The organism is Lysinibacillus sp. NPDC093688 (genome assembly GCF_050280145.1).
In the GTDB taxonomy this organism is placed as follows: Bacteria; Bacillota; Bacilli; order Bacillales_A; family Planococcaceae; genus Lysinibacillus; species Lysinibacillus xylanilyticus_B.
This window is the reverse complement of record NZ_JBNNUX010000002.1, coordinates 115,344-173,014: the sequence shown is the minus strand read 5'-3', so window position 1 is coordinate 173,014 and position 57,671 is coordinate 115,344. Positions and strand designations below refer to the sequence as shown.

The following is a 57,671-nucleotide window of genomic DNA, read 5'->3' as shown; positions in this document are numbered from 1 at the left end:
ACCTCTACCACCACCACCAAGAGTGTAAAGGAAGGAGATTAAACCGACACGACCAACAAACATTAAAATCATAATGATAATTTTACCGACTGCTGATAGATCCGAGGTGATCCCTAAAGACATTCCACACGTTCCGAACGCTGATGTAATTTCAAAAATTATTTGAATCAGTGATGCGTGTGGCTCAGTAATGAGTAAAATAATTGTTGCAACTAATACCATAAAGAATGCCAATAAAATAACAACAAACGAGCGGAATACATCAATTAAATGTATTTCACGTCCGAATACTTGAATATCCTCTCTTCCTCGTGCAAAGGTAATTAGGAATAGAATGGCCATGGCAAACGTTGTTGTACGTATCCCTCCACCAACTGAACTTGGTGAAGAACCAATAAACATTAAAAAGCTCATGAAAATATCTGTCGCTTCACTAAAGGTTGTGACATCATACGTCGTCAGTCCAGCTGATCGTGTTGAAACGGAATGGAACATTGCAGAAAACAGAGCCTCATGCCAAGACATTCCCTTAAAGGAATGGAATGATTCAAGCAATAAAATAACGAGAGCCCCTACCACAAATAAAATTGCATATGTGGAGGTTGTTATTTTTGTAAATAAACTAAAGCGGAAATTTGCATGGCGATGAAGTAAAAACGATTTCACTTCAATTAATACTGGGAAGCCTATCGCGCCAAGCACGATTAATAACATCGTTATTACTTGAACAAAGTAATCGTCATGAAACGGTAATAAACTCATGCCTGTAATATCAAAACCACCATTTGTAGTAGCGGAAACGGAGGCAAAAACACCATGAATCCACGCTTCTTCAAAAGTATCGAAATAGTTTGTAAAGTGCAACGTTAAAATAAACGCACCCATCACTTCAATACCGATTAAGATTTTCAATATTTCCCGAATTAATTGGACAACCCCTGACAAATTGTATTGATTATGATCGATCATAATCAACTGACGCTCACGCATACCTATTTTTTTCCCAACCAGTAACCACACAAAGGTACCAAGTGACATAATGCCAATTGCACCAAGCTGTAAAATGACAAGTACCATCACAAGGCCAAATGTTGTATAGCTTTCAGATATATTGAATGTTGTTAAACCTGTTACACTAACCGCACTTACAGCCGTAAACAAGCTATCTAATAATGAAACGTTTACACCTTCTTGATGAACGCCTGGTAGTCGTAGTAACAGGAAGGAAATCGCTATAGCTATAAAATAATAAGAGACAAGCACCTGAAATGGTGTGACAAGTCTATTTTTTGATCTTTTCCAGGGCACTTTGACAACCCCTTCCTATATGATGCCAAACTCGATAGATATTAGTATAGGAAAAATACTTAAAAAAAGAAAGAGGAATAGTTACGACTATTCCTCATAATGATTATTAAGCTTTATTTTTAAAACGAACTCCCACTAAATAACCTACTAATGCGATGCCCACTAGTACGATCCAGAAAGTTAACTCCCACACAGTTGAATGTGGAAACTCTGCAGGTAAAATGCCTACCTTCTCATGTGACAAAGTCAACACAACAAGCTTCACACCTACCCAGCCTACAATTAAAAACGCAGCTGTTTCAAGTGAAGGATAGTCATTTAATACTTTCACAAACCATTGTGCCGCAAATCGCATCATGATCACTCCGATAAACCCTCCAAGTAACATGACAATAAATTGTCCACCGTTGATGCCACCAATATCAAAGTTTCCTACCTTCGGTAAAGTGACAGCAATGGCAACTGCAGCAAGCATAGAATCAATAGCAAATGCAATATCCGCGGCCTCTACCTTAAGCACTGTCATCCAAAAACCAGAGCCCCTTTTCCCCGCTTCTTCGCTAGATTCTTCTTCTGAATCCTTTTTATTACGCAAATCATATATATTTTTGGCGGACATGAATAATAAATAAGCTGCTCCCAACGCTTGAATTTGCCAATAATTCACTAATACTGTAATGACAAAGAGTGCCGAGAAACGGAAAATTAATGCGCCGAATAATCCATAAAATAGTGCTTTTTTTTGTAGCTCTCGTGGTAAATGCTTCACCATCACAGCCATTACAACCGCATTATCTGCTGCTAATAACCCTTCTAATACTACAAGTACAATAAGTACCCAACCGTATTGTAATACAATTGATTCCATTCATGTGCCTCCTCTAAAGCTCTGTATACTCCAAATAGTTTTTATTTTTGAGTACAAAAGAAAAGACCTCTGCCCTATAAAAAGGCAAAGGTCTCGCTAAGCAAATAAATACCTGACACTTATTTATCAGTTTCTCTCTATTCTAGTAGATCAATTATGCCTCGACATAATTGCGGCCGGAATCGGCCGGAGGCTAACTTCTTTCAGCAGGTGTTTTTTGTAGCGAAAGCGAAGCGTCAGCTACAAATGTCTAAACATTTGCTGAAAGAAGTTGAATACCGCTAGTATAGAGTTACTCACTTATCACACCCGATGGTAAAAACCACGTCATGACGGATGTAATCCAGATACATCGCTCGTATCCGTTAGCTACTCCCCTTTGACAAAACGTCGAAGGTTCTTCTTCTGTAAACTCATTATAGCACTATCATAATATGAGTCGCAAAATTATTCTACCCTACTATTCGCCTAAAATAACTTCAGTCTGATGTCTATCTCAAGACAACTTGTTTGCCTAGATGAGCCATTAACGGTCGTAAACGTCGATTGCTTCAACTCTCAATCAGAGAACTACTACTTGAAGTCACTTTATTTGAATTTGATAGCTTTTATCTTCTTTATGCGCTAAATAAAAATCAATCATTCTAGGCATAGTCTGTATAAAGTCGGGGCATGTAATATTACCTTTTGTCAAAATAGTCACTGCTTCCGACGTATCGAATTTAGCATCCCAAGTTAAATAATCTAAAGTTTCTTGCTCAACACCTAGATTTTTTCGAATAAGTGGCACTTGTAAAGAAAGTCTTGCTAGTGTTAACGGAAATCGCCCCTTAGGATAATGGTTCGTTAATAACTTTACCATCGTCCGATACACTTCCTGCACCGGATGCGGATATGGGTCCGTTAGATGTAAAGTTTTCCCTTCAGCACATTTTTCATCAGCTAGATAAGTCGAAGCGTTTAAAATGTAATCCACTGGTACGACATTTATTGTTGATTTCGATTGACCAATATACGGAATAACAGGTAGGCATTTTAATTTATCCACCATATTTAAAAAGAAATAAGGCCCATCAAATTTAATCGTTTCTCCTGTTTCGGAATGTCCACGTACGATACCAGGTCGAATAATTGTCAGTGGTATTTCTGATTTCAAATCCTCTACTCGATGCTCAGCTTCATATTTTGTTTCCTCATAATAGTTTTTAAATGCAGGCGGGCGAATTAATTCATTTTCTCGCAAAATACCTTCACGTATTCCTGCGACATACGCAGTACTAAAATACATATAGCGTCTTAAGTTCGGAAGTGTTCGAACAAAATCATTGACCAGAGTCGTACCATGCACATTTACCTTCCATGCGATATCTCGTGGTACGGCTAAATCATAAATTGCAGCTAGATGCCAGAGCACCTCTATTTGAGGTACAATTTCCTGTACAGTTTGGTCTTCTAGACCGAGATTCGGTAATGTAATATCTCCCTCTACAATACGAATAGAATAGTTAGGAAACTCCGCTAAAATATGATCTCTTTCTAAATTTGCTTTAACTAATTCACCCGCTAAAACAATAGCGATGACTTCCTGTGATTGATTTTTTCGAAATAACTCTCGTATTAATTGACTTGAAATAAAACCTGGAAAGCCTGTAAAAAAATGAACCCCCATCTCTCATCCCCCTGTCTTACCGTTCTTCCTTGTTGTTTTATCAATAAATTAGGCAAGCGCCCAGTCGGAACGGAAATAAACCACACGTTATGGTGCCGAATCTTATATTTCCTAATACTGTATATATTCTACATTTAGCTCCAATTTTCCTTGCAAAAAAACACGAATCGCAACATGTCGATTCGTGTTTTTTATTATAGTAGGCTATACAATTTAATGTTTTCGTTTTTATCAGCAAACCAACGCATAGCAAATTCATTTTCAAATAAGAAAACAAGATTATCAAAACGGTCTTTTACAAGCATTGAACGACCTGAAGACATTGATTCTTTAACATCCTCTTCGTTTTCTATCCATCTTGCAATTTTCGAACCGATTGGCTCCATCTTCACTTCAACATTATATTCGTTTTTCATACGATGCTCAAAAACCTCAAATTGTAATTGACCAACTGCTCCTAGAATAACTTCTTCTGTATGCAATGTTTTATAATATTGAATGGCGCCTTCTTGCACTAATTGTAAAATCCCTTTATGGAATTGCTTAGATTTCATAACATTTTTCGCAGTAACGCGAACAAATAGCTCTGGCGTAAACTGTGGCAGTTTTTCAAATTGGAATGTCTTTTTACCACCTACGACTGTGTCGCCAATCTGATAAGTTCCTGTGTCATATAAACCGATAATATCACCAGCAACTGCTTCATCTACTGTTTCACGATCATCAGCTAGGAATTGTGTAGATTGTGTCACTTTGAATGATTTACCTGTACGAGATAAAGTCATGTTCATGCCACGTTCAAATTTACCCGATACGATACGCACAAAGGCAATACGGTCACGGTGTGCAGGGTTCATATTCGCTTGAATTTTGAAAATGAAGCCTGAAAACTCCCCATGCTCAACTGGATCAATAAATAGTTCATTCTCAGTAATGCGAGGCTGTGGTGTCGGTGCAAATTGTAAATATGTTTCAAGGAATGTTTGTACACCGAAATTTGTTAAAGCAGAACCAAAGAAAACAGGTGTTAATGCACCACGGCGAATTTTTTCTTCAGAATACTCATTACCCGCTTCGTCAAGTAACATGATGTCGTCCATTGCTTGTGAATAATAAGAAGTCACCTTCATCGGATGCTCGACTGCAAGTTCCCCATTTTCATCAATTGGCAAGAAACGTTCTTCTTCTTCAGTACGGAATTGCTCGATTCGTTTATTATAACGATCATAAATACCTAGAAACTCTTTACCCATACCGATTGGCCAGTTCATTGGGTAAGCGTTAATGCCCAGTACCTCCTCAAGCTCTTCAATCAGCTCAAGTGGCTCCTTCCCTTGACGGTCAAGTTTATTAATAAACGTAAAAATTGGAATACCACGCATTTTACAAACTTTGAACAGCTTTAAAGTTTGTGCTTCAATACCTTTGGCAGCATCTACGACCATGACAGCACTGTCCACCGCCATTAATGTACGATACGTATCCTCCGAGAAATCTTGGTGACCTGGAGTATCCAAAATATTGACACGTGACCCATTATAATCGAATTGCATAACTGAAGAAGTTACAGAAATCCCACGTTGCTTTTCAATCTCCATCCAGTCAGATGTTGCAAACTTACCTGTTTTCTTCCCTTTTACCGTACCGGCATCACGAATCGCACCACCAAATAGTAAAAGTTTTTCTGTAATCGTCGTTTTCCCAGCATCAGGGTGACTGATAATGGCAAAAGTTCGACGTGATAATATATCTTTTTCTAAATTTGAATTCATCTCGTCATTCTCCTTTTTTCATACTTACTAATAATAAAAGAATACTTGCCTTTCTTACAACCTTTTTACATGAATTCCCCAAAAAAGAGGTTTCGATTGAATACTTGGCGAGGCCCAATGTAAATAGCTCCCTCAAACAATCCGATGATGATCATTTTCTTTCCATAGACTCACTCGTTTGTTAACCTCGTGAGTGTTAGACATTCACCTTCATGTTAACTCAAAAAGAAAACCCCTTAGTACTAAAAGGGGTCTCTAAGTATGGTGAACTTATCGCATGATTGCATACATTACGTTCACACTATCGTACGCTCTAACATCCTAAATGGAGAGCATATATTATACAAACTTTAAATGGCCAGCTTCTATGGCAATATCTGCATCACTATGTGGATATTTAGTATTCTCAATAATTTGATAATCTTCATGGCCTTTACCAGCAAAAATAATTATATCTCCTGGTTCAGCAATCTCAATCGCATGACGCACAGCCTCAGAACGATCTCCTATACATGCATAATTTTCATGTAACATCCCTTTGGCAAGATCACCTGTAATACTATCGTAGTCTTCATAGCGCGGGTCATCTGTCGTTAATATAACGTAATCAGCGGCTGATGCCTTTTCTGCCATTGTTGGACGTTTCGATTTATCACGATTGCCACCTGTGCCGACTAAGAAAATAAGCTTGCCTTTTTTATATGGTTGAGCTGAAGAAATCGCCTTTTCAATTGCATCAGGTGTATGAGCATAATCAATAAAAATCTGCACTGGTAAATCTGAGCAAACTTTCTCCATACGTCCCTTTACTGGTGGTAATTGCTCAATTTGCTCAATAATTGTTTCTATGGAATAGCCACGGCCATAAAAGGCAACCATAGCAGCAAGCACATTGTATATATTAAATTCCCCAAGTAAATGCATTTTCACACGGTATATTCCCTCTGGCGTTTCAACGTCAAAAGAAGTCATGAAATCATGATACTCACAGTTAATAGCTCGGAAATCAGCTGTTTCATTGTTCAAACCATATGTCCATACTGGAAATGGTGTCATCGCTGCATAGCGTTCTGACCATGCATCATCGGCATTTAACACGACAAATTTATTCTTTTCTAAGTCTTGTCCAAGTTGAGAAAATAATAAGCCCTTCGCATGACCATATTCCTCCATCGTTCCATGGAAATCAAGATGATCATGTGTAAGATTTGTAAAAATGGCTACATCATAATCTACGCCAGCTAGACGTCCAAGTGCTAAACCATGTGAAGATACCTCCATAGTCATTAATCGGCAGCCTTCCATTTTTGCACGGAAAATCATTTGTTGAGTCGATAATGCATCGCTTGTCGTATTGGCTGATTCATATAAAATACCATTTAAATTAAAGCCGATTGTCCCTGATAATGCAGATTTCTCGCCCATACCATGCATGATGTTTTGAATAATACCTGTTACTGATGTTTTTCCATTTGTTCCTGTTACGCCAATCATTGCCATATCTTTTGATGGATAGTCAAAAAACTTTGCAGCTAACAAGCCGACTGCTCGATCTGAATCTTTCACGATGACTTGCGCAATCGTTTCTCCTAATGGTAACTGTCGCTCTGTCACAACAATTGTTGCGCCACCTTCAACAGCTTTCTGTGCATAATCATGACCATCTACCGTATAACCTTTAATACAAACAAACATACTATTTGGTTGCACACTGCGTGAATCAATGACAATATCAGTCACTTGATCAGGTAACACTCCAATTATTTTTTTCAAAGGTAATGCATTCAACAATTCCTCTGCATACATTTCATAGTCCTCCAATCAATCTCTACATTCATTTCATCATTTGTTGTTTATTCGACAAGAAATGACAAGATGAGTCCCCCACAATCTATTGAATTTATTTTACTACTTATTCGCCCATAAAGAAAATGCTTGTTAGGACGTTTTTTCGATGAAACCGCTATCATTTTAATATATCTTTAATATTTCACCAAAATTTGGATCCTCACCATGACTCTGGGAGCTCAAAATAACTTGGCTTATCAAAAATCAACATTTATCGACAATCAGTATTGATTCATGTATGTTGGAAGATATATTTTGGAGAGCTTGTATCAATTAATTATGCCTTGGCATAATTGGTAAGGAATCGGCGTGGTTCTTAGGCCTGCGTGAGAGCCGACACGATGTCGGTCATTTCGGTATTGCCACTGTTCATGGCGTTTTTACCGATGTAGGTTAGTTAGCCTAAAAACTCCTTCCGATACCTAAAAAAGTGAGGTGTCAAGAACCTTTAATGATTCGACACCTCCTTTTACTATTTCATTATAGTTCGCACAAGCTTAACCTTTTGTTTATAAGGAGGAAAGAGAACATTCGTCTCTAGCTTAGAAGATTTTTTTAATATTGATTTGGGATGTGTAAAGTTCTCAAAACTTGCCTTCCCGTGATATGCTTTTACCCCTGATGACCCGACACCGCCAAATGGCAAATGTAAATTTCCAACATGTGTAATCGTATCATTTACACAGCCCCCACCAAATGGTAATTCCTCTAAAAAGTACTGGATAGCTTTCTCATGCTCGGAGAAAAAATACGCCGCTAAAGGTTTTGGCAACTGACGAATTTGGTGAATGGCAAGCGGTAAATCATCATACATCATCACAGGTAAAATTGGACCAAATAGTTCATCCTGCATCGAAGGACTTGACCATTTCACATATTCAATAATGGTAGGCTCCATATACAAATCATCACGATCTGTTCTACCACCAAATGTAATGGCATCACGTTCTTCTACAATAATTTGCTGTAAGCGATCAAATTGTCTTAGATTGACAATACGGCCGTAGTCAGGGCTTTTTTTCGCACTTTTACCATAGAAGGAACGAATAGTTGCTTTCAATATTTTCATAAATCGGTCATAGACGTCTTTATGGACAAGGACATAATCTGGTGCTACACAAGTTTGTCCAGTATTTGTGAATTTACCCCATGCAATTCTTTTAGCCGCTACTTCTAAATTGGCTGTTTGATCGACAATTGCAGGACTTTTCCCGCCAAGCTCGAGGGCAATTGGTGTTAATCGTTCCGCTGCTGCCTTTGCTACAACTTTTCCGACTGCCACGCTCCCTGTAAAAAATATATAGTCAAAGGACGCATGAGTAAGTGCCGTCACTTCTTCTTTCTCTCCTTCCACTACACGCACGTATGAAGGACTAAATGTTTCTTCAATTATTTTTTTAACGATTGCTGCTGTATGCACAGATGTTTCTGATGGTTTTACAATAGCCGTATTACCACCAACAATTGCACCGATTAATGGCTCCATGACAAGCTGGAATGGATAATTGAACGGACCAATGATTAATGTTACGCCATATGGCTCTCTTACAATAAAGCTTTTTCCCATCTGGTATTGAATCGGTGTTTTTACAGATTCAGGTTTCATCCACTCTTCAACATGCTTTACCATATAAGAAATACTATCTAAAACAATGCCAATTTCTGTTGCATATGCCTCAAACTCACTTTTTCGTAAATCTAAATATAGAGCATTCAAAATCTCTTTTTCATATTTTAAAATCGTTTTCTTCAGTTTTAGTAACTGCTCTTTTCGAAATTTAGTACTCTTCGTCGCTCGAGAAAAATAAAATTGACGTTGCTCTGTAATCATATTTTCTACATCTTGTGTCGTAAAATTCATAATAAAAGCACCCCTTTTTTTAAAATGGCATACATAGTTTTTTCATTTCGAAACAAACTATCTTTGTCTATACGATACAACATTGACAACCAAAATTCCTCTTTCTAAATTGGGGGATGTGTAAAGAATAAGTTAGAACTGTAGACGGTCTTGTGATTTTTGGAAATTTTCAACTACATATTGAAAATTGAAACGGGGGCGTAGATGAATGACAACAACAACAGGAACTTGGTGGGAGTCTATTTTTTCTGGACCATTAGCGCATGGTATTTGTGAAGATAAAATATTGCTATTGCAAGACGAGGCTTTCTTATATCTCTCTACAGCATCGATTGAGAAAAAAGAAGAACCTGAAGCTAATTAAAAATAGCGCGTTATAGGAGAGGTTATTTCCTATAATGCGCTATTTTGTACTTCACGTCTCATCATCAAAAGTTGTGGATGTCATATTGTGATGAATTCTTTGAAGATTTATCGGAACAAAATCTCATTTTATCGGAACAATTTTAACTTTTATCGGAATAATTTCTCGTTTTATCAGAATAACTTTAGCTTTTATCGAAATAATTTCAGTTTTTATCAACTAAGGGCGACTCCTCAGAATGTTTTTTCAGTTTACTAATACATTTTGCTGTAATTGTTTTAATTCTACATCAAGTCGGTTAATTGCTTCTTCCTCGATGGCAAAGCTTCCATCTTCAAGTCGAATAATTTGTTTATCAACAATATAGACAGAATGCGCAATATTCGTAGCCCCTAATACAGCTAAAATTGGTTTTAATGCATATTCTAATGCGAGTAAATGTCCAATAGAGCCACCTACAGCAATTGGTAAGATGATCTTTCCATGCAATGCTTTTTGCGGCAGCAAATCTAAATAAGTTTTTAGAATTCCTGAATACGAAGCTTTATAAATAGGCGTCAAAAGTACGATAATATCTGCTTCTTCAACTTGATTATTTTCTGAAATGATGGCCTCACTTGCAAAATTAGCCGTAATTAAGTCCTCAGCTGGCAGTTCATGTACATAATTTGTGTGTACCGCTATTCCTTGTACTTTTAAGTGGTTTTCCACCTTATCATGAATAGCCGTCACACGTGAATTTCTCGAATTACTGCCATTAATAATAACTGCTTTTATCAAATTTACCACGCCCCTATACATAGTTATTACAATACAATCCATACCCTACGCAAAATTCAATGTCTTTTCATATTGACGTAATGTAGCACCTAAATAATTCGCCACAGCTAACATGCCGTATATCCCTACTGCTTTTTCAGCTTCTGCATTATAGTTTGTGTTGGTATTCACGTCATATGTAAAAATAGTACCTTCTTTATCGATAATCGACTCAATCCCAGCGACACTTACTTTATTTTGCTCTAAAAATTCTTCATAACGCTTTATAAGCTCCTCTGAAAAACTGTCTATAATTTGAAATTTTGATTTCTTAGTTGCTGTTTCACCTACCGGGCAAAATTGATCCACTATTTGACAGCTATCAGCCGGACAGAGTTCAAAGCCCTCAGATGTATCAACACGAACTGCATACAAAAATTTACCACCTACAAATTCACATCGAGTTATATAAGAATCAGGAGATTTAATATATTGCTGAATAAGCGTAATACCATCTATAGGTAACTCAAAAGTATCACTATTTACATATGCTTCTAGCGCTTCAACTGAATGAAATAGTTGTACCCCAAGTCCTTTTCCTGCTCGATTATGCTTCGTAATAAATGGTGTTGTACCAATTGTTCTTGCCGCTTCTATTAGCTGCGATTTACCAACTGTCGCTATCGTTTTAGGTGTTTGAATGCCAACAGCTTCAAGTGCACAATATTGATTGACCTTACTTACTTCTAATCTTAGAGCACGGCTTCCATTAAAAACAGGACGGCCATGATACTCTAGCCAGGCGAGCACTGCCTCCGTTAGTTCAGGTGCAAATGCATGCCCCCTCGTATGTGATGAAGCACTCATACGACTATAAAAAATTCCTTGTGGTGGCTCTTTTGATAGGTCAATCAATCCTTTCGCCAAATGCCAAACCTCATAGGGTAGGTTTTGTTCCTCTAAACGATTTGTTAAATGAATTGTCCACTCATCATTTTCATGAATAATATAAATTTTTGCAGTCATGGTATCACTCCTTACTGTATGATGGCTGATTTTATTTTCACTAAAGGCATAACATCTCTTGCAAAACGTTCCATTTCCTCTAGGTGTGGGGAGAATTGTAGAAGCAAGAGATTTACTCCCACTTCTTCATAAGCTAAAATGCGCTCTGCCACTTGTTGAGGTGTACCTACTAAATTCGGTCTTAGCCCTCTGTTTGAAACTGAGTAATCCTGTAATGTAATTTGTTGCTCTAACTTTGATTTACTCGTGAAATCATTAAAGCCTGCATATCCTGCTGTATCCTCCACATTGGTAATTCGGGCTAGTTCAGCAAGTGCTTCTTCTTCTGAGTCACGCACAATGACATATGCAGCCATCCCGAAAGTTTCGAAAGGTCCTTTTCCAATTGCTTTTCGACGGGCAAGCATTTCCTGAATTTTAGCCCCAACTTCCTCTACTGTTCCACCATGCATCACATAGGCGTCGCATGACTTTGTAATTGCCTCTTTACCGCGCTCACTTTCCCCACCTGCGTATAGTCTTGGGTATGGTTTTCGGACTGGCTTAGGAGATAAATGCGCATTTTCTATTTTGTAATATTTACCATCATAACTGAACGTTTCTTCTGTCCATAAACCTTTTAAAACCTCAATAAATTCTTCTGAGCGGTCATAACGTTCTCCATGCTCTGTAAAATAACCACCATATTGCTTGGCTTCTTCTTCCCACCAAGCTGAAACTACATTTAAAGTAAAACGACCATTAGCGATTTGATCAATATTTGCGGCTACTTTTGCCATCACTGCTGGATTATGATAGCCAGGCCGAACTGCAGCCAATATTTCAATCTTTTCAGTAACTGCTGCTAAAGCTGCTGCGGTTGACCACGCCTCAAGCGCATCAGCATTCACGCCCTTAATATCATTTAAATATAGCTCGGCAATAAGCGTCGCATCAAAGCCCAGTTTTTCTCCTGTTTGAATAACCTGTTTTGCATAATCAAATGTCGCAGGCATATTCTCATTTTCTACATTACGTAACCATCCTCCGAAAATCGGTAACCAAAATCCTAATCTCATATTCCATCCTCCTCAAGTCCCTATGAAATTTCACTGCATAAAGATAAAAAAAGCTTCTATGTTTTAGGTCGCGGGATATCCGTTAGATAAAAAGAAGCCATTCAATTAAAACCAAGTATTCTTATAGAATTAACATACCATAACAAAACGCAAAGTCAATAGAATTTTTAGATAACTCTGTTAAAGGTAAATTTTGTTATTTGAAGCCTGTACGAATACTTATTATAGTCAGCATAAGAACAAACATTTGGGCAGACGACCCTTTATTGGAGCAATGACATGAGAGCAACTCGCTTCAAAGAAGGCTTTGAAGCCCTTATTGTGCAGCTGAACACGATATTTCATTAGGAGAGATGTTATTGTATGAATCAATTAATGCTGTTTGTATGCACATTAATTTTATTATTTTTTGCTGGGAACGCTTTTTATATTGCTTTTAAAAAGTACGAAGAAGATGTCGATTTTTCGGGAGGGGTTAAAACATACTTTTTAATTGATTTGGTATTAGCTGTTGTATTATTAATTTCCGAAAAAGTATCATATTGTTATTTTTAAAAATCTCTCCTTTTTATTTGGGTTAATTATATTAGGCTTAACAGTTTTGTTATGGATACTTTAATGAAAAGAAAAAACTACATTCCCCCAACGAGAAGGATAGCCTTCCGCTGATGAATGTAGTTTTCGAAATCTTTATTGATGAATGGCTTTATCAAAAATAGCTTTGGCAGCATCCCCTATATGCTCTGATACTGTAGGATGTGGGAAAATCATATTTGCGAGAGTTTGGGCAGTGCCACCAGCATTTTTAGTAGCTAAAATAGCATTTAACATTTCTGTTGCCCCATCAGCAACAACGCAAGCACCTAAAATACGTCCTTCCTCTTTCGTCGCAATAAGCTTTATAAAGCCCACTGTATTTCCTTCCATTAATGCCTTAGGGTTTGTATGTAAAGGCATTTGAGTAACCGTATAAGGTTCTTCCACCTGCTCTTCCAGTAAACCAAATGTCGCAATTTCAGGATGTGTATAAACACAGCGCGGAATCGAAGTTTGATCAATCAGTGCCGGCTTATTCCCTAAAATATGGTCCACAACATGAATTCCCTCTGCACTCGCTGAATGAGCTAGCTGGTAACCTCCAACTAAGTCACCTATCGCATAAATATGTGGCTGACTCGTTTCAAGATGCTCATTGACAGCAATCAATCGACCATCGAATGCTAGACCAAGCTGCTGAGCTATTTCTGTATTTGGGCGTCGACCTGTTGCAAACAAAAGATTTTCATATGTATAAATTCCTTTAGAGGTATGAATCTCATTGCCATTAAAATGCTTAAATTGGAAATCCATCACAAGCTCAATACCAAGCTTTTTCATCTGTTCACGAATAAATGGTCGCGCATCTGACTCTTCCGTCTGTAAAATATCTTCACTATGATTTAGCATCGTCACCTTTGTTCCAAGTGGTGCTAAGCTAAATGCCATCTCGACTGCAATAACACCACCACCGATAATTGTTAATTGCTTTGGCAGTTCTTCAAGATCAAAAAATGTATCCGTTGTATAATAGGAAGACGTTTCTAAACCTTCAAATGGTGGTACAAATGGTTTACTTCCGGTTGCTAAAATAACATCCGTTGCTGTGAACGCCTCATTATCAACTGTTACAGTCAAGTCATTAGATACTGCCGCTTCTCCTCGATAAAAGGTAATGTGATTGCTCAAAATATAACCCTCAATATTCGTTAAAAGCTCGTCAATAATAGCATCCTTACGTTTCATCAATCGTGGAAAATTCACATTGATTGTAGGGGTTTCAATACCCCAGTCATTACCACGGTTTATTTCTTGAATGAGCTTACTATGCTCCAACAAAATTTTCGAAGGAATACAGCCAACATTATAGCAGGCCCCCCCTACTTTATCGCGCTCTACTAAAGCGACCTTCTTGCCACTTTTTGCTGCATGAATAGCTGCTACATAGCCCCCAGGGCCTGCACCAATAATTGCAATATCAAATTTTTCCACGAAAAATCACCTCATTTACCACCATAGCATTTACAAAATTTGAATGCAATGCCATAAATGTTACAGTAAATTTAGTAACATTTCGTCTACTTCAGCTACGGTAAAATAAAAGGACATTTTATTGTAAAAGGGAGCGATGACTTTTACACAGAAGACCCGAATGAACATAAAACGGAGTATAACCATCCGCAACAATTGAATTTAACGTACAAAAAGCAAAAAAATCTCTCATTATTCTTAATAGAACAATGAGAGATTTTTAATTTATAAGTATTCTTATCACGGTATTCCATGTGCTTCCGCGGGTATTCACTCTGCCCGCGGGTATTCCCCCTGCTTCCGCGGGTATTCCCCCTGCTTCCGCGGGTATTCCCCCTGCTTCCGCGGGTATTCTCTCTGCTTCCGCGGGTATTCTCTCTGCTTCCGCGGGTATTCACTCCGCTTCCGCGGGTATTCTCCCTGCTTCCGCGGGTATTCACTCTGCCCGCGGGTATTCTCCCTGCTTCCGCGGGTATTTCCCCTGCTTCCGCGGGTATTCTCCCTGTTCCGCGGGTATTCACTCTGCTTCCGCGGGTATTCCCCCTGCTTCCGCGGGTATTCCCCCTGCTTCCGCGGGTATTCTCTCTGCTTCCGCGGGTATTCACTCCGCTTCCGCGGGTATTCGCCCTGCCCGCGGGTATTCCCCCTGCTTCCGCGGGTATTCCCCCTACTTCCGCGGGTATTCTCCCTGCTTCCGCGGGTATTCACTCTGCTTCCGCGGGTATTCGCTCTGCCCGCGGGTATTTCCCCTGCTTCCGCGGGTATTTCCCCTGCTTCCGCGGGTATTCTCCCTGCTTCCGCGGGTATTCGCCCTGCTTCCGCGGGTATTCGCTCTGCCCGCGGGTATTTCCCCTGCTTCCGCGGGTATTCGCTCTGCCCGCGGGTATTTCCCCTGCTTCCGCGGGTATTCCCCCTGCTTCCGCGGGTATTCTCCCTGCTTCCGCGTGTATTCTCCCTGCTTCCGCGGGTATTCGCCCTGCTTCCGCGGGTATTCCCCCTGCTTCCGCGGGTATTCACTCTGCCCGCGGGTATTCGCCCTGCTTCCGCGGGTATTCGCTCTGCCCGCGGGTATTTCCCCTGCTTCCGCGGGTATTTCCCCTGCTTCCGCGGGTATTCTCCCTGTTCCGCGGGTATTCACTCTGCTTCCGCGGGTATTCTCCCTGCTTCCGCGGGTATTTTCCCTGCTTCCGCGGGTATTCCCCTATGCCCGCGAGCAAAATAACGTTAGTTAATAAATATTCCGTTCCCAAAACCGTTGTTGAGCTATAGCGTTGACAAATTTTTTAGCGAAGTCTTTGTCGCCAGTGGCCAACACAATACCTGGCCCTACATTGGCATTGGACATATTAAAAAATGTCGTTCCAGATGTAGCAATACCAATTGGTTTGTAATGTCTATACGCTTCATTGATATAATTGACAATATGAGAATTGAACTTTGCCTGATTTTTTGCTCTTACGCCGACAACATATAACGAATCAAATAGTACCGCATCTGTAGTTATAAATGTGTCACTTGCTGTTAACTGAACACCATCACTACTAGTAACAACCCCTAATCTGTCGGAAATAATACTGTATCGCACACCCTGTCTTGTTAAATACTTCAGTATTTCTCCAACTTCATTTGCATCAAACCCATCACCTAGTAGCACGCCTACTTTAAGTGTTTGTGGCATTTTTATTGTATTAGCCTGACTAAGTGCAGGTGAAGATAGCGTGACATTTACCTGCTCTCCTTTTGGACGATTAACACCAATATTATCGGCCACAGTCGTTGCCATTGCTTTATCAACACGGACAAACATATCAACTACTTGTTGGCGAACGGACTTACTTTTCACCTTCCCTACCTCAAAACTAAAGGCATCAATGATATGTTGTTTTTCAGGAGGTGACATACTATTCCAAAACAGCCTTGCCTGTGAGAAATGATCATCAAACGATTTACTACGTGCTCGTGTGATACGTCCTTCAACCTTTTCTTCATAATGGACAAAGCCACCTTCTCTTGCCGTTGATGTTGACGGTGAATTATTGGCCAAGGAATTTTTATGATAACTCACTTTTCCTATATTAATAGTTTGTCGACTAAAGCCATTGCGCTGATTATTATGAATTGGACAAACGGGTCGGTTAATCGGTATTTCTGAAAAGTTTGGTCCCCCTAGACGTATTAGCTGTGTATCTAAATAAGAAAACAGCCGACCCTGCAAAAGTGGATCGTTTGTAAAATCTATGCCTGGCACAACATTTCCTGGATGGAAGGCGACTTGCTCTGTTTCTGCGAAAACATTATCTACATTACGATTCAAGGTCATTTTTCCAATCTTTTTAACTGGCACTATCTCTTCTGGCCAAAGCTTTGTTGCATCTAAAATATCAAAATCAAATTTAAATTCATCCTCTGGCTCAAGCATCTGTATACCAAGCTCATATTCAGGAAAATCACCAATTTCAATTGATTCCCACAAATCACGCCGCTGGAAATCAGAATCCTTTCCACCAATAATTTGCGCTTCATCCCAAACGAGTGAATGAACACCTAACACAGGCTTCCAATGAAATTTCACAAATCTCGACTTTCCTTTATCATTGACGAAACGGAAAGTATGAACACCGAATCCTTCCATCATTCGAAAACTTCTAGGTATTGCTCGATCCGACATATGCCACATAATCATGTGCGCAATTTCCTGATTGTTCGCCACAAAATCCCAAAACGTATCGTGTGCTGAGGCTGCTTGCGGCATTTCATTATGAGGCTCAGGCTTTACCGCATGAATTAAATCAGGAAACTTAATGGCATCCTGAATAAAAAAGACAGGTATATTATTTCCAACTAAATCATAATTGCCTTCATCCGTGTAAAACTTCGTCGCAAAACCACGAACATCACGTGCAGTATCCATCGATCCTAAGCTTCCAACTACGGTTGAGAATCTGACAAATACAGGTGTTTTCTTATTAGGGTCCTGTAAAAATCTTGCTTTAGTATATTCCCCCATCGATTCATACAGCTCAAATTCTCCATGTGCTGCAAAGCCCCTCGCATGGACAACACGCTCTGGAATACGTTCATGATCAAAATGCGTCATTTTTTCTCGAAAGTGAAAATCCTCCATAATGGTTGGCCCACGAACGCCAGCCTTCAACGAATTCTCATCATTCGAAACTTTTAACCCCTGATTCGTCGTCATCTTTTTTCCTTCATTATCGACACGAAACGGCTCTAGCTGCTGATCCTTCGCATTCTCGTCTAAATTTTTGCCCTGATTCGACTTAGATTTATCCACGCAATCCCCTTTCATTCCAAGACTCATAATTCTCAATATATACTATATGATTGTCTGGAATAAACATGCTTCAAGGTGTTGATTTGGAAGAACTTTATCAATTTTCGCTTAATTTACGACAAAATATGAAATTTTCAGCCCCTTATTTGTAGTAATCTTCTTTCTATCATTTTCAACATGGAAAGAGCTCTAACTGCTGATTCTAAAAGATTACCGTAATCGTTAAATTTCAAACTAAACAAAACCTTGATTGGCCAATGAAGTGGCCCACAGTTAGATTTTGTCTAACAACTTGGATCCGCTTCAAATCAGCCTATCAAGGTTTTTTTATCACTATTCAGCTATCTTTATTATTTAAACGCTTGAGCAGCTGCCACAGCTTTTTTCCACCCTGCATAGATTTCTTCACGATGAGAATCATCCATATTAGGTGTGAATTGACGATTTAAATTCCAATACTTACTAATTTCATCTGTTGAGTTCCAGAAGCCAACTGCTAAACCTGCTAAATACGCAGCACCTAAAGCTGTTGTTTCGTTAATGACCGGACGATCAACAGGAACATTTAATAAATCTGATTGGAATTGCATTAAGAAGTTGTTGGCAACAGCACCACCATCTACACGTAATTTCGTTAGTGGAATATTGGCATCCACTTCCATTGCACCGAGTACGTCTTTTGTTTGATAAGCTAATGATTCTAATGTTGCACGTACGAAATGTTCTTTAGAAGTACCGCGCGTTAAACCGAAGACTGCGCCTCGTACATCAGAATCCCAATAAGGTGTCCCTAGACCAACGAATGCAGGAACGACGTAAACACCATCACTCGACTCCACACGTGCAGCATATTGCTCAGATTCTGAAGCAGAGCGGAACATTCGTAAGCCATCACGTAACCACTGAATCGCAGAACCAGCTACGAAAATGCTTCCTTCTAAAGCGTAAGTTACTTTGCCATCTAAGCCCCATGCAAGCGTAGTTAATAAGCCATTCTCTGATTTTACTGCCTTTTCACCAGTATTCATCAACATAAAGCAGCCCGTACCGTAAGTGTTTTTAACCATACCTTCTTCGAAACAAGCCTGACCGAATAGTGCAGCTTGTTGATCACCTGCAGCGCCTGCAATTGGAACAGCAGAGCCGAAGAACAGAGCTTCCTCCGTATAGCCATACACTTCAGAAGAAGGACGAACCTCAGGAAGCATAGCAGCAGGAACGCCTAAAATGTCTAAAATTTCTTCATCCCACTTTAAATCATAAATGTTGTACATTAATGTACGAGAGGCATTTGAATAATCTGTAACATGGACTTTACCACCTGTTAATTTCCAAATTAACCAAGTATCAATTGTACCGAATAATAAATCGCCTGCTTCAGCTTTTTCACGAGCACCTTCAACATTGTCTAAAATCCATTTTACTTTTGTACCTGAGAAGTAGGCATCGATTAATAAACCTGTTTTATCACGGAATAAGTCATTGTAACCGTTTTCTTTCAGTTCCTCACAAATAGCGTTCGTTTGGCGTGATTGCCAGACAATCGCATTATAAATTGGTTTCCCTGAATGTTTATCCCAAACAACAGTTGTTTCGCGTTGGTTTGTAATACCGATCCCAGCAATTTGGTTTGATTCAATATTTTTTGCAGAAAGCACTGTGGCGATACAAGAAAGAATAGATGACCAAATTTCTTCTGCATGATGTTCAACCCATCCGGATTGTGGGAAATATTGCGGAAATTCTTGTTGTGCAACGTGGAGAATGCTCCCTTTTTCATCAAACAAAATAGCGCGTGAGCTTGTTGTACCTTGGTCTAAAGCTAAAATATATTTTTTTTCTGACATCGGACATACCTCCAAATATTCTTTTAATTTCTTTCAGCCGAAGTCTCCCACCTCAGGTAAGTAGTGAGATGAATGCGGCTTTTCAACGGTGTCCAAATAGGCACAATGCCGATTCCGGACTTAATTATGCCGAGGCATAATTGATTTACTCTTCACTTTTAATATTTTTCACTGTCATTTGAGCACTGATAAAAATAATAACTACGATAATAGCTAATACCCAAAAGGCTATGCTATTTTCTCCCTCAAAAACTTGTTGGAAAAATAGAGCACCAAATGTACCACCGATAATTGGACCTACAACTGGAACCCATGCGTATGACCACCCTGAGTCACGTTTACCTGGTATTGGTAAGAAAAAGTGCGCAATACGTGGACCTAAGTCACGCGCAGGGTTAATTGCATAACCAGTAGGACCTCCTAATGCCATCCCGATGACTACAATTAACATACCAACTAGAAATGGATTTAAGCCATCCGTAATTGTATTTGTTCCTAATGCTAGAATACCTAAAACAAGAATAAATGTACCAATCATTTCTGAAATTAAATTTGATAATGGATGTTTAATAGCTGGCATTGTAGAAAATACAGCTAGTTTCGCTTCCGGATCTTTCGTACCCTTCCAATGTGGTAGATACATAAAATAAACGAGTACCCCACCTAAAAATGCACCAATCAATTGTGCGGCAATGTAAGTAGGTACGTCTTCCCATGGGAAATTACCGATTGTAGCAAGCGCGATTGTTAAAGCAGGATTTAAATGAGCCCCACTAATACCACCAACAGCATATGCAGCCATAGCCACAGCTAGACCCCAAGCGAATGTAATCACTACCCATCCTCCGCCAAAACCTTTCGATTTGTGCAGTGATACGCCTGCAACAACGCCACCACCGAATAAAATAAGAATCATCGTGCCGACAAGTTCAGCTGTAAATGTTGACATACAAAAAGCCCCCCTTTGTAATAGTACACTTAGCAAAAAAATAAACCCACACTTAAACAAACTGCACGTTTCAATGCAGATGAATAAATGTGGGTTCCTTTTCCTAACCACGCGCTTTTTAACTTATGTACATTGTAGAGAAAATAATATACATAGTCAACAAGATTTTTGGAAATTTTCCCACAATTTCTTATTGGATGTCGTAATCGCTACTGCTCCAGCTGATAACGCTTCCTCTATACTTTCAGCAGTGCGGACTAGCCCACCTGTAATAACAGGGATTTTCGTACGCTGGTGCACTTCTGAAATCATAGAAGGAATGATACCTGGTAATAATTCAATATAATCTGGCTTTGCTGATTCAATCATTGAAAAGCTTTTTTCAAGCGCGATCGTATCAATTAAAAAGACACGCTGAATAGCAATAATCCCACGAGCTTTTGCTTTTATTAACATATTAGAACGCGTGGAAATTATTCCTGCCGGACGGATATCATTGCATAAAAAATCAGCTGCAAAGTTATCCGTTTTTAAGCCATGAATTAAATCTGCATGAATAATTAATTTCTTACCGTTCCGATCCGCCTCTCGTTTTATTGACATGAGCAAACTAATATGCACTTCTAATAGAACAATGTATTCGAATCGACTATTTAATATTTCATCAAATTGCTTTACTGTTCGTGCAGCGGGAATAATTTGTTGATTATTGAAATTCATTTGATTTCCCCTTTATTTAAAAGAATCAGGTCGCCATTAAGACGACCTTCATTTTTATTATAATGCAGTTGTAGCTCTTGTTATTTCTAAATTTAAATCTTTTTCATATTGTGTACGTTGTTCAGGAGACCACTGTAATTGTTTTGCCATTTCATCTAATATCGCATCTTTATACTGTATGACAAGGGCGATGTTAAAGAACATATATGCTGTACGACGAATCATAAAGTCATTTGGATGAACAGCCATTTCATGATGAATACCATACAGTAGCTGAGCATATAGCCCTTGCGGTAAAACAGGATGCTTTTCTTTAGCATATTCAAAAACAGTGTCCACATTAGAACCGTAATGATGGGCTAAATGTTTTGCTTCCTCTTCCGATAATCCGATTTCGACACCTATTTTTGTTCGTTTTGACACGAAGGCATCTAAGTTTTGGGAGCCCCCAACATCTCCACCAGATATTTGAATATTCTTTGTATGACATGGTTTTGATGTAATGCCAAAGCGTTGCTCTAAATCTTGTGCAATCTTATTTAAAACTGTTTCAGCCATTTTACGATACCCTGTTAATTTACCGCCAGCGATTGTCACAAGACCTGAAGCTGATTCCCATACTTCGTCCTTACGCGAAATTTCAGATGGATTTTTACCTTCCTCATGAATTAATGGACGAACACCTGCCCAGCTTGATTCGATATCTGCATCAATGACTTTAACTTTTGGGAACATGTAATGAATAGCCTTCATAATATAATCACGATCTTCTTGATGGATATTCATTTCACGCGCATCGCCTTCGTAAAATGTATCTGTCGTTCCAACATACGTTTTCCCATTTCGAGGAATCGCAAACACCATACGACCATCAGGTGTATCAAAATAGACAGCCTGACGTAGTGGGAATTTAGATTCATCAAAAACGATATGCACACCTTTTGATAAAATTAAGTGCTTACCATGTTGTTTTCCTTCGATAGTACGAACTTCATCTACCCATGGACCTGCAGCATTTACTACTTTTTTGGCACGAATATTAAATGCGTTATGGGCAATTAAATCTTGTGCTACGATACCATTAATTTTCTTTTGGTCACTGTATAAAAAGTTTTCTGCCTTTGTATAGTTAATGAGTGTAGCGCCTTTGTCGATGGCAGCTTTGGCAACTTCGACTGTCAGACGTGCATCATCTGTACGATATTCTACATATACACCACCGCCACGTAATTCCTCAGCTTTGACCAAAGGTTCTTTTTCCATTGTTTTTGCAGGATTTAACATATATCGACGCTCAGAACGTTTAACCCCTGCTAAAAAATCATAGACACGTAAGCCAACATTCGTTGAGAATTTACCGAATGTGCCTCCTTTATGGAATGGAAGTAACATCCAAACCGGCGTTGTTACATGTGGTCCATTTTCATAAACGATCGCACGCTCTTTCCCTAATTCTGCAACCTCTTTTATTTCAAATTGTTTTAAATAACGAAGTCCACCGTGCACTAACTTTGTCGAACGACTAGAAGTCCCAGCGGCGAAGTCTTGCATTTCAACTAACGCTACAGATAGTCCACGAGCAATTGCATCAAGTGCAATACCACAACCTGTAATACCGCCACCGATCACCAATAAATCGTATTCTTTACTTTGTAATTCTTCTATCGTTTGTTGACGTTGTATAGCTGAAGCTGTGCTCATAATAAAAATTCCTCCTTATTTAGAGCGAAAAAAAGAGACCATTAAAAGCACATGTACAAAATGTACATATGTTTTTAATGGTCTCTCAATCGCTCAAACCTGATATATTAACTTAATTTCATTGTAATGTGTCTAGAATGAAAAGGCAAGTTAGATAGTCTAAAAAATTACGAATACAACGTACACTTTTCAGTCATTTATAGGTTTAAGGACGTGTCATATGTACTGTTCAATTGTCATGGCTTCAGATATTATTCCCAAATACGAAAAATTTATTTATCTTCATTTTTGAGTGGAGGATAAATAAATCTTAGTTGTAATCGTCGCATTGAAAAGATTCACATCCATTTTCCATAAAAAACTATAAAATAGACTATTAGATTATTCATCAAAACGTGGGGTTGATTTCCGTTCCGACTGGGCGCTTTCCTGGGGGCGTCCAGTCTACACTCCAATCAACATAATATATGTCATACTTTTAATAATTGTTATTCTCACTTTTTGTGATGAGATATAAAAATAGCGGATTATCCATCAAATGACAGAAAATCCGCTGATCGGCATTAAAATATGTATTGTATCATTTCATGTATGTTGCAATAAGGATTATCACGGCTTTCTGTCTTGCGAAGTGCCATCATATCAGTGCAATTTTTTATAGCAACCTCATGTCGAAGTGCGATAGGTGCAATGACTGACTCATCCGCTTTATGACGAAAATAACGTGTTATTCCAAGATGCTGCTCCATCTTGTCATTTAATACTGCACGAGGATACTTTTCAGACATATCGACCTCTTCAAAATGCAACAGTAGCCATAATTCGAACGCTTCATTTGAATAGGCAATATGAATATTATTCTCCTCACAAAAGTCATTCACTTCCTCTAATTGCTTTTCGGTTAAATCATCCTTATCAAAAACAATCCAAACCTCATCAAAATATTGATAGCTTGAATCTCGATAGGCATGCTGGGCAAGCTTAATAGCCGAACGCTTAACGTTTTTTATTTTGACACTTACCATTTTGGAGCGCTTTAAAATACGCAGTTGCTCAAAATAAATGCGTTCGGTTTCACCTTCACAATAAATTAAAATAGTTTTACGCAGTGTTCGATTCCCTTGTTGACGTACTCTCACTGCTTGAATACCTCCACTTCTTTTAAGTATTGATCGGATAAATATTCATTAATAACCGGTGTAGCCCCAAATTCTCCCTTTAAGTAACGCTTGGCATAGGAAATATCTCCACGTTTCTTCTGCAAATCTGCAAAATCAAATAAGGAGTATAACTCGGATTCATTTTTAAAGCTTTTATTCACAAACCATATTTGATCGGAACGTAGTGGCTGATCTAATAAATCTATTTCATGACTTGTGACAACAAATTGATTCGTAACGTTACGCTTACTGTTCATAATGGCCATTAAAAATTCGCAGATGGATACATGAAATGCAGTATCAAATTCATCTATAAAAATAGTCTTCCCCTTATTGTATGCATCTACAATGACACATGCTAAATGCAGCATACGGACTGTTCCCTTTGAATCCATCGTCCAATTAATTGTCTTTGTCCCAATCGGCGCACCTGCTTCATCGAACGATAAATAGTGCAAATCGATATCCACTTCTTGAATAACCTCTGGCGTGTCAAAATCATAGCCAATCGTATTTTTCTCTCTACGCTCAACGCGTCTTGCCGTCACATCTTGAATAGAAAAATCTGCAATCTTTAGTAACTTCATCACTTCTTTTTTAAAGGACTCCTCTTCAAGTTTACGAATAAGTGGATGACTTGATAACCGATTTGCTTCATCTAAAAACAGTATTTTATGTAAAAACCAATCAAATATTTTCGTAGCATCTGGGTCATTAAAGACATTTAATACTGATAAGAACGCTGTATTATTACGCGTATATTTTGTCAGTTCTAACGCTGTGCTTTCAGCAGATTCATACAAATATTCTGTTCCATCCCATTGTCTATTAAAGAGCTGCTCTTTCAAGGATTTTGTCGTTTTAGTTAGGCATTCATATAGTACCTGTGAGGCATTATATTGTACCTCATAATCGTACAGTACCCCATCTAGGAATAATGAAATCATAAATTCTGTCGGTTTCTCTTGCTGACCTCCTAGCTTAAACGGCTGGTAGGGCAAGCGTAGTTGTTTAACATTATTAAGATTTTCAAAGTTAAACAATAAAGAACGTAAAATTTTAATAGCCGTGAATAAGTTCGATTTTCCGCTTCCATTTGGTCCGAAAATAAAGGCACTTTTTACAAGGCGAAACGAGTCAAATTTCATCGTATGTGTGTCCTTTAATTTACGAATACGGCTTCCCGCTACCATTGAAAATAGTGTTTCATCTTTATAACTCAGGCAATTTTTCACTCTAAAATCTACTAGCATATTTGTAAGCCCCCGTTCAATTCCACAACATTACTTTAAACAATTATTATACTATAGTCGCGAAAAAAGACATATTACTCAGAATAATACTAATTAAATGCAGCATCCATTTCGCCTTGGCGTAATCGTCCGGAGGCTTTAGGCCAACAAATGTTTTTTTGTGCGAAAGCGTAGTGAAACGTAGTAGCAAACGGTTTTGTCCGTGCGAAAGCGAAGCGTCAGCAACACGGTTTTATCTGTGCGAAAGCGAAGCGTCAGCAACAACAACAGCACGATGTTGATCACTCAGGCGTTTATGTGAAGTTCTTAGCAGTCCCTCTATTCGCTCTGTAATGGGTCTCACAGTTATTTTAATTTGATGGCGATGAAATACTAGAGTTGAAGAGTTTTATTTTTATTAATATCAATACAAAAGAAAGTAGTGAAAAAATAATGCCGCTCCAAATAAGTTGATGAATTCCTAATTGAGAAATAAACCAACCTCCAAAAGATGTTCCAAAAGTAATTCCAAGATTTGAAAATGAAACAAATAGACTATTACCAAATTCAGGGGCTTCTTTAGCTTCACTTATTAACCATGCCTGACTAACGATTAAACCGCCGGAATGTACCATTCCCCAAATGAATACTATAAAAATCATTGGAACGAAATAAGAACCTAAATAATAAACGAATAAGTAAACAAATAAATATAGTACCGGAAATGATATTACAGTTTTCAACATATTTCTTTGTAAAAGAACTCCAAATAAAGAATTACCTAAAATCATAATTACACCAAATATTAGCAACATAATACTAATCAAGGATCCATTCATGTGAGTGACTTTTGAAAGGTATTCAGCAAAATAACTGTATACCGAAAACATGGCTGCAAAAATAAATACAACAGTTCCTATATTTAACCATAATTCTATTTTTCGTAATATGCCGACTTGCTTGCCAAAAGACATTTTTTCTTTAACTGGCATAGAAGGTAGCAAAATTAAAATTCCTATAAAGGCTACAGCATTTACGATCGCTCCAAATAAGAAAGCAATTTCTAATGAAAACTGTTCTGCCAGATAAGAAGTTAATGGTACACCTAAAGCAAAGCCGACCGTAATTCCCATGAAAACTTTGGTAACTGCTTGACTGCTTTTTTCTGGAGGAACAAGATTAGCTGCAGTTACAAGAGCTATTGAAAAGAATAGAGGGTGAAGTGCCGCTGGTATGATACGAAAAATAAGCATAACTTCAAAATGTGTCGTATAAGCATAAAAAACATTAGAAATAGCAAATATAAATATTGTTGTTAATAAAAGTAGCTTACGATTAATCCCAGACACAAGTAATATTAAAAATGGCCCAGAGATGGCAACAACTAGAGCAAATATACTCACTAAAAAACCTGCTTGTGCGGTTGAAACCTCAAATTTTTGAGCTATTTGTGGTAATACTCCGACAATACTCATTTCAGTTGTAATAATTCCAAATACACCAATTGCTAGTATAAAAATAAGTAAAGGGTTTACTTTTCGCATTAATAAAAATCTCCAATCTTAAATAGATTTAATAAAAAATAGTTGAGCATTGTTACAAAAATTGATAGGTGAGAAATCACATTTCTTCAAATACATAATTCTATATATACGTATAATTAGATATGTTGAACCAAAAAAATAGATCCTCCTTTCTATTTATCCCGCATTAACTGGCAGAATTTATCTGTAACGAAAGCAAAGGAAGTTAGGTTGAAGATTAACTACCCGTAAGAGCCCAATTGATGAAGACTAATAATCAGTGAGGATAAAGAAAACCCCCAACTGATTAAAGCTTCACTTTATAATTCTTTTTGAACGTACTCTCGAAATTCTTGTATAGTTTTCTCATTCCTACGATAATAAGTCCACTTTCCAATACGCTCGGATTGTAATAATCCAGCCTGTTGCATAGTTAATAAATAATTAGAAATAACCGATTGAGCCAGACCTGCTTTTAATTGAATATCTCTTACACATACTCCAACTTGAAAACTAATCCCTTGTTGTAAATAAAGTTTTTCATCAAAAAATTCCTCTGGATTCTTTAACCATAATAATATTTGACGTCTTGTATCGTTTGATAATGCTTTATAGATTTGTGAAGGTTCCATAAAATTCATTATATCTATTTTTATAGATTTGTAAACGCAGCTTAATGTTATTAGTTTATTCGGAAAATTCATAGTCTTAACCTTTGAATTATTACTGTGTGTTAGTATTACTTAGCGCTCTCTATCCTGTAACTATTAGTCGAACAGGTAAAACAAGCGCTTCAAGAAATTTTAAATACAGTTTCCGTTATGTAAATAAAAACTCAACGCCAAGGTTCCTAGCTTCCTTGGCGTTGAATGAATAAAAATGACTCTTCTAATTAAATTTCTACTATCTTTTCATCTTGTAACGCTTGCAATGTACGCTCTATACCTTCCGCAAAAGAAATTTTTGGCCTCCATCCAATTGCCTTCGCTAACTTTTCATTATTTAAAAACGAATGCTCAATATCTCCCTCTCTCGCAGGAGCATATTGAATTTCTAAAGGATGATTTAAATGCTGCAATAATAAAATGACTTGATGAATCGACCATGCCTCATTCGTTGATACATTATAAGTGCCTTGTAGTCTAGCCTGTACACCGGCATAAATAGCATCCGCAATGTCCTCTACATATATGAAATCTCGAGTTTGCTCTCCATCTCCATAAATTGTAAATGCCTTTCCTTCTATACTGCTTCTTAGCATGCAAGGAATAACCGCTGCTTCGCCCTGCATTCGTTGTCTTGGACCGAATACATTAGCAAATCTATAAATTAATGTTGGTAAACGGTAATCTTTTTGCCATTTCTCGCAATATGTCTCACCAATACTTTTGTTTAATCCATACATCGAAATCGGTTCACTAACATCTGTTTCTTCTATTGGAGGATAGTGACTATCTCCATAAACAGCTGCCGACGAGGCAAAAACGAAATGCTTTACCTTATATTTTGACGATAAGAAGAGCATCTGACTAAGCCCTACAATATTCGATAAAACATCCTTCACTGGCTCTTGGATCGATTTTTGGACACTCGTTTGCGCTGCACAATGGATGACCACATCAAATGACGCTTCTTTAAAGAGATGCTCACAAACTTCATCTTCCACATTCAAAAGATAAGATTTATGCTCAAAGTCGACATTACGTAAATGGCCTGTACTTAAATTATCAATAATATAAACATTTGCACCTTCTTTAAAAAAACGCCTTGCCACTGCACTACCAATAAAACCATATCCACCTGTCACTAATACATTCATCCCATCGCCCCCAAAAACAATATGATGTTTTATATGCAGTAATTACTAAAATTATGCAAGCAACCTATTCATTGTGTTATTTTTTGGAAGAATTTTTCATGTAGATATAAAAAAATGTGCCCGATATGTATCGAGCACATTTTACAACATTAAGCTGGGTTTACTTCCAGTTCAACTGTAATTTTGATGTCTTTACCAACTAGAACACCGCCAGTTTCTAATGCCGCATTCCAAGTTAATCCAAATTCCTCACGATTGATTGTTGTTGCAGATTCAAAGCCATAAACTTCTTGGCCCCATGGATTTGTACCTTTTCCATTAAATTCAGTATCAAATGTTACTGATTTCGTTACGTCTTTAATTGTTAAATCACCTGTAATCGCATATTCATCATCCGATTTTTTTGTAATGTTTGTTGATTTGAATGTGATTGTTGGATATTTTTCAGCATCGAAGAAATCTGCTGCTTTTAAGTGATTATCACGATCTTCACTACGTGTGTTAATGCTAGCTGCATCAATTGTAAAGCTAATGTTTGCTGTTGTTAAATCTGCAAGATCTGCCGCTTCAATATTTGCTGAATAAGTATCGAATACACCTTTTACTTTTGATACCATCATATGCTTTACTTGAAAGTTAATTGCTGAGTGTCCTAAATCAATATTCCATTTTGCCATTTTAAATTCCTCCAATTAAATTATTTTTATCTCGATTTCGAGATATATGTTAAAATATGAAGTAACTACATTCATTATGTTCCCCCAAAATTTAAGGGATAAACATTTGTAGTTACTTCTTTCGTACTTCTAGTTATAAATAGTTACGAAAAGTAATTGATTACTTTATGTAACCTACTATATATTAATAATTTACTTACGTCAAGTTATTTTTAAACTTTTTAAATCGATGATGCCATTCGAAGATTGTGTACGATAGATGCAGGACTCCCACGCTCTGAAATTCCGTAATGTTTAAGAAATTATTTCAATGATCCCTATAAGAATAAGTAACCATCCTGAAATAGCGGTTGAGTATTTTCCTATGAAAGTCTTTGTCAGCAAAGCGCCAAAGTGAACACCAGCACCTACTGTTATGAACGAAAAGACACCGATAGAAATAACTGTCCATATTGCAGAAATACCATTGGCTCCAAGTGCTATTCCGCCTGCTAAACAGTTGGCTGATAAGACAAAGCCGAGCGTCATTGCTTCGCGAAATGAAATGATATAATTTTTATCTTCATCAAATACTTCAGGGTTTTCTAATATTCCTTGTTTAGAAAAGCGACTAGATAATAAAGTCCATATCCCTATAACACAAAGCAAAAGACTTCCTATTAAATTCGCAAAATCTGGAGAGACAAATTTAATAACTACGCTCCCAGCTGTAACTGCAACGTACGTGACGATCATTGAAATAAGGGCAATAACCGCATTGGATAATATGGGTATTTTTACTCGCTTAATACCATAAGCGAGACCAATTCCTAAATTATCTAAGTTGGCAGCTATCCCAATAAGAATGATGGCTATCCAATGCATTCCTTTCCTCCTCAATAACGTAAAATCCATTCTCACATATGATATGAAGGGAAAAAATTTTTGTTCATTCATACTTTGAATGGAATTGCTTACGGAGGAAATGGGATTACCCGCGGGAGACATAAGAATAACCGTATTCAACGTCTTTCCAAGTGGGTACTATTTCCTATTCTATAGCTTGAAATTATTTAATTGTTGAGAAATTTCTTCGGCAATATTTGCAGTTTGAACGGATGACTCTGCTACATGCTGAATTGCTTTTAATGTTTCTGAAATACTATTCGCTATTCCATTTGACTGATCAGACGATTCTATCGCGACAGTAGATACATTTTCAATTGCTTTTTGTATTTCTAGCATAGAATACTTCATCGTGCCAACAAATGTTGTCACTTCAGTTATTAATGTATTAAAGTACATAGCATCTTCTTCATATTGAATTCCACTGTTTTGGAAAAGCTCATAATCAGGTGTTACTTTATCGTCTATAAAGTGTAATAGCTCCTGAGCATTAGTAGACACATTCTTAAATGCTCTTTCTACGTCACTTGTAACAATTTGTATTTTTTGAACGGTTTCAGATGATTGTTCGGCTAATTTTCGGACTTCGTCAGCAACAACCGCAAAACCTTTACCTTGCTCTCCTGCTCTGGCAGCCTCGATAGCTGCATTTAATGCTAACAAATTCGTTTGATCTGCAATATCTGCAATTGTGTCAGACATTACTTTTACTTCAGAGACGATTTGTCCGGCTTCAATCGCTTCTAAAACTGACTTTTGTTTGTCATCATATAGATGACGAGCTGTACTAAATGCTTGAACAGCTGTTTCTTTAATATCAATGGCTCTCTCTTTTACTTCTTGTGAGAAATTAAGACTATATTTAGTTTTCTCATTTAATTTTTCCGTACTATCAAGCACTTCAATTGCAGTCGCGTTTAATTGCTCAGTTGTTGCACTTAGTGTAGTACTTCCCATAGCAACATCCTTTGAAGTTGTATCAATTTCATTCATTGAAGCAGTAATTTCCTCAATAGTTGCACTTAAATCTTCACTTAAACTTCCCATTTGTGTTGAGGTACTATTAACATTAGAAACAAGTTCCTGAATATGTGTAACAGAATTGTTCAAACCTTGCGTAATTCTCCCAAGATCATCTGGATATATTACCTCAGCATGTCGTGTTAAATCACCATCTTCAACCCCAGATACAACATCCTGAATATTGGAGATTGCTTTTTTGACGTACCTACTTAAGTAGATCAGTATACTTATACTAAACATAAGAGCAATAACCATAATAATACCGTTTTGATACAACGTTCTCTTATATGTTGCATTATTTTTTTCATTGCTCAATTCGGCATTTTTGATATTTGTTGTTTCTAATTGCTCCATCAGATCATCTCTTTGCTTTTCTTTTTCAAATAGTGGTTTTAGTAACACATTGGCATCCACTTCCGTCGCACTAGAGGTAACTTGTTGAAAACTAGATTCTAATATATCTTCGTAACTTTGATTTACTTCTTCCAAATAATTAAGTAATTTTTTCTCTTCACTATCCATTTTTACTTTCTTTAAATCTTTAAAGGCATGACTAATTTCTTCTTCAATAGCTGCTATTTCTTCAAAATATTGAATTTTTTCATCTATATCTTGTGAATGAAAGAAGATTTTGAACTTTAGATTCGTTATTTTTAGCTGATTAGTTGAAATATTACTTAATAAATATACAGAAGTTAAACTTTCATCATATAAAGATGTCGCATTATCATTCATTTTTTTAACACCCATTATCCCAGTAAATCCTATAACGACAAGTGCAATCAACATAATGAAATTGAATATTCCGAACTTCCCGACTAAAGATGTGTTTTTATAAAACTTCATTTATCTCTCCACCTTAATTGCTTTAATTTATATTGATAATAAAATTGGCTCATCACCATAACCTAGGGTTGATTTCCGTTCCGACTGTGCGAAAGCGACAACACGATTGGTCACGAGGGCCATCACAGGACTTGATGCTTTTAGCCATCGTTCCCCCGCTCGCCTCGATGCAGGGGGTCTTATCTATGTCCCAAAGAGTCGCCTAGTTGTAACGAAGATCAACTTATATAAATGGCATCTACAATCGTTGTTACCCTAATTATATTTAACAAATATGATTAATTATGGAAATAAAACGTTGCAATTACCCTATAACTCAGAGTTAGATTATAGAAAAATACTATCTTTCTGAATAACTTTTTCGACAAACACTTCTACTAGATTAGGGTCAAACTTAATACCCTTCTGTTCTTTTAAATAAGAAAGAGCTTCTTCCTTTGTCCAAGCTTTTTTATAAGCTCTATCACTAACTAAAGCGTCGTAAACATCTACTATAGATATTACTCTCGCCTCAAAAGGAATTTCTTCTCCTTTTAACCCCATTGGATATCCAGTTCCATCCCAATTCTCATGATGATATTTAATAATATTTTCAGCAATTTTTTTGTCATCGAAAACTTTATTGTTCATTTCATTAGATAGTTTATTCAATACATCTACACCCATAAGAGGATGCATCTTCACAATTTTTTTCTCATAGACTGTTAGTGGCCCAGTTTTATACAGGATTGATTCTGGTATTCCTGATTTTCCAATGTCATGTAAAACACTGTATTCTATAATTTTACTAACATACTCTAACGATAAATTATAAGTTTTATCTTCAACGAGGCTTAACAACAATTCCTCTGCTAAATTTTGCACATTCAAAAGATGTTCTGCTATATTTACATCGCGCATTTCACTTGATAGAGCTAACAACTGAAATAGCTCCTTTTGCTCTACTTTCTTCTGATTCACTTCATCTATCAATAGTTGTTCTGCTAAGCGCATGACTCCTATATAATAAATATTTCCTTTAATTTCAATTGGCGTAATCGTTATAAATGAGTATCTTAACTCTAATGTTTTGTTGACATGAACCATTGTCCCAGACCACGGCTGTCCTTTTTTTAATGTACTTTTTACCGATTTATACATAACAAACGGCGTTACACTTGATTTTAAACTCTCTACTGGTAATCCAATAAGAAATTCTCTTTTATAGCCTGTGATCGTTTCGTATTGTTGATTAACATCGATAATTAATTGATTTTTATCAACGATTACAACAGCATCACCTAATTTTAAATAATATGTTAATTCCTTTAGTATTTTTTTACACATTTAGAAGACCCCTTATCCATTGTTTAATTCATTAGCAAAACTAGCAAGTCGGTCAGCCGACAATGTAACTTCTTCAAATGCTTTACCTAATTCATTGACAAATAATATAATGACGTTTCTCTTTTTATTTTCCCAAAACATGAATCAACCTTCATTAATCTTCTTTACACTTCACTTAGTAAAGTTTTCAATAATAACTTATTTTGCTGTTGATACTTAGTAAAATAGAGTTCCTGTAGTCTTTTTGATAACCTATCATAATCGCTTTTCGAAGGAACCGAATTCCATACAAATATATTTCCGATGTCTTTTTTAATATTTAAGTATAAGCGATCCGTTATAATTAACTCCGCCTCTTCATCTTTAGAACACAACTCAACATGGATAAAAACACGTTTTATTTGACTAAATAGATAAGGAACATCATTTATCATTGAAAATATTTTTATTTTAATAGTATCTCTATTAGCAAAATCAATAGTTTGTTTTAGTAGTTTATGATATCGCCCAATCAATATTTCTCTGCGTTCAAATACGATGGCGAAAGCCTTATTTTCCATTAGACGATCATAAAACTGATTCATAATTTCTATTTGAGCCGTTTCATGCATTTCTAATCTCTTTTGATAAAGATCTTCTTTAAATAAAGTAGCTGGACCAGAAAAGGTTAAAATATAATAATGAAGGTGCAGTAAATTGATAAAGAGTGCCCCATATTCTTCTACATCTAAAGTAACTGAAAAATGCTCGATGAACACTTCTATCCAATATAGAGTTGCTTGTACAAATAATTCCTGATTATGGTGCTGTGCAAAATTCATCAAGAAACTTACCGCATTATCCGTTTTATGATAACGACGCATACAGCTAATGATAGAAAATAAAAACATTGTTTCTAATTCAATTTCTTCATCTGATAAAGCAGTAAATTCTCTAAATATATGCTTTAATTTTCCCGATAATCGCTCATAGTTATGATGATGCTTCGTAAAGTTTGCATACATTGGATGATATTCGATTAGGCAGCCTAATTTTGCACGTGATAAGCAAATGGCCAGCCAATATAAAAGTTGTTCGGAATAGGCTATGTCTACTTCCTTCATTAATTCTAGTATTTCTTCTCTTGAAACTAGAGTAAATGGCCACTCTTCTCCCCAACACGAATTCCAGTAGAATAAGAAGTAAAAATAACGAAATTGCTTTTCTGTCCCTTCAAGACTGACTTTTTCATAAGATGTATACTTCAATTGAAACTGATCTAACAAAGGCTTAACTTTTTTTATTCGTCGATACATAGACGCGACACTTGTAAAATTATCCAAAATAAACATGTTAACATCATAAAATTTATTGTAAAAAATCTCATCAAAAGCTTTATAGGTTAATGATTTTTTTAAATAATATCTTTCTACAGCCTTCATAGAAAAATTATCTTTATAATTTAATTGATAATACTTATTCTCTTCTTTTTGGATAACAGCAGATTTAGTAACAAACTCTAAATCAATTGCTATCTCATCTATTGTTTTCAAAATTGTTCTTTCAGACAAATCCGTCATTTGAGATAACTCTATAATTGAAAATAGCCTCTGTTCATTGTAAATATGATGTAGAATATTCAATTTTTGCAAAGATGAACGATCCAAAAAATTATACATAAAAACACCTCAATGTCTTCCACCAGTAAACCCTAGCTGTGTCATATCAATTAAGCATTTATTCGAAATTAGATAAGCTTATTTAACTCTTACCAATACATTCTATTCCCGCTTTTTACGACACTAAACATTATTCAATACTTTATAACTACTCAAGTTAATAAAAGCTGCCAATAAAACAGTTGTTATTGAATTTTCATCTCCATTAAATACTCTTTAAAACAATAAATGTAGCTTATTTTCATGAAATTCACTCATTTCGAGAAACCATGAACAAAGCCTCTTGTTTTCAAGGATACTTACACTATACCAAGCATTTCAAAACAAACAAAATCACTTTTTGTTCGTTTTCGTGCAAAACTTGATAATCCTAAAATCCTTTCAGAATGCCTCTCATTTTAAGGGATTTTTAATGCTATTAAAGTCTATTTCGCTAGAAGATAATACTATTTTCCTATGTGTTTTTTATTGATAATGCTCCATTTTCTTATTACTTCACCTTTTCATAACCTTCATCCTTTTATAAAACAGCAGGGGGCCTTTTGTGTTCACATCCTTTAGAACAAAGATTAAATTAGATTGAGAAATTTATATTGTGAGAGTAGATGACAAATAGAGAGGGATGCATCTTAACACTTATTCCTGGACTTTAGCTGCTAAAAACTCTACAAGCTTTTACAGGGAACACTGAAGGAATTTTTAATTTCAAAGGCTGATTTATGACGATAGAGATTGCTACAAGTCTTTCTTTCAGTAACGATTTCATAAATTGTCAAATAGAAAAAGAGATGTATCAAAATACGATACATCTCTCTTAAGTAATACCTTATAAACCAAGTGCCCGGTACATAAACGCTGAAAATTGTGCACGTGTTAAGTTTTCATCTGGTCTAAAATTGCCTTCTTTATCACCCAATGCAATGTTATGATCTTCTAGAGCTGAAATATATGAACTCGCCCAATGTGTTGGTTTGACATCTTTGAATGTGCTACTACCTTCTGGCGTTAGGCCAAATGCAAGAACTAACATTTTCGCCATTTGTGCACGTGTTATATAAGTATTCGGATGAAATGCCCCTTTTGAACCATCTACAATGCCTGCTTGTTGGAGTAGTGCGATTTGTTCGTAGTACGGATGGTTATGTGGGACATCCAAAAATGGTAAAGCTTCTCGTATTGGTGTTAATGGTAATGTGCGGTCAATTATAAGCACCGCGTGTTGACGCTGAATCATGTCATCTGGTCGGAAAGTGCCATCTGGATAGCCTTTAATAATACATTGATTGGCAATTTGTTCAATCATATCTTTTGCCCAGTTATTATCAATATCCTTGATCGTAATGTTACAGCCATTACTATCCTTCACCCACCGAGCGTACAATGTTAGGTTTTCTGTTACTACATCTTTTGCAAAATTCCATGCTTTTGTGAGCTCTTTATCATTATACCAACCAGCAAATGTATAGCCTTCTGTTACTGATATGGATGGGGTCTTCACTAATTCTTTGTATCCAACTGTTTGTGACGATACTTTACTTCCACCGTTCGTGTTAAAAGTGACGATATAGTTATCCTTCGTCCATTTCGCATACAAGATTGTGTTTGATGTTACTTCGTCTTTTGCAAAATCCCATGCTGTTGTCAGCTCCTTATCCCTATACCAGCCGGCAAATATAAAGCCTTCCTTCTCCGGACTAGATGGTGCCTGCAGTAATTTTTTATATGCTACTGTTTGGGATGAGACTGTGCTTCCTCCATTTGAGTCAAACGTGACATTATAGTTTGGCGAACTTCCACCAGACCCTCCTGTGCCACCTGTTCCCCCCTCTGGAGTAATGTTCTTTGCCCATTTAGCATACAACGTTAGGTTTTTTGTTACTATATCTTTCTTGAAATCCCATGATGTTGTCAGTTCTTTATCCTTATACCAGCCGGTAAACGAATATCCGCCCTTCACAGGAGTAGCTGGGGCTTGTAGCAATTTACCTTCATAAACTTTTTTAGCTGAAATTTCACTTCCTCCGTTGGAATCAAAAGTGACGAAGTTATAGTTTAACTTCTTCCATTTGGCATATAGCGTTATATCTTTTTTTACGATATCCTGCTCAAAATTCCAGGGTTCTGTAAGTTCTTCATCTTTATGCCAACTTAAAAATAGGTAGCCTTCCTTCTCTGGATTAGACGGCACTTTCACTAATTTTTCATATTCCACTGCTTGAGGTACAACTACACTCCCTCCGTTGGAATCAAAAGTGACAGTATAATGGCTCCATTTCGCATAAATTGTGATTGGATCTGATAAGGATTCATTCCACTCTGTTGTATAATCTTGCTCTTCAAACCACCCTTGGAATGTTTTACCCTCCTCGAATTGAACGCCGATTGGCCCAATGTCAGAGTCAGTTTGTTCAACTTTCCCATGGAATATGACAAACTGTAGTTTGTTAAAACTAAATACAGAGTCACCTAACTCTATAACACTTGATGAGATCTCTACGCTTCTTAAGTGATTCATAGAAAATGCATTACTTCCAATCGTTGTAACGCCTGATGGAATTTCTATGCTTGTTAATTGATTATTATAAAATGCATCACTCTCAATCGTTGTAACACTTGATGGAATTTTTACGCTCGTTAATTGATTATCATAAAATGCACTATCCTTAATCGTTGTAACGCTTGATGGAATATCTATGCTAGTTAATTGATTCTTATAAAACATAGCTTCTCCAATCACTGTTACGTTTGATGAGATCTCTACACTTGTTAATTGATTAGCTGCAAATACAAATGCACCAAACGTTGTAATAGTTGATGGAATCTTTATACTTGTTAATTGATTCTTAGCAAAAGCAGCTTCTCCAATCGCTCTAACACTCGACGGAATTTCTACACTTGTTAGCTTCTTATCTAGAAAAGCGTAATCCCTTATTTCAACAACTGGTTTTCCTTTAATCTCACTAGGGATAATAATATTTGTTGAGTCACCTTTATATTCTTTAATAGCAACAGCCTTGCTGCCATCGTTCAAATCGATTATTTCAATGTCATAATCGTCTTCACTATCGCTATTTGCGTAAGCAGACAAAGTACTTAGCGATAATTGAGAGAAAATCAAAAGTATTGCAATTAATAGTAAAAAAATTTTTTTCATTTATTGCACATCCCTTCATAAATGTACGTATACCTATAATTGATAGTCGACACTGAAACTATAGCAGTATTTATAAATTTACTAAAATCAATATTTGTTAGTTTTCGAACAAATTTTGATAATCGTTTTTATTGCAATTTTGACTTTCACCAAAATTCGCACTTACAAATGGAATTAATGCTTATAAAATAGCAACCAAAAGGTCGTATATGAAATGATTGTGAAAGAATAAGGATATAATAGCTCTAAAACATGAACTTTTTACTTGTTCTATCTCGAACCTCCCTTTTAAATTTACACATGTTAAAAAAAGTCGATTTGACAAAAGTAACAACCTTTTGATAACTTTAAGTTGTTACTTGTTAATTTTTAGGTATATCTCATCCTACAATGAAGAAAGGGAGATCTTATGAAATTCAGTAAATTATTGAAGATAGGATTGGCTTTAGCAGCCTTGTTAGTATTAACTGCTTGTGGCTCAGATGATGAAGACACGAAAAATAAAGACAAAAACGAAGTGAACTTAGCCTATGTTGAATGGGATACTGAAATTGCCTCTACAAACGTAGTAGGACAAGTTCTAGAAGATTTAGGATATGATGTAACACTAACACCACTAGATAACGGAATTATGTGGGAGGCTCTTGCTAAAGGAGAGGTCGATGGCATGGTGTCAGCTTGGCTACCACAAACGCATGCCCCACAAGTTAAGAAGTACAAGGATAAAATAGACGATTTGGGTGAAAACCTTGCAGGTGCTAAAATCGGCTTAGTTGTCCCTAGTTATATGGATGTAAATTCTATCGAAGATTTAACAGATGAAGCTGGTAAAACGATCACTGGCATTGATCCAGGAGCAAATATGACAGCAACTACGGAAAATGCTTATAAAGAATATAAAAACCTAGAAGGCTGGAATGTAGTTACCTCATCTTCAGGCGCAATGACAGCAGCTCTTACTCAAGCTATTGCGAAAAATGAAGAAATCATCGTGACAGGTTGGTCTCCCCACTGGAAGTTTAACGCTTTTGATTTAAAATATTTAGACGATCCTAAAGGGATATACGGAGCTGAAGAATATATTGGTACATTTGCACGTAACGGATTGAAAGAAGATAATCCGGGAGCATATAGTGTTCTTAAAAACTTCCACTGGACTCCAGAAGATATTGAACGTGTTATGTTTGATATTATGAAAGGCGATGATCCTAAAGAGGCAGCAAAAAAATGGATCAAAGACAATGAAGATAAAGTTTCAGAATGGACAAAAGATGTAAAATAGTATAAATGGCAAGTTTTATAAACTCGTCTAGCGATTTTACATATTAAAAATAGAATTAAAAACAACAATATCTTCTGCACTTTAGTTGATTGTCATTAGAACGTAAAGATTCTATCTTTAGAATTAGGTCAAACCAGACAAAACGCCAAAAACATACCCTATGCAGATTTTGCCTAAAAAAGTCTATTTCCAGCATAATATGGAAATAGACTTTTTTGTTTTATACCGCAATTGCGTGAGAAGTTGAGCATGGAGCACATATTTTATGAAAGCGATTCAGTTCAAATCATGTACTTTTCCGTATAAAACGCTTCGCACCTAATATAACGAGTGATACAATGATGCCTCCAATAATCATCATACAAATAGAGATTAAGAGGCCGATTCCAGGCACTGATTCGTGGTAGGTTATGATTGGAGGTACGCCATATTGATGTGGAGAGACGGCAAACCTCAGGATTTCTAAGTAGGCAAGGTGAAAACCGATTGATGTCCAGAGACTTCCAGTCCATAATCGGAGCAACTGCAAACATATTCCAAAGCAAAAAATTAGTATGATATAAAAGAGGTTAATAGATACGCCTGGAGCAAGTCCAACTAGCACTTGAATCTGAGCAACTGCTATAGTGAATGCTACAAAAAGTAAGGTTTGAAGTAATACGGATAACCAAGCGGTGAATCGATAGCGTAAGACATCATATAACATACCTCGTAATCCAAATTCCTCTGGTAAAGCTTCATAAAAAAAAGCAAATAAAATATTCATGGTTAGAGCAATAAACCACTGTTCGGAGGGATGTTGCCATTTTTCAAAGTCTATCCACCCTAGAAAATTGCCTATAAAGAAGCCAAATGTAGCCAGTGCAATCGCCAAGATAACCCCAGAAATAAAATGATGTAGCCTTTTCCAGGAATATACCGGCGTCTTTGGTTTAACTCCAGTCATCCGATAAACATGCTGATATAAATATAAAATAATAGGAATAACTAATCCACTCATCACAAGACCTTGAATCAAATGGTCACTGGAAAGAGAAGCTAGGAACAGACCAGTGACTAACGTTGACCAGCCGGCGAGTACATAAAGTATCCATTTCATATATTAAATTCCCCCTTAGAGCATTTTAATTGATTTATTTACATTGCTTAAAGTTGCCTATAAATTCCGCACCTCTTTTTTGTATATATACTCTATATACAATATATACAAATATATATGTATTTTGCAAGCTAAATTATTTTTGAAAAGAAAAAACATGAGATTGTTCAATCACAAATCTCATGTTTCCCCAATTCGTAAAACTCAAAAAGTCGAATTTTCACTGTATTTTCTTTTTAAAAGTAAAAAATACAAAAAGCATTATTTTATTTTTCGTTGTAATTTTTTAAATCTCTTATCATATTTACTTCTATTCAAAAAATCTTCATACCAGTATGCATATAAATCGTGACGATCTGCTTTTTGCAAGATACTTAAGATCTTTTTTTCAGTAGAATGATATCGAAATTCCAACTCCTGAGCTATTAGGACACTTGTTTTGGCTGATAGATTGCTTTTTTCGGACTGTATATCAAAGCCCGTAATGCGATCGTGATAAGACTGAGTGCTAGGAATAAGATGCCAGCCCACACTACGGAGTGGGTTCCCAGAAAATCTTATTCAATACTCTTGAAGATAAAGATGAGGATGATATACGAATGGTATTAAATATTTCAAATGAAATCTTTGGACGATACAAAAAAAAATAAAAAACAGCTAGAGAATTTTTATAATCAAATGATTTTATCAGGAATAAACGAATCAAATATAATTAATCACATTTACTCCTGCCCTAGTCTCTGTGCAAGAGGATGTAATCAACGTTTCCAAAAGAAATTAAACAGCCTGAGTCCCTATCAATATAGGACTCAGGCTGCTTAAATGTGCTTTTTTACTGTCTACTTGACAGAGGTCCCTTCACCCGCATAGAGGTACTTTTTTTAAAGTGTCCACTATTTAAAGTTCGGTTCTAATAACCGATCAAGGTTTAAATTTTATCCACTATAAACTTCAAAACAAAAATATCCAAATGCTAAGCCATCGTCTTTTATTTACATTTTTCTTTTAGCATACTCAAATAACATGGGTAAAAGCACAAAAACAATATCTTTGTAAAATAAAAACTGAACTAATAATTTAGTTCAGTTTAATAATACCTTTATAGAATAGAATCAGTAGTATATCAATAACACTTACAAATAGTTAAACTATTTTTTCTCAATAACTACATGAATTAGTGTGTCATTTTCAATATCAATTGTAAAGGCTTTCCCAAATCCAACAACATAACGTCCCTCTAATGGCGTTAATTCGAATAAAGAAAAATCAAGTGAGCGTAATAATTCCATCATTTTGGCACTAAACAGCTGATCGAATGTGGCAAATATCTCCTCATTACCTTCATTTCCTAAATTTTTAGGCAAACATTGCCAACGTGCTCGCTCTGGGGCAAATGGATTAGCTGTTATGGCCTCATCCGCAACACAAATTAAATCAACTACTTCTGAATGATCCATTAGTTGGTAATGCTCCGCAACTCGACTAATATAAACATAAAACTTTCCGTTAAGGCGCACAAATGGTGTGGTACTACTAAAAGGCTTACCTTCCCCATTCACGAAGCTTAACACACAATTTTTTTTACTTTGTATAAAGGCTTCATAATCCTGTTTTACTTGTTCAACATCGATTGCTTTTGGCATATTAATTCCCCCTATACTCTAACAGTATTTTTTAATTGAATTCTCGGAGCTTTATCCCAAGATACATATTGAATTTCAGCTTCCATGCGATATATTTGTTGGATCATCTGTTCAGTCATTACTTCATCGGGTGTCCCTATTTGTGCTCGGTTACCATCCTTTACAACCACGATTTTATCGCTATAACTAGAGGCTTGGTTCAAATCATGAAGCACCATCACAACTGTCATACCCATATCACGATTAAGCTCTCGCACTAATTCAAGCACTTCATGCTGATGAGCAATATCTAAAAAGGTCGTAGGCTCATCCAGCAATAGAACTCGGGGCCGTTGTGCTAAAGCCATGGCAATCCATGCCCGTTGTGCCTCCCCGCCAGACAAAGCGGCAATTGGCTTTTCTTTATAATGTGAAAGATAGGTTTTTTCTAATGCCCAATCAATAATGGCCTCATCCTCTGCATTTAGACGTTCAAACCACTTTTTATGTGGATAACGACCATATGCCACTAAATTTTTAACAGATATATCGCTTGGTGCTTGGTTTTGTTGACTCAGCATACACATTTTGCGTGCGATCTCCTTTGAGGATAGTCGACGCATATTTTCTCCCTCAAACAGGATATCTCCTGCACTGTACGGTAGCATTCGTGCAACCGCCTTTAATATCGTCGATTTACCAGAGCCATTCGGTCCAATAATCGATAGAATCTCGCCTTGTTTAACTTCAAATGAAAAATTATGGACAACTTCCTTTTGTTCATAGCTGATGGATAGCTGATCAATTTTTAACATTAGAACGCCCTCTTTCTCATTAGATATAAGAAGTAAGGTCCACCGATGACCGCCATTAAAATACCTGCTGGAATATCAAGCGGTGCAAATAATGTCCGTCCACCAGTATCGGCAATCAATAAGACAATCGCCCCCATAGCCATACTCATGGGTAGCATGTACTTATAATCTGAGCCAACTAGTAACCTAGCCATATGCGGGACGATTAATCCAACAAAGCTAATCATGCCCACTGCTGCAACTGAAATCGCTGCAAGAAAGACAGCTAAAATCGATAACATAATACGAATACGGGTCACACTTTCCCCTAGATTAGTTGCGACCTGATCGCCTAAACGAATAATATTGGCTTTGCGGATCGCAAAAATAGAGAGTATCCAACCTATGATGGCATACACATAAATCATATGCAGAGATGCATTCCCTTTTGCGGCGAGACTACCATTCATCCATTGCACCGCTGATGGTAGACGGTCACTATAAAGGATCGACAAGAATCCAATGACACCACCACACAATGCATTCACAGCAACCCCTGATAAAATAATGGTGATTGGCGTAATGCCTGTACGCCTCCAAGCTAGGGCATACACTATTGTAGCCGCAATCAAACCACCAATAAAGGCAGCAAATGGAATCAAATGTGTTAATTCAGGGTTCGCTAAAAGGATTAGCAAAACGAAGGCAGCTGCACCACTCGTTACCCCTGTTAAGCCTGGATCGGCTAATGGATTACCCATGACTGCCTGTAATAAAGCACCCGAAATGGCAATACTAGCACCAATGATTAATGCCAACAACACGCGAGGAAGGCGTATATCCCATATAATGGTTGTATAAACCCCCTCTTTATCACGACCATTGATTAGGGTGGATAAAATATCAGGAATGGAAATATGAACACTGCCTAACCCAATCGCTATAATTGCAGCTAATACGGTCACCACAAAGGTCGTGATAATAATCATGCGACTTCTTGCTGTATGAATCATACCTCTACCTCACGAATTTATTTATAGAAATAATCTGAAATTGTTGTCAATGCTGTCTCAGCATTTGTAATCGATGTAACACCGAATGTACTGTAATCAAGCATATAGATTTTGTCATTTTTATAAGCTGATAATTGTTGCCATGCACTGTTTTTTTCAATTTCTTGCTTGAATTTATCTTCATTAGCCCCATGATCACCTGATGCTAATACAAAAATAATATCTGGATCAGCTACAACAATATCTTCTAAATTCATCGGTGAATACGTTGATTCCGCTTTTAATACCGATTTCGCAATATTATCTGCGCCTAATCGTTCCACTAAGCTTCCTAAGTACGATTTGTCGTTCATTACCATAAAGGAATCAGATGTACCGATGACGAGCATCACAGATGGTAATTCCTTTCCTTCTGCTTTCGCTTCTAGCTCTTTTTCTTTTGCTACAAGATTTTGTAAAATCTCATTCGTTTTTTCTTCTTTACCAAAGTACGTACCTAGCACTTTAAAGCTTAACTTCAAGTCATCATATGAATCTGTTGGTAAATAAGCTGTTGGTAGATTCATTCCCTGAAGTGCTTGATCAAGCGAGCTTTTTAGAGAAGAAGCTCCAAGTATTAGGTCTGTTTGCAAGCTTGAAATAACCTCTAAATCAGGCGACATTGGTGAGCCGATTTTAGTAATTGAATCAAAGTCTGTTGGTATTGGATTTGTTGATGTGGGTACCCCAACCGGTGTTATCCCAATAAGATGTAACATTTCTGTTAAAGGAACCGATGTTGTAACAATTTTTTCTGGTACTGTCGGAGGGAAACTTGCTAATGCTTTTTGAAAGGCCTCTTCATCTACCCCATCCTGAAACTCATCTTTTTGTACAGCAGATGCATCTGCTGTTTTTTGTTGTTGTGTTGTTTTTTCTTCCTTAATTTCTTTGTCAGCACTTTTCTCTTCCTTATCTGCACAGCCAACTAAAGCTAGTGATAATGCCAAAGTACTGACAGTAAGCCATTTTTTCATAATTAATGTTCCTCCGTTTAATTGATAATGATTTTCAATATCAATTATGTTATCAAAGATAGTTAAAAATCTCAATGATTATTTAAGTTATGTACAAAAAAAGTAATATTGTCTATTACTATTTTAGGAGTTACTTGGGGTAAAAATTAAACATCATTATTCCAATAAGAAATAAGTTAATATATAAAATACCCTTCTATTTTTAAGAAGGGCATTTCTAATATAGAAAGATATATTTTATTACGAATCTGGCAAATTTTTAGTACTGGAATACTTATAATAATTGACATTCCAGCAGATACATTTTTTTAGATTTTTAAACAATTTAAAATTTCATTAGCTAAAACCTTTGAGCCAGCTGCTCCTTTTAAGTATCTTAAATCTTCAGTCGATAACCAATCTATTTCTTTTAAATTTGTTAGATTTCGAGCGCTCAAGTACATAAAAAAACGACTTACCTATCATAGGTGAGTCGTCTGAAATTTTCACGTTCCCGAAATATAAGGGGGGTTTCAGGTTCGTAATCATGAACTAGCAAATCTCTGGAGAAAAGTAGCTAAAGTTCATCCTCTCTACATTGTATTGTAGTCAAGGAATATCCTTTATGCGATAATGATAATCATTATCAATTAAATTGTCAACAGTAATCCAATAGATATTATTTTTATTCAGTTGCAGTCTCCCACTTCAAGAAGTATTCGATGACTAAAATAGTGTCAATCGTTCTAACTAAGTATGAAATTTTTATAAAAAAGATTGATCAATTAAAAGAGCCATATTCAACTAAACCTAACAACTGGCGTACTCCCCGTTATCGGCCTAATCTCTCCTAAAAATCCTATAAACTTGTCTAACTCTTCACGATTATGCTTAATTAGAAAATTTTCACACATGACTTTCCATTCTCTTAAAAGCTTATAATTCATTTCATCTTTAGTTACATCAATACCAACTACTGGGTTCATTTTTTCACCTCCTACAACGTATCACCAGTAACCCCCAAGTAGTGTTATAGCTTCGCTTGTTTTCGAGATCTAAGTCCCAGCCAGCCTCAAACATATTTCTATAAGATTTAAGTTTTATGAACTACCTTCCCACGAAGAATGTATGGAATAATGGATTTACTGTTTATTAAATCTTTTACTTCAGTTGGTATATATGCATACTTTTCTGCTATTTTAGCATCCATCCAAGTAACCTCCTCAATAAACGACCACATCAGCTCAGCGGCGGACAGCAACAACGTATTAATATTGCACGTGCCGTGATTGTTCGACCGAAATTAATTATATTAGACGAACCAATTAGTAATTTAGATCGTATTAATCAAGAACAGATCATTCAATATTTACTAGAGTTAAAGGAAACCTACAAGTTGTCTTATTTATTTATTACTCATGACGTATTTGCAGTAAAACAGCTTGCTGATAAGGTGTATGTTCTAGATAAGGGTCAATGTTGCGAAAGCATAGAGTGCTCAAAAATTCACGAATGCACACACGCTATAACCCGTGATATTTTTGCCTCTCTTTAAAGCATTATTATCCAATTTCATTAAATAACTAAGCGATTTTTTCTAATTACTCAAATGAAAACAAGGAGAAAACAGGATTAGGAATCCTTTTTCACCCTTGTTTCTATACCAGAATGTGTCATCTTACCCCTCCTTTATTTATTTTTTCACTAATATATGTATTGAACTGACCTCGACGTTATTGAAAAGCGACTGCCCTATTGAACAATTGCCCCCGTTAGTCTAATAAGAAGTTTTATGTGTTACGCATTGTAACTTTCCCTTCTTTATTTTCTTCGTGGTTCCATTCAACTTGAATCTCAAATGTTCCATCTTTAAAAAATAAAGGAAATCTTCTCCGTATCGATGTCTGCATAGGAAGTTTATATGCGTTCTCTATATCTACCCAAATAGCTTTCCCCTCTGGAGCATCTTCTAAGAGTTCACCCTCGAAATCCTTTGTTATGTAATTAAATATCATATACCTATCTTTAGCGACTGGATTAACATATTCATAAAGCCCTTTATAAATAAGGTTGCTAACTTCTAACCCAGTTTCTTCTTTTACTTCTCTGATAGCACTCTCTACAATACTTTCAGGAAACTCAACTTTACCACCCGGTGGAATAAATCCTTTGAAATTGTCGTGCTGTCTATCCAGAAGTAAAACCTTCTCTTCACTTTGAATCATACAAACAGTCCATATATTACAATTAATAGAATTACTCATAATTCCTTCCATATCTTCATATATATATCCTTCTTATTTAACTAAACTGCGTCTTTAGTTTAAGAGAAAAAGGCTCTACCCCCTATTGAGGTAAAGCTCCCGATAGTTGAAGAAGACATAGTCCTATTAACTTTTTAAAATACATTGAAATCGTTCCACACCTGGATATTTTTCACCTAAACTCGTTATCTTAAATCCATAATTTTTATAAAAATCCACAGCATCTTTATCGGTTTCAGCAAACATAAAAGATAAAGAATATTTCTCCGAAATAAAGCAAATCATTTTACTCCCAATACCTATTCCTCTATGATTTGGAGATACTGCGATATGTTTTATTTCACAACGCTTTGGACTTAAAAATTCTATTCCGATACAACCAGCAACCTCAGATTCAAGATCATAACCATATAACTCTCTTACTGGAGATTGCATATATAATTCATATTCTTTCTCGATATTCTTTTCAGAGGTTGCGAAGGATAAAAGTTCTCTTACATTAGGTTGAATAGTTGTCGATTTAATTTCTTTCATAAAACACGTCCCTTCTTGCATTAAACTGCATCGTTAGTTGAATAATTTAAGAGTAGATTTGCTCATAAATAAAAACTGAACTAAATTTTATAAATATTAGTTCAGTTTAAAAATACACAATTGCAAACATATCACCGTTTATAACCCTGTAACATTATCAATAGGTATGGACTTATACCATAATGGTTGATCCAAATTAAAATAGTCATGATCTGCTAAAATGAGATGGATTCTTTGCAATGCATCATCAAAAGATTGTTCATCATATCTTTTCGTCCACACAATCGTAGAGATGATATTCATCGCTGCATAAAGGGCATATATTCGCCAAAATGTATAGTCTGGAGATTCTGTAAAATAACCATTTATTTGTCCAATACAAAATGGGATACTATGTCTTCTGCTAAATAAAGAAAGATTATAAAAATCATGATAGGGGTCACCAAAATCATAGCCATTAAAATCAATTACGCCATTGTACGTGGTATTTAGAACGATGATATGGCCCAGATGAAAATCATCATGGAGTAAGGTTATAGGTCGATCTTCAAGAATGTGGAAATTTTTTTCAATAAAGTTTAGTATTTTATGCTCTTTTGGCAGTTGATAGCTACCTTTTTTATATTCATTTAAATAAAAGCTGAATTTCTTTCTTTGAGCTTCTTCTCAGTGTATCGTTTGTGGGGCATGGGCATGTAGTTGATGAATTTTTCTTAATTCTTTCCCAGCAGCAAGACCTATATTAAATTGCTCCACATCAGAAAGATTCGAAATGAATTCATCAGCAGGGTATCCTTCAATATAGCTTAATACCATGACAGAAAGATTAGACTCAATCAATAAAGTACATTCTATGGCTAGTAACTCAGCACCATTTCACTTCTCCAACTCTTTTTCTACACAAGCTTCATACATAATTTCCTTTAAAGGTTTCCCGAATATCTCTTCTAAAATATTTTGCAATCCAAATCAACCACTTCTAAATCATCCGTAATTTCATTAAACCTTTTTTGATTCAAAGTACAATTTTAAATTACTTTTTCTTAATTTATTGGCTTCTTTAATTAAGTCAACTTTTTTTTGATGTATTTTTTTTAGTGAGCTTATTGCATTTTCTACGATTGTCGGAGCATCGTTTCCTAAGTTAGGGAAATTCTGATTTAAATATTCATATAAAGCCTTTTTTTCAATATTGGATGGAACGCTAGGTGCTAGAGGCAACTCGAATGGTGATTTGTTATCTGCCAATTGTTGAGGAGTATTATATATAAACTGAAAGGCATTTTGTAGCATCCTTTTTTTCCTTTCATCATTCACCTCATACACCCCTTGTGAGTCAAGAGTAATTCGGTCAAATTCAACCATTACTAGTTTGTCTGGCTTTCTATTTTTTGTTCTGTAGTACAGCATAACCTTTAAAACATCCTGCTCTGAAAGCTCCTTTATTTCTTTAAATCTCCCATCTTTAGGATTAGGAATCTTATAAATTTTATTATCTTTAGAAATATACAACCATTTTACACCACCCATAATCAATCCTCCCAAAACAATAAGAACATTAGTTCTCTTCTGAATTATAATTAACAGCAGTAAAAAGTTCAAAATATAAATAACTTATTTGACTTTTAACTATACAAAACCTTCAAATAAAGATTGATTGAAAGTATGCTCTCATTTACATACACTTGAGTAAAAAAATAATATTGAGCCTTCATAAAATCAATATTTTTGGAAAAAAATCCACGAGTTAATACCCCATAGATTTTCTACTTAAGTGAAGTTGAATTAATTAAACGCTTCTAATATATTTGCGATTTTCATTTTCTCAAATTTGGTACCACCATCTGCTTGATACCAAGCATCTAGAGCTAAGTAATATATATTATTAGCTGTATTTTTCTGAACGACATCTTTTCAATATTTGTCTTTGTACCAGTTTCAATATCAGTTTGAATGCTCTATGGAGAAGTATAGCTATATCTTTTGTGAAAATCCTGTGACTTCCTTTCGGCAAAGGAAAATATAGGTATTATAAATTTAAGTAAAAATATAACCACCAATCAATATGATTGGTGGTTCCTTATTTTTAAATATACAATTATACAACCACTTTTTTGTGGCAAACGGGTATTTCTTTCTATAATTAATTTTTGAAAAATAACTATAAATAATTAAACTAATTTATTGTTTCGCTGGAATAAACCCAGCAGCTTCTGCTTCTTCTTTAGTACAAAACATCTCCTCTGCTACTGTATTCTCATAGTCACGTTGCCCTGGCATATGAAAAATTTTGTTACCTTTGGAGTTAATATTTCCTTTGATTTCGCAACTGCCCTTGTTGTTATTAGTATTCGATTTATCTTCATTTATGTTAGACTGCTTTCCTTCTTTTATTGCAGCATAATATACATCTTTATCGTATCCACGATTCGTTACATAGTCTTCAACTGACCAAATACCAATAGCAGATTTTTGCGCAGTTTTTTGAATAGATTTAAACCAATCTACATGCTTCGTATTTGGATTATAAATATATGCCACGCGAGCTAATCCATTTTTCAATAGTTGCTCTTGAACACTAATACCATCTTTAGTATAAACATATGCTAGTAACCTTTTATATTTATCACGATATGAAACGTCAAATTCTAAATAAACCTTATCTTGACCAGCTAGTAGCTGCTTTGTAAATTCTTTAGCTTCTGGCCCATAAGGTTGCTCTCCTAACGTTTCGTGATTAGTTTCAGGGGTATCCACAAGAAGAAAACGTACTTTTTCTGAGCTACCCTTATATTTTATTCTTATTGTGTCGCCGTCAATTATATCTTGTAGTTCGTATTCTTCAAATTTACTCACATCGTGCTTTTCAGCAGTTTCCTTCGTTGAAGCTACAATTCCTTGTATATCTTCAGTTTTGATAATATCTGTGTTAGTTTCTTCCGTACATGCACTTAAAAGCAATGTAGAAAAGAACAAAGCTAAAAAAATTTTTTTCAAATCAGTATCCTACTTTCTTAAAGATAAAAAATTTAAATAATATAATTCCAAGTTAGAAAATGCCTCCGTAATAAACCAATCTAATACCTTTAGTACTTCAAACATTTTAGTTTGCCACGAATTTCTTCCAGCTACTTTATAAGTTTCAACATTGTCTTCCTATTAATAATATAATTTCTGATCCTACCTATTCATAAAACTAAAAATCCCCAGTAAAATTATTAACTGAAGACCAGAAAAATTATCTGAAAATTAAATACAACACAACAGCCAAAATAATTGTTCCGCTAGTGATTAACGTCTTAATATCTTTGTCACTCATTTTTATACCTCTTTTCTAACATTTATTAATACTTTATTTAAATCTATTATAGTCCACTAATATCAAAATAAATTTAATTTGTTTTCAGCTGAAGAATTTTTCAATAGTGATTAGAGTATTACCCTACTCATTAAAAAATCTTCAGTTGCAATAACCGAAGATCATAATAACTATATAATTAAGCAATATTTACAAATCACACTTGGTACATCATTATTCTACATCAGTTAATATGTACACTTCGTACAAATATAATTAATCAAGATATGGCTAAAATCTATATTTAACTAAATTATAATGTGTACACGTATATTTTGGAGACTCACATGAAACCATAGTTATATCAACACTTTACGATTTTAATGTGTACAAAATTTTAATGTACAGTTTTATAGTGATAAACCATCATATGCTTTAAAATAATCTACATCAAAGCGTTTATTTCCTGTCTTTTCTTCAACCTGTTCAATTGAAATAGTACTATCTTGGTTAGTCGATGTTGTATCCTTTTCTTGGGCTTGTGATCTGCCAAAAATCATATACAATGCAACAGCAAGAAAGAATGATTGTACCACTCGTAATTAACGTTTTTATATCTTGCATTTTCATGTAGTAGGTCCCTCACAACTTCATCTTTATTACATTTTAAGGAGGCTTCTAAAAGAATCCTTAAAAGTTTCACGATGTTTCTATTGTAAAATATCAGGCTACTACATTCAAGTTATGTAGCTGCAATGGCTACCCAATGGTTTGGAGAAACTTCAACAAGTTGACTATTTTCTACCTTATAATCTGTTTGTATGTCCTTATTTTCGGTATCTATATATTTTTGCTTTTCTATCACAGGATCTGGAATTGGTATTGCGTGTAATAGAGCTTGTGTATACGGATGCTGTGGATTGGCATACAGCTCCTCACTTTCTGCAAGCTCTACAATCTTCCCACCATACATGACAGCTACTCGATCGCTAATATGTTTAACCATAGACAAATCATGAGCTATAAATAAGTATGTCAATCCAAGGCGCTGCTGTAAATCCTTTAATAAGTCTACAATCTGCTTTTGAATAGAAACATCAAGTGCTGAAAGTGGTTCATCACAAACGATAAAATTTGGCTCCACAGCTAAAGCTCTTGCGATGCCAATACGTTGTCGTTGTCCACCTGAAAATTCATGTGGATAACGCATTGCATGTTCTTTGTTTAAGCCTACAAGTTCAAGTAATTCCTCCACACGCTGATGACGCTCTTCATTCGTTTTAACGAGTTTATGAATATCTAGAGCTTCCCCAATAATATCTATTATTTTTTTTCGAGGATTCAACGAGGAATATGGATCTTGGAAAATAATTTGCATATGACGCCGCATTGCTTTAAGCTGCTTTTTCGTTAGTCTTGTCATTGGTACACCTTGATATAAGACTTCTCCATTCGTAGGCTGATGAAGCTGTAAAATCGTTCGACCTGTCGTAGATTTTCCTGAGCCTGATTCACCTACTAAACCTAATGTTTCCCCTGGGTATATATGGAATGATAAATCATTGACAGCCTTTACCGTTTGCCCATGACCTAATGCGAATTCCTTTGAAAGATGTGTCACTTCGATTAATGGTTTATTTTTATCTATTTCAAGCTGTACATTCGCAATTGGCTTAGGCTGTTTTTTCTCATGGAGTTTCGGTAAAGCATTCAATAGTTTTTTTGTATAAGGATGTTGAGCGTTTCCAAAGATTTCCTCTGTGGTACCCTGCTCAACAATTTCTCCTTCCTTCATCACAATAATTCGATCGCACATACCAGCAACAACACCTAAATCATGAGTAATTAATATGATTGAGGTGCCCATCTTTTTTTGCATATCTCGCATTAATTTTAAAATTTGCGCTTGAATGGTTACATCAAGGGCTGTAGTCGGTTCATCTGCAATTAGTAAAGATGGTTGACAGGCAAGTGCCATGGCAATCATCACACGTTGGCGCATTCCTCCTGAAAACTCATGCGGATATTGTTTATATCGTTCTTCTGCATCTCGAATACCTACAAGCTTTAATAACTCTATTGTTTGCTTATAGGCCTCAACTTTGGACATTGACTGATGCTTTATTAAACTTTCAGCTACTTGTTCCCCAATACGAATAGTTGGATTTGTGGATGTCATTGGATCTTGAAAAATCATACTAATATCTTGTCCACGGATTGTCTCCATTTGTTTTTCGCTCAATGAAGTAATCTCTTGTCCTTTAAACAAAATATTTCCTGACTTTAGATATGATGGCGGTGATGGCAATAGGCGCATAATCGAACGAGCCGTTACACTTTTCCCACTACCTGACTCTCCTACAATTCCGAGTGTTTCACCTTTATTTACATGAAAATTAACGCCTTTAACGGCTTCAAATTCTGTCTCTCCCGTAATAAAAGATACACGAAGATCGCTTATTTCTAGAAGCTTTTCACTCATTCAATCCATCCTTTTGTTAATTTTGTGATTGACTTAATTATTAGTATAATCCATACTTTACAATACTGATAGGAATTATACAATATAATAATATTGAATCTTTCATCTTCAATAGGGCCTTACAAAAATGAGTTGGCTAAGCGTGTGTTGATGTTGTTTTGTCCACACTTTAGAATCTATTATTTTACTTACGTCTGGAGGAAATGCATGGTTATTTCAAAAGCTCGTTCTACTACTAAGGAACATGTATTCTTTTTTTCAGTTTATCAAAAGCTCATGCACCATAAGGCATACAATGTGCTACTCTTTCTTTTCAGTATTTTAGTACACCCATTTACATACTTATTTTATCGGATAAGAAAATATTCACACCAATACCGCCAAGCTTTTGAGCAACGAAGTCAGTACTACAAAGAAAAGGGTTTGTTCACACAATGGCAAGTTATATTTGCTGAGCAAGAATTAGCCAAAGCTAAATTCTTTCATGAATATGTGTCAGAAGAACAATTACAGGAAACTGCTTCGAAATTAGCAGAAACAAAAATTCAGCAGTTAGTAGAACAAGATTTATTGAAGGATGGTTTAGAAGATCCATCCTATTTACATTTTTTTAGTCAGCAACTAAAAAACAAAAACTTTGTGGCCCTAACTTTTTTACCGGCTGTTTTATTTTATGTAGTCCTATTATTGTTTGCGAATCCATTTCTACAATTTGTCATTGAACGAATACTACAAAGTTTCATTGTTATTGTAGGTGTCGCGACATTGGTGTTTACAATTTTGTATTTGTCGCCATTCGATCCAGCGAGAAACCTACTTGGTGTTACGGCAACGCCTGAGCAAATCGCTAACTTTAATCATATTCATGGCTTGGATCAGTCCTATTTATCTCAGTTATGGCATTCATTATCTGGTCTATTCACATTTGATTTAGGTACTTCCTTTGCAGGGAAAGAAAATATTACACATAGCATTGTAAACAAATTTCCTGTCACACTTGAAATAGCAATCCTATCACTATTAATGGCTATCGCTATTGCTATTCCAGTCGGTATTATATCCGCCGTTCGTCCAAATTCATATTTGGATTATACATTTATGTTCATCGCCTTGATTGGATTATCCATTCCAAGCTTTTGGCAAGGATTGATATTTATTTTAACGTTTTCTTTAAAGCTACAATGGTTCCCAGCTACCTATAATCCTCAAAACTGGCTTTCTTTAATAATGCCAATTATTGTCTTAGGAACATCCATTACGGCTTCCATAGCCCGTATGACCAGATCTAGTATGCTTGAGGTGATACATGAGGATTACATTATTACAGCGAGAGCTAAAGGCTTGAATGAATTTAAAGTGATTTCAAAGCATGCTATCCGCAATGCCATGATTCCTATTATTACAGTGATTGGGCTTCTCTTTGGTGGAATGTTAGGTGGGGCATCTGTTACAGAAAAGGTTTTCAATATTAGTGGTATTGGTAGCTATATTGTTGACAAGCAGTTTATTCCGGACATTCCAGCTATCCTTGGTGGGGTCGTCTATATTGCTATTACAATTTCGATCGTTAATTTAATCATCGATATTTTGTATGCCTTTTTCGATCCACGCATTCGCTCAAAAATGAAGAAGTCTTAAAGGGGGATCACCCGTGAAAAACAGCTTACATGTCAAACTACTTTTGAAGATTACACAGGAATATGTCAATTCACATTTTACATTTGTCTTTTCCTTGCTATTCTCTTTATTATTTCTAGCTTATAGCTATAATTTTTCTACTCAAAGCTGGCGACCAATCGTCTTAATCTTTTTTGTCATTTATGCAATTACTACAGCTTATATTGGTTTCCTGACTTTACGAATTAAACAGGATTTAGCAAGCTCTAGTGACATACAAAAAAGCACTCGATTACTTGGTTATCCACTGTTATTGACAATCGTTTCAGGCAATATTTTTGCTACATCTTTTGCTTTTTTACTTATTTCAAAAAGTAAGACAGTTGAATATATTTTTGCTGCTTATGCATTGATCACTCAGCTTTTTATTATCGGTATTTCAACACTGAACTTATTTAAACCGTACGTCACAGATACGTTTTTACTTGCAATGGGTCTTTTCTTACTCCTTGCAATCTTTTATATCGTGATGTTAATGCTATGTACAAAATTTGTGACTTCCGAGGCTGCGCCAAAATGGATGCTGTTACCTGGTATTATACTGCTTATTGCCTCTCTGACTGGCAATCTATTTGCAACATTGCTAGGGTATAGCCTTATTCAAAAAGCTCGAAAGGCAAATCCATCTACAATTGAAAAATGGCAAAGAATTTGGGAAAAGATTTTACGCAATACGATGGCCGTCTTCGGATTATTTTTCATCGTATTTATGTTTTCTTTGTCTGTAACAAGCTCTTGGACATTTGACTATGACTTCGCTATTGAAAATAACTATGGGGCATTATTACAAACACCTTCGTTAGAATATCCACTAGGCACCGATAATTATGGACGTGATTTGTTTTCTCGCATTGTTTTCGGTGCACAAATATCGCTTATTGTCGGACTTTTCTCAACAATTATACCTGCATTAATCGGCGGAGCCCTTGGAGCATTATCCGGTTATTACGGGAAAGCGACTGACAACATGATCATGCGAAGTCTTGATATTTTATATGCCATTCCTGGAATTCTACTAGCTATTGCCATTATCGCAGCGTTTGGTGCCAATACTATGAATTTAATCATCGCACTAAGTGTTGGAGCAATTCCAACTTATGCTCGTACTATGCGCGCTAATGTCATGCAGCTCTCTAATTTCGAATTCGTGGAATCAGCCAGAGCATTAGGAGCATCTGATGCTGCAATCATTTTTAAACATATTGTCCCTAACTCGTTAGCACCGATGATTGTCAAAGCAACATTAACCATTGGTGGTGCTGTGATTTCAACAAGTAGTTTAAGTTTTTTAGGGCTTGGCATTGAGCCACACATTCCTGAATGGGGCAATATTCTAAAAGTCGGTAGTACGTACCTGGAAACACATTCCTATGTTGCTATTTTTCCAGGTCTTTGTATTATGCTTCTCGTACTCTCCTTTAACTTCTTAGGAGATGGGTTACGAGATGCTTTAGATCCAAAATCAAATTAATAATGGAGGTTCTTACATGAAAAGATTACTTGTATTCTTATTCATTGCCGTATTAGCATTAGCAGGCTGTGTACAGACAAAAACTGAAGTAGAAGGTAGTAAAGATTCAAAAGAGAAGGGTAAAAAAACAATTGAAGTATTAGGAATGGCCGCTTCTGAGGAAGATATGAATATTGTTCGAGATCAACTAGTTAAAAATGGCTTTGATGTTAAACTAAATATTCAACCTGATTATGGTTCATTTTCAGCACAAAAAGATGCTGGTAATTATGATTTAGCGCTTTCGAGCTGGACAACAGTAACAGGAAACCCTGATTATGCTGTGCGTGGTTTATTTAAAACGGGCGGTGACTATAGTATTGTATCTGATTCAAAATTAGATGCTCTCATCGAAGAAGCAAGTACTTTATCAGGTGATGAAGCCACAGCAAAATATAAAGAATTAGAACAGCACCTAGTATTCGATCAAGCTTATATTGCGCCGTTATATATTTCAAATAAATATCAAGGAATTTACTCTGAATTAGTAAACCCAAAAACTGTACATCTACCAAAATCCCGTGCGCAAGTATGGGAAAATATTGAATTCATTGATTCATCCAAAAATGCAACTGAACCGTTGATTTTACATCAAACAATAAATTCATTAACATCTCTTGATCCTATTAAAGGGAATGACGGTTCTATTAATACATTAAATACGAATATGTATGTACGACTTGTAA

Annotated in this window: 47 protein-coding genes and 1 pseudogene (2 of these 48 cut by a window edge); 7 read left to right on the top strand and 41 right to left on the bottom strand. The window is 36.1% G+C overall.

The features are described 5' to 3' along the window. The 6 genes from ACQKN2_RS03040 to ACQKN2_RS03015 all read right to left on the bottom strand — a co-directional run. Positions 1-1,308: the 5' portion of a TrkH family potassium uptake protein gene (locus ACQKN2_RS03040; RefSeq protein ID WP_427413639.1), read on the bottom strand. Its footprint begins 48 nt before the window's first position; only the first 1,308 of its 1,356 coding nucleotides appear in the window; it begins with the start codon at positions 1,306-1,308; the stop codon falls past the left edge of the window. A gap of 106 nt (positions 1,309-1,414) precedes the next feature. Continuing rightward, complete coding sequence (locus ACQKN2_RS03035; protein ID WP_427413638.1) at positions 1,415-2,176, bottom strand: TerC family protein; 762 nt, start codon at positions 2,174-2,176, stop codon at positions 1,415-1,417. A gap of 583 nt (positions 2,177-2,759) precedes the next feature. Then, entirely contained in the window at positions 2,760-3,845 is a 1,086-nt protein-coding gene (locus ACQKN2_RS03030) for an SDR family oxidoreductase (RefSeq protein WP_427413637.1), read from the bottom strand. A 194-nt stretch (positions 3,846-4,039) separates the two neighbouring features. Then, entirely contained in the window at positions 4,040-5,617 is a 1,578-nt protein-coding gene (locus ACQKN2_RS03025) for a peptide chain release factor 3 (RefSeq protein ID WP_323645427.1), read from the bottom strand. A 339-nt stretch (positions 5,618-5,956) separates the two neighbouring features. Then, on the bottom strand, positions 5,957-7,423 hold the full coding sequence (locus ACQKN2_RS03020) for a UDP-N-acetylmuramoyl-L-alanyl-D-glutamate--2,6-diaminopimelate ligase (protein WP_427413636.1): 1,467 nt from the start codon (positions 7,421-7,423) through the stop codon (positions 5,957-5,959). A gap of 514 nt (positions 7,424-7,937) precedes the next feature. Next, on the bottom strand, positions 7,938-9,326 hold the full coding sequence (locus ACQKN2_RS03015; RefSeq protein WP_427413635.1) for an aldehyde dehydrogenase: 1,389 nt from the start codon (positions 9,324-9,326) through the stop codon (positions 7,938-7,940). A gap of 208 nt (positions 9,327-9,534) precedes the next feature. Here ACQKN2_RS03015 and ACQKN2_RS03010 point away from each other — a divergent pair, with 208 nt between their 5' ends. Further along, the gene (locus ACQKN2_RS03010; protein ID WP_427413634.1) at positions 9,535-9,690 is read left to right on the top strand and encodes a hypothetical protein; all 156 of its coding nucleotides are present in this window, start codon (positions 9,535-9,537) and stop codon (positions 9,688-9,690) included. A 246-nt stretch (positions 9,691-9,936) separates the two neighbouring features. Here ACQKN2_RS03010 and ssuE read toward each other — a convergent pair whose 3' ends face one another. The 3 genes from ssuE to ACQKN2_RS02995 are packed head-to-tail and all read right to left on the bottom strand — an operon-like array spanning position 9,937 to position 12,533. Then, the gene (ssuE, locus tag ACQKN2_RS03005) at positions 9,937-10,470 is read right to left on the bottom strand and encodes an NADPH-dependent FMN reductase (protein WP_427413633.1); all 534 of its coding nucleotides are present in this window, start codon (positions 10,468-10,470) and stop codon (positions 9,937-9,939) included. A gap of 45 nt (positions 10,471-10,515) precedes the next feature. Beyond that, the gene (locus ACQKN2_RS03000) at positions 10,516-11,475 is read right to left on the bottom strand and encodes an ATP-grasp domain-containing protein (protein WP_427413632.1); all 960 of its coding nucleotides are present in this window, start codon (positions 11,473-11,475) and stop codon (positions 10,516-10,518) included. An 11-nt stretch (positions 11,476-11,486) separates the two neighbouring features. Beyond that, positions 11,487-12,533, bottom strand: coding sequence for an LLM class flavin-dependent oxidoreductase (locus ACQKN2_RS02995; RefSeq protein ID WP_427413631.1), 1,047 nt, complete (start codon positions 12,531-12,533; stop codon positions 11,487-11,489). Positions 12,534-12,896: 363 nt separating this feature from the next. Here ACQKN2_RS02995 and ACQKN2_RS02990 point away from each other — a divergent pair, with 363 nt between their 5' ends. Continuing rightward, the gene (locus ACQKN2_RS02990; protein WP_427413630.1) at positions 12,897-13,088 is read left to right on the top strand and encodes a hypothetical protein; all 192 of its coding nucleotides are present in this window, start codon (positions 12,897-12,899) and stop codon (positions 13,086-13,088) included. 135 nt (positions 13,089-13,223) lie between these two features. On the opposite strand, the gene lpdA is transcribed toward ACQKN2_RS02990, so the two are convergent. The 18 genes from lpdA to ACQKN2_RS02900 form a co-directional block, all read right to left on the bottom strand. Then, positions 13,224-14,561 (bottom strand): dihydrolipoyl dehydrogenase, encoded by a 1,338-nt coding sequence (gene lpdA / locus ACQKN2_RS02985; protein WP_427413629.1) that lies wholly within the window; start codon positions 14,559-14,561, stop codon positions 13,224-13,226. A 1,267-nt stretch (positions 14,562-15,828) separates the two neighbouring features. Then, positions 15,829-17,910 (bottom strand): catalase, encoded by a 2,082-nt coding sequence (locus tag ACQKN2_RS02980; protein ID WP_427413628.1) that lies wholly within the window; start codon positions 17,908-17,910, stop codon positions 15,829-15,831. A 335-nt stretch (positions 17,911-18,245) separates the two neighbouring features. Beyond that, positions 18,246-19,742: a glycerol kinase GlpK gene (glpK, locus tag ACQKN2_RS02975; RefSeq protein WP_427413627.1), complete on the bottom strand. Its 1,497-nt coding sequence runs from the start codon at positions 19,740-19,742 to the stop codon at positions 18,246-18,248. A 145-nt stretch (positions 19,743-19,887) separates the two neighbouring features. Continuing rightward, entirely contained in the window at positions 19,888-20,691 is an 804-nt protein-coding gene (locus ACQKN2_RS02970; protein WP_427413626.1) for an MIP/aquaporin family protein, read from the bottom strand. 156 nt (positions 20,692-20,847) lie between these two features. After that, positions 20,848-21,411, bottom strand: a complete 564-nt coding sequence (locus ACQKN2_RS02965) for a glycerol-3-phosphate responsive antiterminator (protein WP_427413625.1) — start codon at positions 21,409-21,411, stop codon at positions 20,848-20,850. Positions 21,412-21,468: 57 nt separating this feature from the next. Beyond that, entirely contained in the window at positions 21,469-23,112 is a 1,644-nt protein-coding gene (locus ACQKN2_RS02960) for a glycerol-3-phosphate dehydrogenase/oxidase (protein WP_427413624.1), read from the bottom strand. A 563-nt stretch (positions 23,113-23,675) separates the two neighbouring features. Next, a complete protein-coding gene (locus tag ACQKN2_RS02955) occupies positions 23,676-24,251 on the bottom strand; it encodes an RloB family protein (protein WP_376071517.1) in 576 nt (191 codons plus the stop codon). Further along, positions 24,248-25,525 carry an AAA family ATPase gene (locus ACQKN2_RS02950; RefSeq protein WP_427413623.1) on the bottom strand — a complete coding sequence of 426 codons (1,278 nt, stop codon included), beginning with the start codon at positions 25,523-25,525 and terminating at the stop codon, positions 24,248-24,250. Before ACQKN2_RS02950 ends, ACQKN2_RS02955 begins: the two co-directional genes overlap by 4 nt. Before the next feature lie 350 nt (positions 25,526-25,875). Continuing rightward, positions 25,876-27,048, bottom strand: coding sequence for an MFS transporter (locus ACQKN2_RS02945; protein WP_427413622.1), 1,173 nt, complete (start codon positions 27,046-27,048; stop codon positions 25,876-25,878). Between the two features lie 299 nt (positions 27,049-27,347). Next, positions 27,348-27,659 (bottom strand): ArsR/SmtB family transcription factor, encoded by a 312-nt coding sequence (locus ACQKN2_RS02940; protein ID WP_387079579.1) that lies wholly within the window; start codon positions 27,657-27,659, stop codon positions 27,348-27,350. Positions 27,660-27,919: 260 nt separating this feature from the next. Then, on the bottom strand, positions 27,920-28,846 hold the full coding sequence (locus ACQKN2_RS02935; RefSeq protein WP_427413621.1) for an NAD-dependent epimerase/dehydratase family protein: 927 nt from the start codon (positions 28,844-28,846) through the stop codon (positions 27,920-27,922). 149 nt (positions 28,847-28,995) lie between these two features. Next, the gene (locus ACQKN2_RS02930) at positions 28,996-29,523 is read right to left on the bottom strand and encodes a YceI family protein (RefSeq protein ID WP_427413620.1); all 528 of its coding nucleotides are present in this window, start codon (positions 29,521-29,523) and stop codon (positions 28,996-28,998) included. 294 nt (positions 29,524-29,817) lie between these two features. Then, positions 29,818-30,387 carry a manganese efflux pump gene (locus ACQKN2_RS02925; protein WP_427413619.1) on the bottom strand — a complete coding sequence of 190 codons (570 nt, stop codon included), beginning with the start codon at positions 30,385-30,387 and terminating at the stop codon, positions 29,818-29,820. Between the two features lie 171 nt (positions 30,388-30,558). After that, positions 30,559-32,277, bottom strand: a complete 1,719-nt coding sequence (locus ACQKN2_RS02920) for a methyl-accepting chemotaxis protein (RefSeq protein ID WP_427413618.1) — start codon at positions 32,275-32,277, stop codon at positions 30,559-30,561. A 327-nt stretch (positions 32,278-32,604) separates the two neighbouring features. Continuing rightward, entirely contained in the window at positions 32,605-33,603 is a 999-nt protein-coding gene (locus ACQKN2_RS02915) for an HD domain-containing phosphohydrolase (RefSeq protein ID WP_427413617.1), read from the bottom strand. Between the two features lie 12 nt (positions 33,604-33,615). Further along, positions 33,616-33,744: a hypothetical protein gene (locus ACQKN2_RS02910; RefSeq protein ID WP_427413616.1), complete on the bottom strand. Its 129-nt coding sequence runs from the start codon at positions 33,742-33,744 to the stop codon at positions 33,616-33,618. Positions 33,745-33,767: 23 nt separating this feature from the next. Next, positions 33,768-35,162, bottom strand: coding sequence for a helix-turn-helix domain-containing protein (locus ACQKN2_RS02905; RefSeq protein WP_427413615.1), 1,395 nt, complete (start codon positions 35,160-35,162; stop codon positions 33,768-33,770). A gap of 925 nt (positions 35,163-36,087) precedes the next feature. Continuing rightward, positions 36,088-38,415 (bottom strand): InlB B-repeat-containing protein, encoded by a 2,328-nt coding sequence (locus ACQKN2_RS02900; RefSeq protein ID WP_427413614.1) that lies wholly within the window; start codon positions 38,413-38,415, stop codon positions 36,088-36,090. Positions 38,416-38,824: 409 nt separating this feature from the next. Between ACQKN2_RS02900 and ACQKN2_RS02895 the strand changes: the two genes are divergently transcribed. Beyond that, a complete protein-coding gene (locus ACQKN2_RS02895) occupies positions 38,825-39,697 on the top strand; it encodes a glycine betaine ABC transporter substrate-binding protein (RefSeq protein ID WP_427413613.1) in 873 nt (290 codons plus the stop codon). 286 nt (positions 39,698-39,983) lie between these two features. On the opposite strand, the gene ACQKN2_RS02890 is transcribed toward ACQKN2_RS02895, so the two are convergent. The 6 genes from ACQKN2_RS02890 to ACQKN2_RS02865 all read right to left on the bottom strand — a co-directional run bounded on the left by ACQKN2_RS02890 (position 39,984) and on the right by ACQKN2_RS02865 (position 46,206). Then, complete coding sequence (locus ACQKN2_RS02890) at positions 39,984-40,796, bottom strand: CPBP family intramembrane glutamic endopeptidase (protein WP_427413612.1); 813 nt, start codon at positions 40,794-40,796, stop codon at positions 39,984-39,986. 1,148 nt (positions 40,797-41,944) lie between these two features. Beyond that, positions 41,945-42,439 (bottom strand): pyridoxamine 5'-phosphate oxidase family protein, encoded by a 495-nt coding sequence (locus ACQKN2_RS02885; protein WP_427413611.1) that lies wholly within the window; start codon positions 42,437-42,439, stop codon positions 41,945-41,947. 11 nt (positions 42,440-42,450) lie between these two features. After that, on the bottom strand, positions 42,451-43,233 hold the full coding sequence (locus ACQKN2_RS02880; RefSeq protein ID WP_427413610.1) for an ABC transporter ATP-binding protein: 783 nt from the start codon (positions 43,231-43,233) through the stop codon (positions 42,451-42,453). Further along, entirely contained in the window at positions 43,233-44,225 is a 993-nt protein-coding gene (locus ACQKN2_RS02875) for a FecCD family ABC transporter permease (RefSeq protein ID WP_427413609.1), read from the bottom strand. The genes ACQKN2_RS02880 and ACQKN2_RS02875 overlap by 1 nt, the downstream gene beginning before the upstream one ends. A 17-nt stretch (positions 44,226-44,242) precedes the next feature. Beyond that, positions 44,243-45,241: an ABC transporter substrate-binding protein gene (locus ACQKN2_RS02870; RefSeq protein WP_427413608.1), complete on the bottom strand. Its 999-nt coding sequence runs from the start codon at positions 45,239-45,241 to the stop codon at positions 44,243-44,245. 779 nt (positions 45,242-46,020) lie between these two features. Then, positions 46,021-46,206 (bottom strand): hypothetical protein, encoded by a 186-nt coding sequence (locus ACQKN2_RS02865; protein WP_427413607.1) that lies wholly within the window; start codon positions 46,204-46,206, stop codon positions 46,021-46,023. Between the two features lie 170 nt (positions 46,207-46,376). On the opposite strand from ACQKN2_RS02865, the gene ACQKN2_RS02860 reads away from it, so the two are divergent. Then, complete coding sequence (locus ACQKN2_RS02860; protein ID WP_427413744.1) at positions 46,377-46,775, top strand: ATP-binding cassette domain-containing protein; 399 nt, start codon at positions 46,377-46,379, stop codon at positions 46,773-46,775. A gap of 235 nt (positions 46,776-47,010) precedes the next feature. Here ACQKN2_RS02860 and ACQKN2_RS02855 read toward each other — a convergent pair whose 3' ends face one another. The 8 genes and pseudogenes from ACQKN2_RS02855 to ACQKN2_RS02820 form a co-directional block, all read right to left on the bottom strand. Then, on the bottom strand, positions 47,011-47,484 hold the full coding sequence (locus ACQKN2_RS02855; RefSeq protein WP_427413606.1) for an 8-oxo-dGTP diphosphatase: 474 nt from the start codon (positions 47,482-47,484) through the stop codon (positions 47,011-47,013). Between the two features lie 126 nt (positions 47,485-47,610). After that, positions 47,611-48,018, bottom strand: a complete 408-nt coding sequence (locus ACQKN2_RS02850) for a GNAT family N-acetyltransferase (protein WP_427413605.1) — start codon at positions 48,016-48,018, stop codon at positions 47,611-47,613. A 138-nt stretch (positions 48,019-48,156) separates the two neighbouring features. Further along, positions 48,157-48,666, bottom strand: a pseudogene (locus ACQKN2_RS02845) (phosphotransferase family protein); the annotation flags it as partial. A gap of 18 nt (positions 48,667-48,684) precedes the next feature. Further along, a complete protein-coding gene (locus ACQKN2_RS02840; RefSeq protein WP_427413604.1) occupies positions 48,685-48,858 on the bottom strand; it encodes a hypothetical protein in 174 nt (57 codons plus the stop codon). A 159-nt stretch (positions 48,859-49,017) separates the two neighbouring features. Further along, positions 49,018-49,548: a hypothetical protein gene (locus tag ACQKN2_RS02835; protein ID WP_427413603.1), complete on the bottom strand. Its 531-nt coding sequence runs from the start codon at positions 49,546-49,548 to the stop codon at positions 49,018-49,020. Positions 49,549-50,199: 651 nt separating this feature from the next. Then, a complete protein-coding gene (locus tag ACQKN2_RS02830) occupies positions 50,200-51,015 on the bottom strand; it encodes a thermonuclease family protein (protein ID WP_427413602.1) in 816 nt (271 codons plus the stop codon). 711 nt (positions 51,016-51,726) lie between these two features. Further along, on the bottom strand, positions 51,727-51,876 hold the full coding sequence (locus ACQKN2_RS02825; protein ID WP_427413601.1) for a hypothetical protein: 150 nt from the start codon (positions 51,874-51,876) through the stop codon (positions 51,727-51,729). A 182-nt stretch (positions 51,877-52,058) separates the two neighbouring features. Continuing rightward, a complete protein-coding gene (locus ACQKN2_RS02820) occupies positions 52,059-53,798 on the bottom strand; it encodes a dipeptide ABC transporter ATP-binding protein (protein WP_427413600.1) in 1,740 nt (579 codons plus the stop codon). A 207-nt stretch (positions 53,799-54,005) separates the two neighbouring features. Here ACQKN2_RS02820 and ACQKN2_RS02815 point away from each other — a divergent pair, with 207 nt between their 5' ends. The 3 genes in view from ACQKN2_RS02815 to ACQKN2_RS02805 are tightly spaced (at most 16 nt apart) and all read left to right on the top strand, a layout consistent with a single transcriptional unit that may run on beyond the window. After that, the gene (locus tag ACQKN2_RS02815; RefSeq protein ID WP_427413599.1) at positions 54,006-55,436 is read left to right on the top strand and encodes an ABC transporter permease; all 1,431 of its coding nucleotides are present in this window, start codon (positions 54,006-54,008) and stop codon (positions 55,434-55,436) included. Positions 55,437-55,449: 13 nt separating this feature from the next. Next, positions 55,450-56,946, top strand: a complete 1,497-nt coding sequence (locus ACQKN2_RS02810; protein WP_427413598.1) for an ABC transporter permease — start codon at positions 55,450-55,452, stop codon at positions 56,944-56,946. Between the two features lie 16 nt (positions 56,947-56,962). Next, a protein-coding gene (locus ACQKN2_RS02805) for an ABC transporter substrate-binding protein (protein ID WP_427413597.1) crosses the window boundary here: on the top strand, positions 56,963-57,671 show its start. The gene runs 1,085 nt beyond the window's last position; the window shows 709 of its 1,794 coding nt (coding positions 1-709); the start codon lies at positions 56,963-56,965; its stop codon lies off the right edge, out of view.

What these genes read in the sequence shown, in the direction of transcription:
- ACQKN2_RS03035 (WP_427413638.1), bottom strand. Translation starts at nt 2,176, where the DNA reads ATGGAATCAATTGTATTACAATACGGTTGGGTACTTATTGTACTTGTA.
- ACQKN2_RS03030 (WP_427413637.1), bottom strand. Translation starts at nt 3,845, where the DNA reads ATGGGGGTTCATTTTTTTACAGGCTTTCCAGGTTTTATTTCAAGTCAA.
- ACQKN2_RS03025 (WP_323645427.1), bottom strand. Translation starts at nt 5,617, where the DNA reads ATGAATTCAAATTTAGAAAAAGATATATTATCACGTCGAACTTTTGCC.
- ACQKN2_RS03020 (WP_427413636.1), bottom strand. Translation starts at nt 7,423, where the DNA reads ATGTATGCAGAGGAATTGTTGAATGCATTACCTTTGAAAAAAATAATT.
- ACQKN2_RS03015 (WP_427413635.1), bottom strand. Translation starts at nt 9,326, where the DNA reads ATGAATTTTACGACACAAGATGTAGAAAATATGATTACAGAGCAACGT.
- ACQKN2_RS03010 (WP_427413634.1), top strand. Translation starts at nt 9,535, where the DNA reads ATGACAACAACAACAGGAACTTGGTGGGAGTCTATTTTTTCTGGACCA.
- ACQKN2_RS03000 (WP_427413632.1), bottom strand. Translation starts at nt 11,475, where the DNA reads ATGACTGCAAAAATTTATATTATTCATGAAAATGATGAGTGGACAATT.
- ACQKN2_RS02995 (WP_427413631.1), bottom strand. Translation starts at nt 12,533, where the DNA reads ATGAGATTAGGATTTTGGTTACCGATTTTCGGAGGATGGTTACGTAAT.
- ACQKN2_RS02990 (WP_427413630.1), top strand. Translation starts at nt 12,897, where the DNA reads ATGAATCAATTAATGCTGTTTGTATGCACATTAATTTTATTATTTTTT.
- ACQKN2_RS02980 (WP_427413628.1), bottom strand. Translation starts at nt 17,910, where the DNA reads ATGAAAGGGGATTGCGTGGATAAATCTAAGTCGAATCAGGGCAAAAAT.
- glpK (WP_427413627.1), bottom strand. Translation starts at nt 19,742, where the DNA reads ATGTCAGAAAAAAAATATATTTTAGCTTTAGACCAAGGTACAACAAGC.
- ACQKN2_RS02970 (WP_427413626.1), bottom strand. Translation starts at nt 20,691, where the DNA reads ATGTCAACATTTACAGCTGAACTTGTCGGCACGATGATTCTTATTTTA.
- ACQKN2_RS02965 (WP_427413625.1), bottom strand. Translation starts at nt 21,411, where the DNA reads ATGAATTTCAATAATCAACAAATTATTCCCGCTGCACGAACAGTAAAG.
- ACQKN2_RS02960 (WP_427413624.1), bottom strand. Translation starts at nt 23,112, where the DNA reads ATGAGCACAGCTTCAGCTATACAACGTCAACAAACGATAGAAGAATTA.
- ACQKN2_RS02950 (WP_427413623.1), bottom strand. Translation starts at nt 25,525, where the DNA reads ATGCTAGTAGATTTTAGAGTGAAAAATTGCCTGAGTTATAAAGATGAA.
- ACQKN2_RS02945 (WP_427413622.1), bottom strand. Translation starts at nt 27,048, where the DNA reads ATGCGAAAAGTAAACCCTTTACTTATTTTTATACTAGCAATTGGTGTA.
- ACQKN2_RS02940 (WP_387079579.1), bottom strand. Translation starts at nt 27,659, where the DNA reads ATGGAACCTTCACAAATCTATAAAGCATTATCAAACGATACAAGACGT.
- ACQKN2_RS02935 (WP_427413621.1), bottom strand. Translation starts at nt 28,846, where the DNA reads ATGAATGTATTAGTGACAGGTGGATATGGTTTTATTGGTAGTGCAGTG.
- ACQKN2_RS02930 (WP_427413620.1), bottom strand. Translation starts at nt 29,523, where the DNA reads ATGGCAAAATGGAATATTGATTTAGGACACTCAGCAATTAACTTTCAA.
- ACQKN2_RS02925 (WP_427413619.1), bottom strand. Translation starts at nt 30,387, where the DNA reads ATGCATTGGATAGCCATCATTCTTATTGGGATAGCTGCCAACTTAGAT.
- ACQKN2_RS02920 (WP_427413618.1), bottom strand. Translation starts at nt 32,277, where the DNA reads ATGAAGTTTTATAAAAACACATCTTTAGTCGGGAAGTTCGGAATATTC.
- ACQKN2_RS02915 (WP_427413617.1), bottom strand. Translation starts at nt 33,603, where the DNA reads ATGTGTAAAAAAATACTAAAGGAATTAACATATTATTTAAAATTAGGT.
- ACQKN2_RS02910 (WP_427413616.1), bottom strand. Translation starts at nt 33,744, where the DNA reads ATGTTTTGGGAAAATAAAAAGAGAAACGTCATTATATTATTTGTCAAT.
- ACQKN2_RS02905 (WP_427413615.1), bottom strand. Translation starts at nt 35,162, where the DNA reads ATGACGGATTTGTCTGAAAGAACAATTTTGAAAACAATAGATGAGATA.
- ACQKN2_RS02900 (WP_427413614.1), bottom strand. Translation starts at nt 38,415, where the DNA reads ATGAAAAAAATTTTTTTACTATTAATTGCAATACTTTTGATTTTCTCT.
- ACQKN2_RS02895 (WP_427413613.1), top strand. Translation starts at nt 38,825, where the DNA reads ATGAAATTCAGTAAATTATTGAAGATAGGATTGGCTTTAGCAGCCTTG.
- ACQKN2_RS02890 (WP_427413612.1), bottom strand. Translation starts at nt 40,796, where the DNA reads ATGAAATGGATACTTTATGTACTCGCCGGCTGGTCAACGTTAGTCACT.
- ACQKN2_RS02885 (WP_427413611.1), bottom strand. Translation starts at nt 42,439, where the DNA reads ATGCCAAAAGCAATCGATGTTGAACAAGTAAAACAGGATTATGAAGCC.
- ACQKN2_RS02880 (WP_427413610.1), bottom strand. Translation starts at nt 43,233, where the DNA reads ATGTTAAAAATTGATCAGCTATCCATCAGCTATGAACAAAAGGAAGTT.
- ACQKN2_RS02875 (WP_427413609.1), bottom strand. Translation starts at nt 44,225, where the DNA reads ATGATTCATACAGCAAGAAGTCGCATGATTATTATCACGACCTTTGTG.
- ACQKN2_RS02870 (WP_427413608.1), bottom strand. Translation starts at nt 45,241, where the DNA reads ATGAAAAAATGGCTTACTGTCAGTACTTTGGCATTATCACTAGCTTTA.
- ACQKN2_RS02865 (WP_427413607.1), bottom strand. Translation starts at nt 46,206, where the DNA reads ATGAACCCAGTAGTTGGTATTGATGTAACTAAAGATGAAATGAATTAT.
- ACQKN2_RS02855 (WP_427413606.1), bottom strand. Translation starts at nt 47,484, where the DNA reads ATGAGTAATTCTATTAATTGTAATATATGGACTGTTTGTATGATTCAA.
- ACQKN2_RS02850 (WP_427413605.1), bottom strand. Translation starts at nt 48,018, where the DNA reads ATGAAAGAAATTAAATCGACAACTATTCAACCTAATGTAAGAGAACTT.
- ACQKN2_RS02835 (WP_427413603.1), bottom strand. Translation starts at nt 49,548, where the DNA reads ATGGGTGGTGTAAAATGGTTGTATATTTCTAAAGATAATAAAATTTAT.
- ACQKN2_RS02825 (WP_427413601.1), bottom strand. Translation starts at nt 51,876, where the DNA reads ATGATTTTTGGCAGATCACAAGCCCAAGAAAAGGATACAACATCGACT.
- ACQKN2_RS02820 (WP_427413600.1), bottom strand. Translation starts at nt 53,798, where the DNA reads ATGAGTGAAAAGCTTCTAGAAATAAGCGATCTTCGTGTATCTTTTATT.
- ACQKN2_RS02815 (WP_427413599.1), top strand. Translation starts at nt 54,006, where the DNA reads ATGGTTATTTCAAAAGCTCGTTCTACTACTAAGGAACATGTATTCTTT.